This window comes from Shewanella sp. FJAT-52076, from assembly GCF_019457455.1.
Taxonomy (GTDB): Bacteria; Pseudomonadota; Gammaproteobacteria; order Enterobacterales; family Shewanellaceae; genus Shewanella; species Shewanella zhangzhouensis.
This window is the reverse complement of sequence record NZ_CP080415.1, coordinates 50,001-107,671: the sequence shown is the minus strand read 5'-3', so window position 1 is coordinate 107,671 and position 57,671 is coordinate 50,001. Positions and strand designations below refer to the sequence as shown.

The following is a 57,671-nucleotide window of genomic DNA, read 5'->3' as shown; positions in this document are numbered from 1 at the left end:
AGCTGGCTGCGTAGGGGGCTTCCTTACTTAGAATGAAACACACCTCGGCAGCAGGCCAACAGCGCTTCACTTCGTCTGCAACGATCAGCGAGCGCATGTACTCTCCCATGCCTTCTGCAGAAGACACCGGGATAAACAAAAATTTCGGGGCCATAGATTGAGTGACCGCAGAGTTTGGGGCCATTGATATAGTCATAACCTTACACCTCCTGGGTGGCGACATCCGTAGCCTTGTCGAACATGCGGCAAACGTCGGCAACTTCAATTTTTTCCATCAGAGTTGCTCCCTTCGCCCGGGTTCCCCAGGGGATTTGCTGATTGGGATACTGCTCGGCAATCACCTGGTCATAGACGCTGACGGTCAGCTCGCGGCTGAAATAAGGTCCGGTACGGCCAGGGTTGGAATGGGCATAGAGACCAATCACGGGCGTGCCCTGAGTGACCGCCATGTGGGCAGGACCGGTATCCGGTGCAATTACCACTGAAACCCGTTTTAATAGCGCCAAAAGCTGAACCAAAGAGGTTTTTCCAACAAGATTGGTTAGCTTTGACGAACAATTGGCCTCAATAGCCGCTGCCAAATCTTTTTCAAGTTGTGCCGGGCCGCCGCAGAGCAGCACCCTGTATCCTTTGGACACGGCATAGTCGGCCACGGCGGCGTAACGTTCGGGCAGCCAGTTGCGCTCGGCCTTGCTGGCAGCGGCGCAAATGGCCAGCACCATTTCGCCATCGGCAACCAGTTCCTTCGCGAACGCTTCGTCTGCAGCAGGAATATGCATGTCCCATGAGGGAGACAGCTCGGTCACGTCAAGTTTCCTGGCAAAGCCCATAAAGCCTTCCAATACATGGGGCGTCGCGAGGGCGTCGACCCGCTCGTTGGTGACCAACCACTGGCCCTCTTTGGCGCGGGCACGGTCAAAACCAATACGCACTTTGGCCGGGATCATCAGGGAGGCGATGGTGGCCCTTAGCGCCACCTGCATATGCAAAAGTACATCGAAATGGCGCCCCTTGAGCGCACGGCGCAACTGACCATAGGCCTTAAAACCCTGCGACTTATCGAAAATCACAAACTCGATGCCCGGTAAATGCTTGAGCAGTTGATATTCCACTTTGCCTATCACCCAGGTGATGGCGAGGTCAGGATAACGGCGCTGAATAGCCTGCACCATGGCCACGGCATGGCACACATCGCCGATAGCAGAGAGGCGGAGCAAACACAGGGATTTCATCAGGCTGGGATCAAATGTCATGGTTGGGCTGGCCTTGGTGCAAAGCCCGGATCTTAATGTAGAATGGCCGCAGGTTCCACGCTTTGGACAAGAATTCCCGCGATGCAGCAACAAAACCATCCGCCCTATACCCTGGCCATTGCCCAGGGCGAGTCCATCTCTCTGGACCCGGCCCATTTCACCCCTGAACATTGGCAGGCGCTCGCCGCCGTAACAGGTACCTCAAAAGGGCGTTATACCACCTGGTTTGTGCGCCACCCCGAGGCCAATCAGGACTGGGTGCTGCGGCATTACTGGCGCGGTGGGCTGATGGAAAAGTTCAGTAAAGATAGCTACCTGTATACGGGTATGGCGAATACCCGCGCCATCGCCGAGTTGGCTTTGCTTGAAAAGCTCCATGCAGAAGACTTTCCCGTACCCCGCCCAGTGGGTGCCAGGGTACGTCGATATGGTCTCTGGTACAGCGCCGATATCCTGATTGAGCGGATGCCGGGCTGTCGCGACCTGCTGGCCTGGCTGGAACAAGGTCCATTGGAAGAGGCTGAGTGGAAAGCCCTGGGGGCTTGCATCGCCCGATTTCATCGCCGCGGCGTCTACCATGCCGATCTCAACGCCAAAAATATCCTCAAGGGGCCGCAGGGCTTTGCGCTGATTGATTTTGACCGGGGTGAAATCCGCACACCATCAACTAGCTGGCAGCAGGCCAACCTGTCCAGATTGAGACGTTCTTTTGATAAAGAAAAAGGCAAGCTTCCCTCGCTTGCCTTCGATGAATCCTGCTGGCAATGGCTGCTGGAGGGTTACGCCGCGGCGTAACCCAGCACTGCCAGTTGACGACTGAGCGCCCCACGATTGCTCTCCACGACTCTTAACCCAGCCTCTCCGGCGGTTAGGCGGCCACTGTTATCCTGCGCAGTTATCAGCAACCAGTGGTTAAAGGCGTCCGGGGTAGCACACAGGGTGAGATTACCCGCCTGCTGCAGCAGCTGGGTAATTTCTTTAAAGTCCCAATGGTTGGGACCCATGGCAACCGGTAAGCCCATGGCTGCGGGTTCCAGGGGATTGTGGCCGCCATTTACCACCAGAGTGCCGCCCACAAAGGCCATATCGGCCGCGCCGTACCAGGTCAGCAGCTCACCCATGGTGTCGCCAAGCAGCACCTGAGTACCTGCCGTCGGCGCTTCTCCCTCACTGCGCAGGGCCAGCTTAAAGCCACTGTCACCTATGGCACGCGCCGCGTTGGTAAACTGCTCAGGATGCCTTGGCACCATAATCAGCAGCGCCTCGGGGAACCTCTCGAGTAGTTGGCGATGGGCGCTGAGCATGGTGTCGAACTCACCGGGATGTACACTGCCCGCCACCCACACCAGATGGTCTTGCCGTCCCCAACTTTGGCGCAGCTGCCGGGCCGCTTCACGTCGGGATGCCGGGATCTGAATATCAAACTTCAAACTGCCACACACATGTATCCGTGAGGCGTCCACTCCGAGCGTCACAAAGCGTTCTGCTTCTTTGGCGGTTTGCACCGCAATCTGGTCCAGCGACTTGAGCATGGGCACAGTGAGGGCCGCGAACTTTTGATAACTGGCGGCGGATTTTTCTGACAAACGGGCATTGAGCAAAGAGACCCTGGCGCCCCGGGCCCTGGCGCCGGCGATGAGGTTTGGCCACAGCTCGGTTTCCATGATGATAAGCTCGGCGCAGCCCAGTTGGTTCAAAAAGCGGTTAACGGCAAACCCAAGGTCAAAGGGTAAGTAACAATGTTGTACCCGATCGTCAAAGGCCTTGATGACTTCTGCCGAGCCCGTGGGGCTGGACGTGGTCACTGTGATGCGGAGATCTGGCCTGGCCACCATGATGGCACGAATAAGGGGTATGGCAGCTAGGGTCTCGCCCATGGACACTGAATGGATCAAAATATCTGTTGGCATCAGTGCCTTAAAGCCAAATCGCTCGCCCCAGCGGCCACGATAATCCGGGCTCTTAATGGCACGCTGCACCAGGTAAAGTACCAAGAGTGGCGACAGCAGATATAAGAGAACTGAATAGAGCAATCGAGCCATAAGTACCAAGAGAAGTATGAGTTTTGCCTGATGAATTACGGCAATGTTAACATAAGCCGGGAAGCAGGAATAAGCACAGAGCGATTAGCCAGGAAGCGGCGCGCCATAATAAAGACAGGATACCAATGAAAACCCGCGACAAAATCATTCAGGCCAGCCTGGAGCTCTTTAACGAGCATGGCGAGCGCACCATCACGACCAATCATATTGCTGCCCATCTGGATATCAGTCCCGGCAACCTCTATTACCACTTCCGCAACAAGGAAGACATCATCCGCTGCATCTTCGACCAGTACGAACAGCACCTGTTGCTGGGCTTTAAGCCCTATGCGGATCAAAAGGTCGACCTCGAACTGCTGATGAGCTATTTCGATGCCATGTTCTACACCATGTGGCAGTTCCGCTTTATGTACGCCAACCTGGCCGATATTCTCGCGAGGGATGAAACCCTGAAGGCCCGTTATCTCAAGGTCCAACAAGCCGTACTGGAACAGTCGATTGCCGTTCTCAATCAATTGAAAAAAGACGGTATTTTACAAATAGAAGACGAGCGTATTGCTGATTTGGCCGATACCATCAAGATGATTATCGGCTTTTGGATCAGCTACAAGCTGACCCAGTCCAGCATTGCCACCATCAGCAAGGCATCGCTTTATGAAGGTCTGTTACGGGTACTGATGATTTTCAAGGCCTATTCCACCCCGGATTCACTGGCCAATTTCGATCGTCTCGAGCAGCATTTTCGCTCTCAAACCAACTGATACAGGCCTCTACCGTCCACCTCTGGCCAACTTGATGATCCGGTGACATTTTCAGCGTCACCGGACTACAATCAAACAATATCCGCGCGGCACACCCCAAGGTTACAAATTAGTTTTTTTTATGTGAAAACCTCACCAGCCCTAGCGCAATTTATGCGGCCATTAGTGCATCAAAAATAAGCTGCGGGCCGATTGGGTTTAGGGGTAGAATGCCGTCACTCCAACAAAAGCAGAATAAAGTTAACTAAGGAGAGACCAGTGGCATCAACCTCATTCTACGAGCAGATCAAACAACAACTCGCTGACGTTAAGGCCGAAGGGCTCTACAAAAGCGAGCGCGTGATCGTCTCACCGCAACAGACTGCAATTAAGGTTGGCAGCGATGAAGTAATCAACTTCTGCGCCAATAACTATCTGGGCCTGGCCAACCACCCTGAGCTGGTTAAAGCCGCTCAAGCTGGTCTGGCCGACCACGGCTTCGGTATGGCCTCAGTGCGCTTTATCTGCGGCACCCAGGACATCCACAAACAGCTGGAAGCCAAACTGTCTGAATTCCTCGGCACCGAAGACACCATCCTGTATTCCTCTTGCTTCGATGCCAACGCCGGCCTGTTCGAAACCCTGCTCGGCCCCGAAGATGCCATCGTCTCCGATGCACTGAACCACGCCTCTATCATCGACGGCGTACGTCTGTGTAAAGCCATGCGTTTCCGCTATGCCAACAACGACATGACCGATCTGGAAACTCAGCTTAAGGCAGCCCGCGATGCCGGTGCCCGCCACATCCTGATTGCCACCGATGGTGTGTTCTCCATGGATGGCGTGATTGCCAACCTCAGGGGTGTGTGCGACCTTGCCGACCAATACGGCGCACTGGTGATGGTAGACGACTCCCACGCCGTGGGCTTTATCGGCCAAAATGGCCGTGGCACCCACGAGTATTGTGGCGTGATGGACCGTGTAGACATCATTACCGGCACCCTGGGTAAGGCCCTTGGTGGCGCTTCGGGTGGTTACACCTCGGGTAAAAAAGAGGTGATCGACTGGCTGCGTCAGCGTTCACGCCCTTATCTGTTCTCCAACTCACTGGCACCATCCATCGTGGCCGCCTCTATCCGCGTATTGGATATGCTCAAAGAAGGTCAGGAACTGCGTGAAGCGGTGTGGGAAAACAGCCGTTATTTCCGTGAAAAAATGTCCGCCGCCGGTTTCACCCTGGCCGGTGCCGACCATGCCATCGTTCCGGTCATGCTGGGCGATGCCAAGCTGGCAGCCGAATTTTCGGCCCGCCTGCTCAAAGAAGATATCTACGTGATTGGTTTCTCTTTCCCTGTGGTGCCAAAGGGCCAGGCCCGTATCCGTACCCAGATGTCTGCCGCCCACACCCGTGCGCAGCTGGACAAGGCCATTGAAGCCTTCACCCGTATTGGTAAGGAAATGGGCATCATCTGATGTCCATTTTGGAGTAAGCACATGAAAGCTCTTGCTAAACTCAAGCCTGAAGAAGGCATTTGGATGGTTGATGCCCCCAAGCCGGAAATGGGCCACAACGATCTGCTGATCAAAATCCGTAAAACCGCCATCTGCGGCACTGACGTGCATATCTACAACTGGGACGAGTGGTCACAAAAAACCATCCCCGTGCCCATGGTAGTAGGTCACGAATACGTGGGCGAAGTGGTAGGTATCGGCCAGGAAGTCCGTGGCTTCAAGATTGGTGACCGCGTCTCCGGTGAAGGCCACATCACCTGTGGTCATTGCCGTAACTGCCGCGCCGGCCGCACGCACCTGTGCCGCAACACCACAGGCGTGGGTGTAAACCGAGAAGGCTCGTTCGCCGAATATCTGGTGATCCCGGCCTTTAACGCGTTCAAGATCCCCGATGACATCAGCGACGACCTGGCCGCCATCTTCGACCCATTCGGCAACGCAGTGCACACAGCCCTGTCGTTCGATCTGGTGGGTGAAGACGTGCTGATCACAGGCGCCGGTCCCATCGGCATCATGGCCGCTGCCGTGTGCCGCCACGTGGGCGCCCGTCATGTGGTGATCACCGACGTGAACGAATATCGCCTGGAGCTGGCCCGCAAAATGGGAGCGACCCGTGCGGTGAACGTGGCCAAGGAAAACCTGAAAGATGTGATGAAAGACCTCGGCATGACCGAAGGCTTTGACGTTGGCCTGGAAATGTCCGGCGTACCTGCCGCCTTCCATTCCATGCTGGATACCATGAACCACGGCGGCAAAATCGCCATGCTGGGTATTCCCGGCGGCGAAATGGCCATCGACTGGAGCAAGGTGATCTTCAAGGGACTCATTATCAAGGGCATCTACGGCCGTGAAATGTTTGAGACCTGGTACAAGATGGCCAGCCTGCTGCAATCGGGCCTGGACTTGTCCCCCATTGTTACCCACCACTTCAAGGTGGACGACTTCCAGCAAGGCTTCGACGCCATGCGTTCCGGCCAATCCGGTAAAGTCATTCTCAGCTGGGATTAATCTCCCGTAAGCGCGTGCAAACCACAACGGGTGTGCACGGCTTAGCTATCCCAACAGGGCACTGTACAGACTGCAGTGCCCTGTTGCACACTACCCCTGTCGCTTTTCATTTACCGAGGATCTCATGTCTGCTTTCAAGCATCTGAGCGTCAACGAACTCATTCACATGCGCACCGAGCAAGGTACTGATGTACAAATTGCCGATATCCGCGATCCCCAAAGCTTTGCCAATGGCCACATAGAGGGTGCTGTAAACCTGAGCAACGATAACCTGGCCCGCTTTATCGCCGAATCCGATATGGATAAGCCCCTGGTGGTGGTGTGCTATCACGGTATCAGCAGCCAGAATGCCGCCGCCTATTTGGTGGAGCAGGGTTTCGACCAGGTATACAGCCTCGATGGCGGTTACAGCGCCTGGCATATGGCCAATCTCTGATGGAATTCGGCCGACTGCCCAACGCCAGAGCGGCTCAGGCCCTGGTGGATTACCTCAAGAGCCGGGGTATCGACTGCCATATCAGCCCGGTTGCCGAGGGCGTGAGCCTGTCGGTTGTTAAGCCACAGGATCTGGCTGCAGCACAGGCCGAATTCGAGAATTTCCTGCGTCATCCAGGTGATGAAAAATACCTTGCGGCATCCTGGGAAACCGGCAGTACAGACACTCAACTTAACTACGGGTCTCCCGGTCTTGCGCTGCTGAGCCGCTTTGTGACCGCAGCCGGCCCCATCACCCTCACGATATTTGCGTTATGCATACTGGTGTACGGCGCCTTTAATCTGGGCTTTGCCGAACCCACCTACGCACTGCTGAGCTTTTTCGGCGCCAGCGGCACCGACCAAAGTGCCGAGATCTGGCGCGTCTTCACCCCGACCCTGATGCATTTTTCACTGATGCATATCAGCTTTAATCTCTTGTGGTGGTGGTATCTGGGCGGAAAAATTGAAACCCGTATCGGCTCCTGGCCACTGATGATATTACTGCTTGTGGCCGGCACCCTGCCCAACCTCATTCAGTATTATGTTTCGGGCCCTAACTTTGGTGGTTTGTCCGGGGTTGTGTATGCGGTCGCAGGCTACACCTTTGTGATGGGTATCAGAAAGCCCTCTGCCGGTATCTATCTGCCACCAAGCTATATGGGCTTTATGCTGGTTTGGCTGATATTGGGATTCTTTGATTTTCTCGGGCTTTCCATGGCCAATGGCGCCCACTTGGGTGGACTCGCGGTGGGTCTGCTGCAGGGTTTATGGGACAGTCGCCGCCGTTAGCAGTCGAGGGCGAACTATACGCCCCCGAAACCTGCTGGTAAACGCAACAGCCACATGTATATCAGGCCATCGACAGCACTTTGTTAACCAGCTTTTCAATGCCCGAATGCGCCTCGGCAATGTTGCCTGCCAACATATATGCCGGAGTGCTCACTATCTTGTTGGCCTCATCCACCACAATCTCGTGTACTGACGCATCCCGATGATCGCCGCCCATGGAACAAAAAGCTTCACTGGTGCCCTTGTCGTGACCAATGGTTCCGATGGCACCCTTACCGTAGAGCTTGGGGATCATTACAGGTGCAATACAGATAAAGCCTACCGGCTTTTTCGCCAGGGCGAACTCAGCAATAAAATCACGCACCTCGGGTGCCACGTCGCAATCGGCGCCGACCAGGGCGAAATTGCACAGGTTTTTTGCCGCACCAAAACCACCGGGAATAATCAGCGCATCGAAGTCGGCCACATTTAACTCTGTGGTGGCCTTAATGTCCCCACGGGCAATACGCGCAGCCTCAACCAACACGTTGCGATGTTCGTCTTGGGCAACTTCGCCGGACAGATGATTGACCACATGCAGCTGAGGAATATCAGGGGCAAAACACTGATAACGGGCACCGGCCTTGGCCAGGGACAACAATGTCAGTACCGCTTCATGAATTTCGCTGCCATCAAAGACACCACAGCCCGCCAAGAGTACTGCGATATTTTTCATAAAAAATTCCCTCTTATGTAATTTGGTTTTAACAAGATGGTCACATATTGGTTGATCTGATTAAAAATCGTGCTAAGTTATTTCATCAGCTTTGGCATGGCACAGGATGTAGCATCGCTCGCCGGGGTGATAAAAACAACCAACAAAGAAATCCACAGATCAGGATGATTTAACGGAATTGCCAGACACTTCACAGAAATAGAATTAATTAATAATAATCAACAACATAAAAACATGTTCTTCAGCCTTATCGAAAAACACTCCAACTTGTTGTTCTTTTAGCTCACAGACTTATCCACAAGCCGTGAGCCGCTTGCTGTGGCCGAATTCCTGTATCTGTGGCATGCTAAGCCCCCAAGAATCCATGGACTGTTGAAGCCGAATCTATGCCTGATATTGCCAGCAACCCGCTCATCCTTGTGGATGGTTCTTCCTATCTTTATCGCGCCTATTATGCACCACCACATTTAACCAATTCCAAAGGCGAAGCCACCGGCGCAGTGTATGGTGTGGTTAACATGCTGCGCAGTCTGCTGTCCCGCTACCGCCCAACGCAAATGGCGGTAGTATTTGATGCCAAGGGCCCAACATTCCGCAATGAGATGTATCAGGAATACAAGGCCCATCGCCCTCCCATGCCGGACGATCTGCGCAGCCAGATAGCCCCGCTGCATCGCATCATCAAGGCGCTGGGTATTCCGCTTATCAGCATTTCCGGCGTTGAGGCCGACGACGTGATTGGCACTATCGCCATTCAGGCCGGGAACGAAGGTCGCAGCGTGCTTATCAGCACCGGCGATAAAGACATGGCGCAGTTGGTGAACGAACATATCACCCTGATCAACACCATGACTGACACCATCCTTGGGCCGGACGAAGTGGCCACCAAGTTCGGCGTGGGACCAGAGCTGATTATCGACCTGCTGGCGATGATGGGCGATAAGGCAGATAACATCCCAGGCCTGCCCGGCGTTGGCGAGAAGACCGCGCTGGCAATGCTCACCGGCGCCGGTGGCGTAGCCAAGCTACTCTCCGACCCCGACTGTGTCACCGAGCTCGGCTTTCGCGGCGCTAAAACCATGGCAGCAAAAATTCGTGATAATGCGGCAATGCTGGAGCTGTCCTACAAGCTCGCCACCATCAAAACGGATGTGGAGCTCGAGCAGGATTGGCATCAGTTATCATTGAGTGAGCCAAACCGGAACGAGCTTATCGCCTGCTATGGCGAGATGGAGTTTAAACGCTGGCTTGCCGAAGTGCTGGACAACAAATCGCCCCTGGGTTCCAAGGCTTCAGCACCGCTGGCAAGCCAGGAGACCACAGAGACCCCGGTAGCTACCGCCATCGAAACCCAATACGACACCCTGCTGACCGAAGCCGAGCTTAATGCCTGGCTCGAGAAGCTGAGTAAAGCCGAATTGATAGCTGTGGATACCGAGACTACCAGTCTCGACTATATGCAGGCCGAGTTGGTTGGTCTGTCGTTTGCCATCGAGCCCGGCAAAGCCGCTTATCTGCCGCTGGGACACGACTATCCGGGCGCACCGGAGCAATTGCCGCGCCAAGCGACTCTCGCCAAGCTCAAGCCACTGCTTGAAAATCCGGACATTAAGAAGGTTGGCCAAAACCTTAAGTATGATATGAGTGTGCTGGCCAATGCCGGTATCCAGCTCAAGGGTGTGGCCTTCGATACCATGCTTGAGTCTTATGTGTTCAACTCGGTGGCAAGCCGCCACGACATGGACGGGCTGGCGCTCAAGTATCTGGGGCATAAGAACATCGGCTTCGAAGACATCGCCGGTAAGGGTGCCAAGCAACTGACCTTTAACCAAATCGCGTTGGAACAGGCAGCTCCCTACGCGGCCGAAGATGCCGATATCACCTTAAGGCTGCATCAGCATTTGTGGCCACGGCTGGTTAAAGAAGAAGGCCTGGAATCGGTGTTTACCGAACTCGAACTGCCGCTGATTGATGTGTTGTCAGACATCGAACGTCGCGGCGTGCTCATTGATAGCATGTTACTGGGCCAGCAGAGCGAAGAGCTGGCGCGCAAGATTGATGAGCTTGAGCAAAGCGCCCACGAGATTGCCGGTGAACCCTTTAACCTGTCGTCCACCAAGCAGTTGCAGGAGCTGTTTTTCACCAAGCTGGGTTATCCAGTCATCAAAAAGACTCCCAAGGGTGCCCCTTCCACCGCAGAAGAAGTGCTGGTTGAATTGGCGCTGGACTACCCACTGCCGAAAATCATCCTCGAGCACCGCAGCCTGACCAAGCTCAAGAGTACTTATACCGATAAGCTGCCACTGATGATCAATGGCCGTACCGGTCGCGTGCACACCAGCTACCATCAGGCCAACGCCGCGACAGGCCGCCTGTCGTCCAGCGACCCGAACCTGCAGAATATTCCTATTCGCACCGAAGAAGGCCGTCGTATCCGTCAGGCCTTTGTTGCGCCCGAAGGCAAACGCATTCTGGCGGCGGACTATTCGCAGATTGAACTGAGGATCATGGCGCATCTGTCGCAGGACGAAGGCTTACTGCGCGCCTTTGCCCAAGGCAAAGACATTCACCGTGCCACTGCAGCCGAAGTGTTTGATGTGGCATTTGAAACAGTGACATCAGAGCAGCGCCGACGCGCCAAGGCGGTGAACTTCGGCCTCATCTACGGCATGTCTGCCTTCGGCCTGGCCCGTCAGTTGGATATTCCCCGCAACGAGGCCCAAAGCTACATTGATACCTACTTTAAGCGCTATCCAGGCGTACTCAAATACATGGAAGAAACTCGCGCCATGGCTTCTGAACAGGGTTATGTCAGTACCCTGTTTGGCCGCCGCCTGTATTTGCCGGAAATACGCGACCGTAATGCCATGCGCAGGCAGGCTGCCGAGCGCGCTGCCATTAACGCCCCCATGCAGGGCACGGCTGCAGACATCATCAAGAAGGCGATGATAGCTATCCAGCATTGGATTAAGACCGAGACTCAGGGCGAAATTCAGATGATTATGCAGGTACACGATGAACTGGTGTTTGAAGTAGATGCCGATAAGGCCGATGCACTGAAAGACAAGGTGTGTGAACTGATGGCGCAGGCGGCAAGCCTCGATGTGCCATTACTGGCCGAAGCAGGCCTGGGCGATAACTGGGACCAGGCTCACTGATAACTAGCTCCATCCGCTGGCTGCAAACGGTTGCAGTCAGCGGCTTCTTCGGGTTATCCCCCACTCCCGCTCGACACACCACCGCTATACCCGCTTCTATACCAAACTTGGTTGCGCAAAATAACGGAAGCTATTCTCTGGTGATAAACACCTGATATTTATAGTTAAAAAACAGTGCCCAACGGAGCCGATACTGCGCCCAATCCACCTTGCTTACCCGGATTATGTGGGTTCGCGTATGAGGTAGTGAGTGTACCCTCTATAGGCATTTCCCTGCCTTTCCATCGGTTTTGGCCGCCTTAGCCGTCTTAAGCACCGAACAATCCGCACCGCATTCGGCAAAACAATCAACTATTGAGTAAAAACTCTGAATGTAGCTTTTTGATCAGGAATTTTTTAAAGAAACCCAATAACGATCTAAGGCACTGTTTATAAGCCTTAATTTGTAATTATCAGATCAAATATAGCTGCTTAAATGAGCACACTCGTGAGATCGACCTCACATTATTGTCGCTTTTTCACAAAAACTGTTTTCATATTTCCGTCAATTGCAGTATTATTCTCGGCGTAGGGTACAGAGGTTAAGATGTTCTATCTTTCAGACCTTTATTTCACTTGATAGTGATGCCAAATAATGGCGCCCCAGCATCTCGTATGCTGGGGCTTTTTTTATGCCCTGAAAAAATATTAGAGCTTTTACTTTAATTTTACAGTGAGAGCGGATAAGATGTGTTCATTGAGAGCCATCGAAGCAGTTTGGTGGTACTTGAGTCTTGTTGAATTTTTTAGCTTCTCCCCAAAAGAGCTAAGACTTTGCGCCGATGGCTGGTCCGTCGGCGTTTTTTTATGCCCAAAAAAGTCGCCTTCAGATAACAGGCAATAAAAAACGCCGCGAGTGCGACGTTTTTCCATGGAAGACGGCATCAGTCTTCGGCTCGCTCCAATTCTTCCACCAGCCAATCCGGATGACACCAGGCATCCAGGATCGCAAGCACCTTGGGCTTGCCTGTCCCCTTCAATGCAGAGAAGGGCTCCACCGATACCCAATCGCCAAATTCTGCCAGCTCTTTACGCACGGCATTCACGGTTTTCATCTTATCACTCTGGCCCAGCTTGTCGGCCTTGGTGAGCAGTGCCAGTACCGGAATTTCGCTGGCGACGGACCACTCAATCATCTGCCGGTCGAGATCTTTCAGTGGGTGACGAATGTCCATCAGAACAACCACACCACTCAGGCAGGCACGTTTTTGCAGATACTCACCCAGGGCATTTTGCCACTTATGCTTCATTTCCAGCGGCACCTTGGCAAAACCATAACCGGGTAAGTCCACCAGGCGACGCTGGGCATCGAGCTCAAATACGTTAATAAGCTGGGTACGACCGGGGGTTTTACTGGTACGGGCCAGACTTTTTTGTTCTGTCAGGGCATTGAGTGCACTGGACTTTCCGGCGTTGGAACGGCCAGCAAAGGCGATTTCTACGCCAACATCACCCGGTAGATGCTTGTCCAGATGGGCAATATCCGGTGCACTGATCAAAAATTTGGCTTGGCGAAAATCGATACGGGTTTGATTCACTGTGGACTCCGGATAATTGTCAGGCTGGGGCAGAATTTGTCGAAGAATTGCTTACTTTTGCACGTTTTCGTGTAAAATATTGCCCCGATCACATATACGCTATATTACCACGCTTGCGGGCCAGGCCGGTAAGCTCGGGACAATAATCTTAACAAGAAGTTGGAACGCTATGAAAAAGTTAGCTCTTGCGCTGTCTGTTTTCGCTGCTATGTCTACCAATGCTATGGCTGAAGGTGATGCGGCGGCGGGTCAATCCAAAGCGGCTCTGTGCGTTGCCTGTCACGGCGCCGATGGCAACAGCATGATCGACATGTACCCCAAGCTGGCCGGTCAACACGCCAAGTACCTGGAAAAGCAATTGCACGAATTCCAAAGTGCCATGAAGACCGGCGGCAAAGAAGGCCGTATGGATCCTATCATGGGCGGCATGGTAATGACCCTGAACGAGCAGGACATGGCTGATTTGGCTGCCTTCTTTGCCAGCCAGACCCAAACCCACTCACCTGTTGCCGATGTACCCGCTCTGGGTGAGCAGCTGTACAAGGGTGGCGACATGTCCCGCGGCATCACTGCCTGTATCGCCTGCCACGGTCCAGAAGGTAAAGGTACCGAGCAAGCCGGTTTCCCAATGGTTTCTGGCCAGCACGCCAACTACATCAAGATCCAGCTCACCAAGTTCCGTGACAAGGCTCGCACCAACGACCTGAACGGTATGATGCAGGATGTAGCGAAAAAGCTGAGCGATGCCGACATCGACGCACTGTCCAAGTACCTTGCTAACCTGAAGTAAGTCTTGGTTCAGATAAAGGGCGACTGAGTTCGCCCTTTTCTTTACCTCTCAAGTTTACGTTGACGTAAACTGATTACATTTTCACTTGACACTGATCACGGTTTTCGCTTTAATGTCCGTCGTACCAAAGCGAACCCAGCTGTATGCGCAAAAATCATACTAACAACATACAGGTTTCGGTACTGTTTACATTCAAGATATAAGAATAAAGTCTAGCAATAACAATAATATTACTGAGCCCACTCGCAAATAATAATAATGAGTAGTGATTTCGTGATGAAATCCGGGTGACATCAAATAAGGGAACGCCGCGTTTGGCATCTTGCTGTTTAGCACTCCCCTTAAAAGTTCAGGGATACTCAACCAAATGGAACTCTGTGCTCTGCATAGAGATGCAATGGAAGCAACATGCTTTGGATGCGCCGGCTGGATGCTGTAATCACTGGAAGGTAATTGCTACACGGATGGTTTACTTAGCGTCAATGAAGACGGGTTGGATAGCAGATGTGTCATGAAGACCATCTACGGAAGCTGTGGTCAGGATGGCGACAGGTTTAGAAAGTGTCTGGACGACCGAAAACGAGAAATTTCCGCAAGGAAAGCAGTAAAAAAAAGACGGATCTGACCGGGAAAGTCACATAGCAAGTATGGATACTTGGAATCAGGATAAGGTGCCAAGGCACCGTGTTGAGGCGGCAGTCTAACTGCCGCCTTTTTTCTTTGGTGCATGTTATACTGCCACTGCCTTGGCAAACCTCAAGCGAACCCTTTCAATGCGACGTTGCCCCCTGTGCCTCAAGCTGGATACCCAGTTATTTCATCAGGACAAAAAACGCAGTTTCCATCACTGTGCCACCTGTGGAATGGTGTTTGCCGACGGTGCAACCCATTTGCCACCTCAGGCGATTCGTCAGCGTTATGGGCGCGGTGGCACCCAGGATAATCAGCGCCAGCTGTCTCCGTTCTTGTTATCGCTGCTTGAGCAAATCACCAGCCTGCACGGTACAGAGGTACGGGGATTAAACTACGGACGGGTATTGGATGCCGAGAGCCACAGGCAGCTAAAATCCGCAGGCCATGAACTCAGCCAGTACGACCCCTTTACCGCGCCGGATCCTGAAGCCCTGCAAAGCCAATACGACTTTATATGCTGTTTCAGGGTGTTCGAACATTTTGCCGCCCCCCACCGAGAATGGCAGCTCTTTAACCGCTTACTCAAAGCCGATGGTTTTTTGGCAATCAGCACCAGGATGCTGACCAACCCATCACGCTTTGATAAATGGCACCATAAAAATAACCCTGCCCATGTCAGCTTTCCCTGTCGAGAAACTTTCGAATATTTGGCTGCTGACAGTGGCTTTCGGCTAATATTTGCCGAAAATGACTTCATCCTGATGCAAAAACCATCGGGATCTGCTATAAAACGCGACCCAAATTCATGCCCTGCCCTGTGAGCCGGGCTGTTCAAGGCATTTCGGAGTTAGAGACCCATGACCCGTATCAAGAAGACACGCAAAGCTGGCGGAACAGCCCCCAAGCAGGCACCTCGCACCTCCAAGTCCGAGCGAGTGCCATCCTCGAAAAAGCGCGACACCGGTAATAAGTCCGGTAGCCGCCAGAACCCAGGCACCGAAAAGCAAGGTAACCGCAGTGGCAAGGGCAAACAGGACCCACGTCTTGGCAGTAAAAAGCCCGTGGCATTGGAACTGACACCCCAAACGCAGCCACAGGTGAAGGCACCCAAGCCCAAGCAGCCAAAACTAAGCGATGAGCAGCTGCTGCTTAAACTCGAAGAAGACCCACGTCTGAACGAGCTGCTGGATCGCCTGGAAGAAGGCCGAGTCCTCGGCGCTGAGGATCAGCGCTGGCTCGACGAGCAATTATCCAAGATTGAAGCCCTGATGGAAAAACTGGGTATCAGCGATATCGACGAAGCTCAGGGCGAAGACAGAGACGATGATGATGCCCTGTTTGCCCGATTCGAGTCCGGTGCAGATGTGCTCAAGCAATACCAGGACAAAGACTGACATTTAAGGAGCGACCATGCCAACCTTGCTTATCGTTTTGGGTACGCTGATTGTACTGGTCCTCGCCGCCTACGCGGCAAGCCTGCTGTGGAAGCTTAAAAAGCAAACCCAGGCCCGTGAAGCGGCCATCGCAGAACGCAAGGCGGCGGCAGACAAACGCCGTGAAGAGATATTCATCGATATCCGCTATATCGCTCTGGCGATGTTGGAAGACAGATGCGAAATTTCTGAAGGCGTTGTGCGCATTGCCAAACTGTTTGAAGTGCTGTCGCTGTCTGAACGCGTCAGTGGCGACTACCCGGCGCTCTTTCGCCATTTCGAGCGCATCCGCCACCATCCGATTATGGAGCAGCGTAAAGCCCTGCCCAAGCCAGAACGCATGAAGCTGGACTTTGAACGTATGAAGTCTGAGGCCGAACTGACCGAGGATATTCTCGAAGATGCCAAGCGTTTAAAAGACTTCAAACTGGCGAACAGTCACTGAAGTTCGACTTGTTACATAAAAAAGGGCGCATCTGCGCCCTTTTTGTTTGCCGATTACTTCACCCGGGTACCGTCTTTCATCACCAGGTCAACGGCCTCCAGCAAGGCGATATTTTCCAGTGGATTTCCTTTTACTCCGGTCACATCAGCCAACATGCCCGCTTTTAATGTACCTATGTCTGACTGACCAAGCACTCTGGCGGCAACAGAGGTGGCCGACTGAATCGCCGCCATGGGTGGCATACCGGCATCGACCATCAGGGTAAACTCACGGCCGTTACGTCCGTGCTCATACACACCGGCATCTGTACCGAAGGCGATGGTCACTCCGGCCTTGTATGCCTTGGCAAAGGTTCCCTGGATCTTGGGGCCGATTGCCGCCGCCTTGGGCCTCACAACTTCCGGGAAATAGCCGTCGATTTTTGCTTTGTCGGCCACAAACTCTCCCGCCAGCAACGTGGGCACCAGCGCCACATTGTGTTTTTTCATCAAGGGGAATAGCTCCTCATCCATGTAGGTGCCGTGCTCTATGGTGTTCACACCGGCCAGAATCGCCCGCTTCATCCCATCTTTACCGTGGGCATGCACGGCTACTTTAAAGCCGTAATCCTTGGCAGCGGCCACAATGGCCTTGAGCTCTTCATCGGTAAATTGGGGGTTTTCCCCGCTCTTGGCCACGGAGAGCACGCCACCGGTCGCGGTAATCTTAATCAGGTCGGAACCGTCTTTATAGCGCTGGCGCACAGCCTTGTAAGCATCGGCAGGACCATTAATCACCCCTTCCTTTGGCCCGGGGTCGCCCACCAGCTCCTGGTTGCGACCGTTGGTCTTATCGGCATGACCGCCCGTGGTGCCAATGCTGGTACCGGCGGTAAATATCCTTGGGCCTTCCACCCAACCCTTGTTTATCGCATTTCGAAGAGCAATAGAGCCGAGCCCGGCATCACCCAGGTCGCGCACCGTGGTAAAACCGGCATTCAGGGTACGTTTGCCATACATCACCCCACGCAGGGCCAGATCAGCCGGATTAAGGGTATAGGGTTCAAGGTAAGAGTCTTTGCTGCCCTGAAACGTCAGGTGGGTATGCATGTCGATAAAGCCCGGCATCAGGGTGCCATCGCGCCAATCTATTACAGTGTCGCCTTCAGCCGCGGCTCTGTACCCTTTCTCTATGCCCTGAATGCGATTTCCGTCCAGCACCAGTGTCGCTTCCCTCACCGGTTTGGCAGCCTCACCATCGATGATACTTCCCGCATGTATGAGGGTCAGCGCGTGAGCATTCACACATAAAGCCCATAAAGTGACAGACAAGAGCGTCTTTTTCATGGATATTCCTTCTCCTGTGACGAAATTTACAACCTGGATCAAGGTTATTTGATCTTAAAGTCTTCATACTTCGCCCATTGCTAAATTACCGGAGGACACGACTTGAAGCAGCCAACTCAAATCAGCTGGGATCAGTCGATGATCGAGAAATACAACTACAGCGGTCCCCGTTATACCTCTTATCCGACGGCGCTGGAGTTCAACGACGGCTTTACAGAGCAAGATTTGCTGAGTGCGATTGAGCACAGCAAGAGCGATAAGTTGTCACTTTATATTCACATTCCCTTCTGTGCCAAGCTTTGTTATTACTGCGGCTGCAATAAGGTCATCACCCGCCATGCCCATAAGGCAGACCAATATATTGAGTATCTGGCGAGCGAAATCTTAAACCGTGCACCGTTGTTCAAGGGCTACACTGTCACCCAGATGCACTGGGGCGGTGGTACCCCTACCTTCCTGAGCCCAGAGCAAATTTTGCGTCTGACCAAGCTTTTGAAGGACAACTTTAATTTTGCCGATGAAGGCGAGTTCTCCATTGAAGTCGACCCGCGCGAAATCGAGCTGACCATGCTCGACACCCTTAAAGAAGCCGGTTTCAACCGTATCTCCATTGGGGTGCAGGACTTCAACAAGCAGGTTCAGGAAGCGGTAAACCGTCCACAGGACGAGCAGTTTATTTTCGACCTGATTGGCAAGGCTAAAGCCATGGGCTTTGAGTCCACCAACGTGGATTTGATTTACGGCTTGCCCCATCAGACGCCGGAAACCTTTGCCGAAACCATCCAGCGCATTCTGGACCTGTCGCCAGACCGTCTGTCGGTGTTTAACTACGCCCACCTGCCTTCGCGCTTTGCCGCTCAGCGCAAAATTAAGGACGAAGACCTGCCATCACCGCAGCAGAAGCTGGAAATCCTGCATCAGACCATCGAGACTCTGGTGGACGCAGGTTATCAATACATCGGCATGGACCACTTCGCCAAGCCCGATGACGAGCTGGCGCGTCTGCAACGCGAAGGCAAGTTGCACCGTAACTTCCAGGGCTATACCACCCAGGAAGAATGCGACCTGCTGGGTCTGGGTGTGTCGTCCATCAGCCAGATTGGCGATTGCTACGCCCAAAACCAGAAAGATATCCGCCCCTACTACGAAGCCATCGACGACCATGGCAATGCACTGTGGAAGGGTTGCAAGCTGAACCACGATGATGAAATCCGCCGTGTGGTGATCAAGCAGCTAATCTGTCACTTCGACCTGGATATGGCGGTTATCGATGAAAAGTTTGGCTTCACCTTTGAAGACTACTTCGCCCAAGATTTGAAGCTGCTGCAGACTTTCATCGACGACAAGCTGGTGACCATTGAGAACCGTCGTATTCATGTGTCTGATACTGGCCGCCTGCTTATCCGTAATATTTGCATGTGCTTTGATGTGTACTTCCGCGAGAAGGCCCGTCAGCAGCAGTTCTCACGGGTGATTTAAGGCTCAGGATCGGGCAAATAAGTCCAATTCAGCCAACAAAAAACCGGCCACTGGGCCGGTTTTTTTATCTGCACTGCTCGCGAAATCAGGCTTTGGCGGCGTACAGCGCTTTGCGGTCTGAGTCAGAGATAAACGCCATCTCCACACCATTGGCCTGCAGTTTGGCAAGCTCGGCAGCGCTGAAACCCATCTCGATATGGGCAAGTCTGTACTCGTGTTTGATGTCGATATTACTCACACCGGGGTCATCGGTATTCAGACACACCAGCACACCGGCATCCACGAAGGTACGCAGCGGATGCTCATCCAACGACTTCACGGTGGAGGTTTGCAGGTTGGAGGTGGGGCAAGACTCGATACCAATGCGGTGCTTGGCGAGATACTCCATCAGCTTGGGATCCTGTACCGCCTTCACGCCATGACCGATACGGGTGGCACCCAGCTCCTGAATTGCCTGCCACATACTCTCGGCACCCGCAGCTTCACCGGCGTGTACCGTGATGTTAAGCCCTGAGTCACGCACCCGCTTGAAGTGATCGTTAAAGAGGCTGCCGGGGAAACCCAGCTCATCGCCGGCCAGGTCGATAGCCACCAGCTTGTCACGGTGAGCCAACAGGCCATTAAGCTCTGCAGTGCAGGCATCCACACCGAAGGAGCGGGACATGATGCCAATCAGGTTAATCTTCACCTGTGGATGCTCTTTCAATCCCTGATTCACGCCGTCAATCACGGCCTCCACCACGCCTTCGATAGGCAGTTTGTGGTTCATCGCCATGTAATAAGGGCTGAAACGCAGCTCGGCATAATCGAGGCCTGAAAGCGCCGCATCGGCCACGTTTTCACGGGCAACCCGCTGCACCGCATCCAGGTCTGCGAGCACGGCCACCATCCAGTCGAGCTTTTTCAAAAAAGCGACCAGGCTGGTTTCCTTACCCTGAATTTGAACGAAAGGCGCCAGCGTCTCCAGCGAGTCCGCCGGTAAGGCGATACCGTGCTGATGACCCAGCTCCCAAATGGTTTGCACCCTGACATTGCCGTCAAGATGCCGGTGGAGATCCACCAGTGGAATCTTGTTATCAATCATAGTTAACCCCTGTTTGAAAGCCCCGCCAATTGTGTTTTTATTCCTGGTCTTGGGCAGCGATGAAGTTTAACACGCAATTGCAGGCTTAAATCTGAGTAATGTTCAATCTGCTCTCAAAATCAACAATTTCTCACAAACTTAGTGGCTAAAGTTAAGGCTTCGGGCTGGCAAGGCGGCGACAGTCAGGCATAATCCCTCGTTGGATAACACAAAATCACAAGGACAACGGCATGCACAAGCTCTTCAAACCGTCACTGCTCGCTCTGGCTCTTGCCGGCACCCTCGCCGGTTGCAACGTCAACACCACCGCCAGCGATGCCTACAGGTATTCTTACGATGCCAATCGTGCACAGCAGCGCCCCGCTGCCGAAGAGCCCAAAGCTGCCGAGGTCAAAGCCGCCCCGGTCATTCTTGATAAAAATCTGCAAAGCATTATCGACAAGGCTTGGCAGCTGGATTTGGAAATCAGCCCCTCATTGGCCTACGACCAGGGCGATAAGTCCGCAGCCGGCAAACTGGCCGACCTGTCACCCGAGCGTCTGGCCGAGACTCAGCTGAAGCGTCAGGGCCTGCTGGCCTCGCTGAAGGCTCTGGACCGCAGCACGCTGTCCAAAGAAGACCGCATCAATGCCGATATCCTTCAGGGGCAAATTCAGAACGATGTCGACATGTATCAGTTTAAAGACCATTACATGCCCATCTCCTCCGAAGGTGGCTTCCACGCCTACATTGCCTCCATGGCCAAAGGCAGCTTCAAGACCCGCGAAGACTACGACAATTACCTTGCCAAGTTGAATGCCCTGCCACAGTACTTTGCCCAGCAAACTTTCTGGCTGCGTCAGGGGTTGGCGAGTGGAATCACCCCGCCCAAGGTTACCCTCAAGGGCTTTGAAGACAGCATCAGCGCCTTTATGGTGCCGGTGGAAGACAGCACCTACTTCGCCCCCTTTAAGGAATTTCCGGCCCATTTCAGCGCCGCCGACAAGGCAGAGCTGACTCAAGCCGGTCGCAAGGCCGTCGCGGAGAAAGTACTGCCCCAGTATCAGGCCTTCTATGGCTTCATGACCGGCGAGTACATGCCAAACGCCCGTGAAACCATCGCCGCCTACGACATGCCGAATGGCCAGGACTTCTACGAGAACCGGGTGCACTACTACACCACCCTCGACATGACCTCGGACGAAGTACATCAACTGGGTCTCAAAGAGGTCGCCCGTATCCGCGCCGAAATGGAAGCCGTCATCAAGAGCACCGGCTTTAAGGGCAGCTTCGATGAATTCCTGCACTTCCTGCGCACCGATCCGCGCTTCTACGCCACCACGCCGGAGCAGCTCCTGAAAGAAGCCGCCTACATTGCCAAGAAGGCCGACGCCATGTTGCCGAAGTTCTTTGGCAAGCTGCCACGTCAGCCCTATGGCATAGAGCCGGTACCGGCCGAAATCGCCCCCAAATACACCACAGGCCGCTATTCGGGTTCCTCCGCACCGGACAAAGCCGGTTATTACTGGGTCAACACCTATGCGCTGGACAAACGTCCACTGTATGAAATGGAAGCCCTGACCCTGCACGAAGCCGTACCCGGCCATCACCTGCAAATTGCCCTCAATCAGGAACTGGACAAGCTGCCCAACTTCCGCCGCTACAGCTATATTTCTGCCTTTGGCGAAGGTTGGGGCCTGTACAGCGAATATCTGGGGCTGGAAGGCGGTTTCTACACCGACCCTTACAGCAACTTTGGCCGCCTGACCTATGAAATGTGGCGCGCCGCCCGTTTGGTGGTGGATACCGGCATGCACGCCAAGGGCTGGAGCCGTCAGCAGGCCATCGACTTTATGGCGGGCAACACCGCACTGTCGCTGCATAATGTGAATACCGAAATCGACCGCTACATCTCCTGGCCAGGTCAGGCGGTGTCGTACAAGATTGGCGAGCTCACCATCAAGCGTCTGCGGGCCAGGGCCGAAGCCGAGCTGGGTGAAAAATTCGATATCCGCGCATTCCATGATGCCGTGCTGGCCCATGGCAGCGTGCCCCTGTCGGTGCTGGAGCAACAAATCAACGACTTTATCGCCGCCGCCAAAGCGGCCTAAACCAAATCCGGGGCCGCTGGCCCCGGTATCTGTAACAGCCTCACATGCATACACCAGCTTTGAATACATCTTTGACTATTACACCCGCCCTCATGGCGCTGTATCAGCGCTGTGAGCTTGGCAGTCTGTCCACCAGCCCCGGCGTGGACATCGCCTGGCTGGCTCTGGAGCACCCCAGCCCCAAGGGCAGCATTGTTTTTTCCAATGGCCGGGTTGAGGCCTTTCTCAAGTATCTGGAGCTGTACCAGGCCTTCTATGATGCCGGCTACAGTGTCTATGCCCTCGACCACAGGGGCCAGGGCTTATCGAGCCGCCTTACGCCCAATCGTCATATGGGCCATGTGGCGCACTTCAGCGACTATATTGCTGACTTTCACGGTTTTATGGAGCAGGTGGTGCGCCCGCGGGCCAAAGCACCGCTGTTTCTGGCCGGCCACTCCATGGGCGGCGCCATAGGCACCCTGTATTTACAGGCACACCCGGGCGTGTTCAGTGCCGCCTGTTTCTCGGCACCCATGTACGGCATCTGCCTGCCCATGAACAAGGTGTTTGTGCGCTGGCTGGCGCAAAAGCTCGATGCCAGCGCCAAGGGGCTGCCCAACTACATTCTGGGGGGCAAGGACTATAACCCGGCGCCCTTTGCCAAAAACGACCTCACCAAGAGCGAGGCCCGTTATCAGGCCTACCGCGAGCTCTATCAGCAAAACCCGCAATTGCAACTGGGCTCGCCCACCAACCGTTGGCTGCTGGAAGCTTTGGATGCCTGTGACGAGGCGGTATTGGCAGCGCGGGAGAGCAAAATCCCTTTGCTGGTGTTGCAGGCGAGTGAAGACACCATAGTCGATAATAAGGCCCAGAATCGGGCCCTGGGTGGACTGTGCGAGTGCTTGCAGATTAGCGATGCCCGCCATGAGATTCTGATGGAATGCGACGGCCCACGCACCAAGGCGATAGAGGCGATGCTGGGCTTTTTTGCCAGCCACGCCAAACACCGCTGATACGCAGGCCTGATATCTGGAGAGTACGTCCTGCCCTGCCGAAGTTTGGCGAGTCAGCCCCGGCGATTTGCGCTGTGGACGCTGGGGGCAATACGCCGTGTCACCAATTCTGACGCCGGCATGGGTTTACCAAGCAAATAACCCTGGAAGAAATCACAATCGAGGCTTGAGAGATATGCCTGCTGGGCCTCGGTTTCAACCCCTTCTGCCACCACCTTCAACATGAGGCTGTGGGCCATTTCAACAATGGCGCGCACTATGGCATTGCCCGCTTCCGTACCGATACGGCCGACAAAGGCGGCATCCAGTTTAAGCCTGGAGAGCGGCAGACTCTGCAAGTAACTCAGTGACGAATAACCGGTACCAAAGTCATCAATGGCGATGGAAAAACCGGCGCTGCGCAGTCGCTGCATCCGCTCGCTGATGGCATTGAGGTTGGACAACAGTGCGTATTCGGTCAGCTCCAGCTCAATCTGCTCAGGCGATACCTGATGCGCTTTGAGCAAGGCCAGCAGGCGTTCCACAAAATCACTCTGGTTAAAATGCCTTGCACTGATGTTGACGGCCACCGCCGGCATGGGGGTGCCTTTTTCTGCCATCGCCTTGAGGGTGCGGCACACTTCCAGCAATACCCATTGGCCTATGCCAATGATAAGCCCCGAATCTTCGGCCACCGGAATAAACTGTGCCGGTGAAATGGGGCCGCGCTCAGGATGGTGCCAGCGGCACAGGGCCTCGCAGCACACCAGCTCACCGTCGTGGTTAAAGATGGGCTGAAACACCAAAGACAGTTGTTCACGCTCAATGGCATGACGCAACTCGTTTTGCAGCCACAGGTTTTCGGTGGCCTTGTCTTCCAGTTCGTCACTGTACAGGGCGCAGCCATTGCGGCCACCATCCTTGGCCGCGTACATGGCCATATCTGCACGTTTGAGCAGCTGCGCCGGCTCAACCGGATGATGGTTATCGAACAGGCACACACCCACGGAGGCGGTGACATTGATTTGCTGATCCGAGAGCTGAAAACTGCGGGCAATCTGCTGCTTCAGCTCCGCCCCCAGCTGCATCGCCTGATGGGCCGCCTGTTCAATGTCGGTCGCGAGGTCGAGCACCATAATGGCAAATTCATCGCCGCCCAATCTAGCCACCAGGGCATTACCACTGAAAAAGCCCGACAATCTGGCCGCAGCCTGAATCAGCAGACGATCGCCATGGTGATGGCCCAGGGCATCGTTGACGAGTTTAAAGTTGTCCAAATCTATCAGCAGCAGGGCGCCCAGGCGTAACATGCTGCCGGGGCCAGCCTGCTGAAACTCGAACAGGGCATCCATCACGGCCCGGCGGTTGGCCAGGTTGGTCAGGGAGTCGTGGTTGGCCTGATGGGCGATGGCCTGCTGATTACGCACATCTTCCGAGACATCCCGTTGGCTGCCTATCACCCGTGCCGGGCGGCCGTCTTCTTCCCATTCCACCACCATGCCGCGATCGAGCACCCAAATATAATGCCCCTGACGGTGTTTCAGGCGATGACGGCTCTCGTAAACATCGGCTTCGCCCTTGAGATAGCTTTGCAGTCGCTCCAGCACCCGCGCTTTATCGTCCGGGTGTAAACGACTTTCCCAGGAGCTGTACTCGTTTTTCAGCTCTGTGGGGCCATATCCCAGCATTTCTTTCCAGCGGTCAGACAAAAACAGTTCGCCACTGCTGATCTGCCAGTCCCAAATGCCGGTTTGAGAACCTTCCACTGCAAACAACCAACGCTGCTCTGAGTCACGCAGCTGCTTGAGGGTACGCTTGAGCTTGAGTTCGGTCTGGTACATGTACTGCTGCAATTTGGCGACTTCGCTGGAGGCCATGGGCACAGTTTGCGCCAAAGGCTCAGCCTGCTTCAGGCGGGCCAAACGCAGCAAACTGCGAAGCGGTCTGACACCCACATAATGAAACACGGTTAAAAACATCAGGATCAGCAAGGCGCCGCCGCCCCATATCTGCAAAAAGCGTTGCTGCAGTTCACTGATGGCACGGCTGTAGGCACCGGAGAGGTCGTATTCCAGATAGATTAGGTTGATTTCACTGTAGCGGGGAACGCCACTGTGATTAACAGGGTAGTAAGCCTGAATCGATAGGCGGTCGGGATTGACCTGTACCCAGGGCTTTTGGGCGGCCACCGTCTGCTGATGACGCGCCGGTTCATAACCGTCGATGACCTGACTGGCACGACTACCCTGCCACACCAGGTGATTGGCATAACGAATGTTGCTGCCCGGGTCCACCAGCACCAACACCATCAACTCAAGATCAGTCGCGGCCAGCGACACCTCCTGAGCAATACGGTCGGTATCCTGTACTGCCATGGCCTCTGACACTATATGCTGCAAGCGGAACATTTGCTGCCTGACCTGGGCCAACTGCGCTTCTGCCACCTGCTCCTGCTTGAGGGATTTTTCATAGTAAAACTCTGCCCCTACCAGACTCAGGTAGAGCAGTATCAGACACAGAGGTGCCATTAAGGCCAGTGACAGGCGCGGCATTCTTGGCAAAGCGTTATCCAGCAAACAAAAACCAATGAAGCTCTATGCTATCCACAATCCGGGATCTTGGCAAAAAACCATTCATCGACAGATGAAAAATAGCCAAATTAACAATATGAAATCCAAAAAGATTTAAACTTGTTCAACCTTCGACTGAAACGGTGTTTTTCGCAAAACAGCACACTGATGTTCTTTTGCGCTGCCGCAGCGTTGCCAAAAAGAGACGTCTATTTAAACGTAAGGTGCCCACCAAGACGAAAACGACTGCCGGGATGTACCAGGCGGGCAAAACTCACCACCCCCTGACGGGACCAGGTACGACGGATGATCTGCAGGCAGGGTTCGCCTTCGGGCATATTCAGGCGAAGTCGTACCTGCTCTTTCGGGATAATCGCCTCAATGGTGTGACGCGCCTCGGTCAGCGGCGCCACCTGCGACAGATATTCGTGTGGCGTCTGGCTGCTGAAGTCCTGTTTCAGATAGTGCGGAATAAGCTCGGGGTTAACAAAGCGCTCCTCCAATTGCAGGGGCATTCCCTGTTCACAATGCACCAGCAATGAGTAAAACACGTCAGAGCCCTCCTCCAACCCAAGGGCAATGGCGATGGGGGCGATGGCATTGATAGCGGCCAGCTCAAGTACCTGCACGCTGTGACCATGACCGCGCCCCTTGATTTCATCGGCGATATTGCGAATAGACAGCATGCTTGACTGGGACTTGAGCGATGCCACAAAGGTCCCCAACCCCTGAGAGCGCTCCAGCACCCCGGCCTCCACTAATTCTGTCAGTGCCCGCCGGGCGGTCATGCGGCTACAGCCAAATTGCTCGGCGAGCTGATTCTCGGAAGGCACCCGGGTATTTTCTTCCCAGTCGCCCGCCTCGATATGGCGCCGTATGTATTCTTTGATTTCGGCAAACTTTGCTGTGGTCATGTGCATCCCTTAATGTCTGCCGGTTACGGTTTGCGGCTGTCTTTCCCGCCTGAGAGTCGGCTATAATCCAAGCTTGTATATACAAGTAGATACTGGCTGATTGGCAAAAGATCAAGCCGTGACAATAGATTAGTCAGTTGCCGCAACCTATTTTTATAGCGGCAATACACAAAAACCCTACACAACAGCCACAGCAGGAGTCAGCATGTCTTGGGATCAGGTTTGGATTGATATCAACTTAGCCACCATGGACCCGTCCAGGAGTGAGGCCTACGGTGCCATCACGGATGCTGCGCTGGCGGTGAAACACGGCAAAATTGCCTGGCTTGGCAAACGTGCCGAACTGCCCGAGTTTGATGTGCTCGCCACCCCGGTTCACCGCGGCCATGGCGGCTGGCTGACCCCCGGCCTGATCGATGCCCACACCCACTTGGTATTTGCCGGTAACCGTGCCAACGAATTCGAACTGCGTCTGCAGGGTGCCAGCTACGAAGAAATCGCCCGCGCCGGCGGCGGCATTGTCAGCACCGTGAAGGCCTGCCGCGAAGCAGACGAAGCCGAGCTGTTTGATCTCGCCCGCCGCCGCCTGAATGCGCTGGCCAAAGAAGGGGTAACCACGGTGGAAATCAAATCCGGTTACGGCCTGGATTTGGACACCGAGCTTAAGCTGTTGCGGGTTGCCCGCGAGCTTGGCAAACATCACCACGTGGATGTGGTCACCACCTTCCTCGGCGCCCACGCCGTACCGCCCGAGTTCAAGGGTCAGGGCGAGGCAGGCACAGATGCCTATGTGGATCTGGTGGTTAACGAGATGCTGCCCGCCGTGGTGGCCGAGAACCTCGCCGATGCCGCCGACGTGTTCTGCGAAAACATCGCCTTTAACCTGGAGCAGACAGAGCGGGTGCTGAGCGCCGCCAAGGCCCTGGGGCTCGATATCAAGCTGCATGCCGAGCAACTCAGCAACCTCGGTGGCAGTGAACTGGCCGCGCGTTTGGGTGCCAAGTCGGTGGACCATATCGAATACCTGGACGAAACCGGCGTTAAGGCCATCGCCCAGAGCGGCACCTGCGCCGTACTGCTGCCGGGCGCCTTCTACTTCCTGCGGGAAACCAAGCTGCCTCCCATCGACCTTTTGCGTCAGCATGGGGTGCCCATGGTGCTCGCCAGCGACTTTAACCCCGGCTCATCGCCCATCTGCTCGACCCTGCTGATGCTCAATATGGGCTGCACCCTGTTCCGTCTCACCCCGGAAGAAGCACTGGCCGGTGTTACCCGCAACGCCGCCCGCGCTCTGGGCCGTGACCAGCACGTAGGCGTATTGCGTGAGGGCATGGATGCCGATTTCTGCCTGTGGCGTATCTCTACCCCGGCTGAGCTGGCCTATTCCTACGGCGTGAACCCTCTGGTGGATGTGGTGAAGGGTGGCAGACTGATTCATCAATAAAGGTCTGTGAATGATTCGGGAGCCGAGGCAAGTTTAACTTTGCGCTCCCATCGTATTCCCCGCCTGATGCGTATTCTCATCCCTGCTATTTCAGTAAGTTGTCACAACACCTCTCTTGATTGGCAGGTGATTTAAACTTGAAAAAGACCTGCATTACACACCATGATTTCACACTCGGGTTATCCTCTGACAACTCACACAGAGCCACCCCGGCCTTACGCCCTAAAGGATGATTTAAATGACAAGGATATGTGCACTCTTACTCGCCTGCTGCGCTCAGTTTGCCCATGCAACAACGGGCCCTGAGGCTGCTGAATCACATGCGGCACAAGCAACAACCGGGGTGCAGGCCGCATCCCTGCTCGGCGGGCAACGTGGTAATGGGCAACTCTATGAAGTGGTAGATACCCAGGTTTGGGACGTGCCGGACCCCGAGAGCGGCCGCGATTATCAAGTGTTTTTGGCGCTGCCAGCCTCCTATGAAAAGGAGCCTTCGCGGCGCTATCCGGTGCTCTATGTCACCGATGCGGACTATGCCTTTGCCATGGTGAAACAAATCGCCAGGCGCCTGAATGGGCACGGTCCCGCCATTGAAGACTTTATTCTGATTGGCCTGTCATATTCGGTTGGCGATCACGGCGTGCCAAGTCGCCGACGCGACTACACCCCCACACCTAACGGCCCGGGCTCGGATGCCGCCAAGAGCGTACATGGCGAGGCGCAGCAGTATCTGGCATACCTCAAACAAGTTGCAATTCCCTTTGTTGCAGATAAATACCGCACCGATGAAGCGCGGCGGCTGTTCCTCGGCCATTCTTACGGCGGCCTGTTAGGGGCACAGGCGCTATTAACCGATCCGACACTGTTTGCCGGGTATGTGCTTGGCAGCCCGTCATTTTGGTATGACAACAAGGTCATGTGGTCATTCGAAGAGCGGTATGCCAAATCCAACAAGGACCTGCCCGCCAGTGTGTATCTGTATGTGGGCGAGTATGAAGATATGAAACCCGGCGATGCACGTTTTGCAGCCCGCTACAACATGGTCACGGATGCGCGCTATTTCGAAAAAAGCCTCAATTCGCGTGGCTATCCGTCATTGCGGCTGAAGCTGGACGTGCTGAATGACGAAGATCATCTAAGCGTAGCACCCCGCGGTTTTACCCACGGGCTCAAGTACCTGCTGCCTGCCGGTAACAAGTCATGAGCCAGTTGGTGTGGGTAATCCTCATTCAAACAGCTACCCACACCACCCAATCAAAGGCTTGCCACTAACGCCTATTTCCCAAGGTGAGTTTTCAGGAACTGCTCTACTTCCTGATACACCTTGGCGGCGCTGTCTTTCATGATAAAGGGGTTATGGCCGGTGTCCGTCAGCTCGACAAACTTAAAGTCCTTCTTCGACTTCTCCAGTGCCTCAACCATAATTTCAGCCTGGGTGAAGGGCACGATTTGATCGCTGTCGCCGGCAATAATCAACAGCGGCAAGCCCACCTTTGACGCCAGCAGCGCGGGGGAGTTGTCATCCAACATTTTAGCGTCCCGGATGGGATGACCTATGCGCTCGTAGAGTATCTCTTCGATTCTGTCTTCGTTTATCTCGGCGGAGTCCACATCGAAGGCGATTTGATCTTTCAGGTGCGTAACCCCGTTGATGCTGATGCTGCAACGGTACAGTTCCGGGGTTTTAATGGCACCCATCAGCGCGGCATACCCACCATAGGATGCCCCCACAATGCACACCCGGGACTTGTCTGCATAACCGTTATTGGTCATGTAGGTAACGGCGTCTGACACGTCGTCCTGCATCAACTGTCCCCACTGTTTGTAGCCGGCTTTTTCAAACTCCAGCCCATAACCGGTAGAGCCACGGAAGTTGGGTTGTATGACGATATATCCCCGGGTGGCAATGTACTGGGCGAAGAAATCAAAGCTGGCGCTGTCGCGGGATTGTGGGCCGCCGTGGGGTAATACCACCATGGGGTAGGCTTTGGTGTCGTCATAATTGGGTGGGAACAGCAGGTACATACGCAGCTTTTGACCGTCTCTGGTGGTGTAGTTCACCTTGGCGGGCATCCCCAGATTCTCGGGCACCAACTGATGATGCACATCCCCCAGCCACGTCAGGGCCTGGGTCTTGTAGTCGTAGACGTAGAATTTGCCCAGGTGATCGGCGCCGCTGCTTTTTATCACTACGCGGTTTTTGCTGGTGCTCGATGCCCAGAAAGAGAAGTTGCTGTGCCCTATGTCTTCGGCAACCTTGTCATAGTGGGCCTGATAGTTCTTATCCAGATACACATTGCGGATAAGGTCCCGCTGCACCTGATAACCCAGATATTCTCCGGTAAAGGCATCAAACATGGGGGAGTAAATATCTTCCTCAGGCAGCGAGGCCACTACCTGCTTCTCCTTGCTGCCCTTTTTGTATTTAACGATTTCATAGTAACCGCTTGTTTCATTGCGTTTGCGGTAAATCAGCTCGCCTTCCTTGCCAATCCCAACCAGGCCTTCAAAGTCGAACTCACCATCTTCATTTTGTTCGAAGTAGATACGGTCGATGGGCGCCCATTCACCCTCCTGGGTGTATTCGTGCACCTGCACACTGCGGCTGTAGTAGTAATAGTCGAGCCGGAAAGTGGGCTGGCCCTGTTTGTCGGTTAAAATGTTGTAGGTGCGACGCCCCCCTTTGAGCACCACCTCACCCTTCCCCGTGTAAACGTTCACCTTCATTATCTCGAGGCCGTTGTTTCCCCAGGCAGGCATCAGGATGTGCTGGTCGTCGTCCACCAGCAGATTGGTAATTCTCGACAGGTTTAAGTTTTTGCGGCTGTACTTTTTATGGTTAAGCAGTACCACCCTGTCCTGACAATGCACATCCATGGAAATAGACCGCCTGAAATAATCGTACTCATCGAGATCGAATTCAGGGTCTTTCTCGGCCTTCTTTTTCAGCTTGGAGATGCGCTCATAGGGCACCATGAGATTGACAATCAAGCGGGAATTATTGGCCCAGCTGATGGAGTCGGCGCGAATAAACTCGTCCTGCAATATGCCGGTGATGGGCGCCCCTTCCAGAGAAAAGTCCCGGATGACTACATCACGACTCTTGCCGGCCTGACGGATAAAAGCCAGATAACGGCCATCCGGTGAAAATTCAGCATCGTAGATGAGAGGATCACTTATAAAGTCGTCTTTTGTTAACTGCGTATAGGCGTTGACTGTGGGGCTCATCAACATCCATATAAGCGATAGCACTAACGTCATTAACACTTTCATTCCGCATCATCCTTAACCAGCGTTTGTCAGGGTTCAACTTCGAACAACGTCAACGGCTTGTCCTTAAGCAAAACCAAAAATATGAGTCACTGCTACCGCTGAGTGAGACCATGATTTTACACAAATTAAACAAAACACCAACCAAAGACAGAGTACTGCTTGAAAAGGGGCAAATCAGGCGGCAACAACCACTTTGCTAAGTCAGGCGACCTTCTACCAAGTCGCGCTTGCGGTGCAGGCAATCTGCCAGATAGTCCATCAAGAGTTTGATGCGTGGCACGGCACGCAGATTTTCGTGGGTGAGCAACCAGATGTCCTGAAACGGATGAGGCGTTCCATCACCGATGCGCTGCAACTGCGGCATTTGGTCGGCGATGTAACAGGCACCGCGCACCAGGCCGCCACGCTGCGCAGCCACCTGATGGCGCAGCACCAAATCATCCAGCACCAAGGCCACGCCTGCGTTGGGATAGGGTGAGGTTGCAATCCAATCGGGTGTGCCGGAGGCGGTGATCCAGCCAAGCCTGTTGGCAGGTTTTGTCAGGTAGTCGGGGCGACAATAATAGGCCAGCCACACAGGAAACAGCCGCCGCCCCACCAAATGTTCGTCGGGGTTGTTTGACACCCGCACGACTATGTCGGCCTCACAGCTATCAAGGCTCGCCAGCGTGTAAGAGCAGTGAATGTGCAGCCTTATCCGGGGATACTGCTGCTGAAATGCCATTAGCTCTTCAAGCAGCAGCCACTGGGCAATGGCGGGGGGAAGGGATAGACGAATGTCGCCCTGCAGTGCATCTGTGGCGGCCAATTCGTCGCGGCGATTTCCCTGAATGAGCAGCTCCATCTGCTCGGCCGCCGCCAGCAGGCGCAGCCCCAAGGCAGTAAGCCGCAGCCCCTGGGGCGAGTTTTCAAACACAGGTGCGGCATAACGGTGATTCAACGCCGCCAGCCGTCTCGATACTGTGGCATGGTTCAGCGATAGCTGTTTGGCCGCTGCACGCAGGCTTTGCCCTCTCGCCAGCGCCAGTATTACCCGGTAATCATCCCAATTATCCATTCGCTCACCTGTCGGCCCCTTGCCAGCCATCAAGGTAACCCCTTATAGCGGCGATGAAAACCGCAGGAATGTGAGCAAAGCTTTCAGTTCAGCGGGAATGCACCCTTATCATCGTGTACGGCAAAGGCGGCAATTTGCCATTGGCCATCCTGCTTGCTGAGCAGATAAGTGGCACCCACCAGGTTGTAGCGCGAACCATCGGCACGAAAGCGCTCGGCCACGTTGCTGGCCAGTGCCAGTTGGCTGTCGAGCAGCCTGATATTCACCTTCTGCCAACGCACCCGGGCAACACCTTTGGCCCTGAGGCTATCCAAAAAGCCCTGAATTTGCGTTGAAAATTCAGTCTCAGTGGCCACCGCCGGCGCCCGGGTGTTTGACATCAGCATCAGCTGCGGCCGGTAAAGTACCGGGGCAGCATCGAGCTTGCCTGTGGTCAGATAGTGGTTGTATTTGTCCATGTAGTGTTCAAACAGCGTGGCAATCTCTGCCTTCTGCTCTGAAGACGCCGCCGTGTCATTCACACCGGCGGACAGCGACGGTTTACCCCCGGCCACTTCGCCACCGGTCACCTGAAAGATTTCAGCCTCACAGCAGTCTGTCAGGGCCGGTAATGCCAGCGCCATGCCGCTGGTGCACAGCAGCGTTAAAGCCAGCAGGCAGGGTGCGGCCAGTGGTGTTATAAAACGCCCGAGGCTCAGGCTCTTTATCAATATTGGGTTCATCACATCCTCCTTAATGGTGCTTGTAGTTGGAAATCAGCAGCATCGCCGAATTGCCTATAGCGAGATAAACCATGCTAACAAAACCACTCGGCAACTCAGGCGGATAGTTTTTCGACATCCCTGTTGCGTTTTCACACCACGTCAGCCACAGCCAATCACTGCTAAAAAAACTGCGGCAATATCGTTGACCTGTCTATAACTTCATAGTTTAAGTTCTCTAATCAGGACTAGAGGCAAAGCAGATGGCATTACGCATTTCAGAACTGGCAAACCGGCTGGGATTATCGCGCTCAACCCTGCTGTATTACGAAAAGCAGGGGCTTATTCGCGGCAAGCGGCTGGATAACGGCTACCGGGTTTACAGCGAAAAGGATGTGCAACGCCTGACACTGATCCAGAAGCTGCAGGCGGGTGGTCTCACCTTAAAAGAGTGCCTCGCCTGCCTCGATGAACGTATCGACAAGGCGCTACTGCAAGCCCGTCTTGCCGAGCTGGACGCCGACATTGCCCAAAAACAGGCCTCGCGCGCTCTGCTGGCAGCCCTTCTGGGCGAAGGCGATTTGAAAGCGTGGCACGAGTCCCTCACAAAAGAAGCGCCCGAGGCGCATCTGGACTGGTTACAAACCCAGGGCTTCAGCGAAAAAACGCCCTGCACCTGACATGGTTATCTAAAGATATGAACGAACACGACAAATTTATGGCCGACTTTATGCACATTTTCGCCCCACTGACACGTTGGGCGCCAGGCAGCAAGGCCGATACCTTAAAAGCATTGGCAGCAGTACCGCTGACACCGGCGCGCATTTTCGACATAGGCAGTGGTAAAGGTCTGGCGACCCGGGTACTCGCCAAGCACACCCGGGCCAACATCATTGCCATCGATAACGAAGAAGGCGCATTGACTGAGCTGCAACAGCACCTTCAGCACAGCGACCTGGCCAGCCGGGTCAGCACCCTGTGCGCCAGCATGACGGACATCCCACTGCCAGCGGCGAGCGCCGATCTGATTTGGGCAGAAGGCAGCGCCTACATCATGGGCGTTGAGCAGGCGCTCAAGTCATGGCGTAATCTTCTGGTCGATAACGGCGTACTGGTCCTCAGTGATCTGGTGTGGCTGACAGACGACAGAGCCCCTGAGGCGATTACCCACTGGCAGCAGGACTACCCCGCCATGACCACGGTCGAGGCGAGAAAGACGCAGATGCGGGCGGCAGGCTTTGACCTTATCGAGAGCTTCAGCCTGAGTAATGAGGCCTGGCAGAGCTTTACCGGCCCACTGGCTGCGAGGGTAGATGAGGTTTCCAAGCAGCTGGCAGGCTCGCAGGCGTTAGCCAATGTGCAGCGGGAGCTTGGTATTTTCAGTCGCTTCCTCGGCCAGTTTGGCTATCAGTTCTTCGTGCTGCAAAAGCGCGGTTAACATTTTTATCCCCAATCCCGCTTATGAGCAAATTTCCCCGCTGCGGAAATACATCAGAAGCGGGGAATTGGTTTACCAGGACAGGGCAATAGTCTACGCAGCAGCGTGAAGTCGCCCAGCCTGGATGCCTTGTTGGTGTTACCTCAGCGGTACAAAGATGTCGGTGATAAGGTCGCACTCGTCCACCTGGTGCACAAAATTCAGGTACTCGAAAAACAGCGGCGCTTCCCGAACGGTCTCGCCGCTGTGAGGCAGCCAGTCGCGGAAAAAACCGTAAATGCTGGCATCCATGGTGGCGTGGCTGCCGAGGTGGCGGATAACGGCGTAGCGTCCACCAGCGATTTCACCATTTTCCACGCCCTGCGGATTGGCCGGTACGGGCACATTAACGCTACCCGCCACTTTAAAGCGAAAATCCTCTGCCGCCATGGTGGCCGGATCGCCATTGGGGATGCCAAAGGTGCGCGAGCTGGCAATAGGTGACAGCCCGGTTTGTTTACGCCACTCGATAAAGCGCGCGCTGGTGTCCAGCACTCGGTGAGGGTTGCCCTTATGTTCCAGCCAGGCCACTGCCAGGCTTGGCATTTCAATCAATTTTATGTCCATATCGGTTCCTGTTAACCCTTGACGGGGCACTTTGATGCTGTCCATAACCGAGTGCAACTGCGCCCAGTCAGGTGTTTGTCGAAATGCCGAAGGGCTCAGGCCAAGCTCACGCTTAAAGGCACGGCTGAAAGCCTCGGCGCTGTCGAACCCGGCTTCCAGCGCGATGTCGAGCACCCGCATGGAATGTTCGAATCCGAGCCGGAACGACGCCCGTTTCAGCCGTTGCAGCTGCACAAAGCGCCCCAGTGGAATACCAAGCCCGGCCGCAAACAGCCGATGAAAGTGAAACCGCGACAAGTGACCCACGCGGCTCAAGTGGTCAAGGCTGAGTTCTTCATCAAGATGACGGCTGATGTAGTCACACACCCGCGCAAGCCTGGGGTCCAGCCCAGTTGGCAGAGTCTCTGCCAGGGCACTTTCAAGCTTTTCGGTTGCACTTGATGACATCTGTGGTGGCTTCACTTTCTGCGCTCGCTTCTCACTTCTCCAGGCTCCCTTGATATGACCCTTTCCAAAAAGGGTCGCATTTCAACGGCCCCAGTGTGCCAAATCCCTACTACCCATGCCTGACCGATATTGCTGAGTTTGCATCCAAACCCTCGCATGACCAATTACACACGCCATTCCACACCGGGGCACTCAGGCGAGAAAACACCGATACTCAGCAAAGCTCTCAGCAATAAGGTGATGATTCTTATCATCGATTTTCCTATATTGGCATTTTTTATTGTTATTTCGCCTCAAGCCAAAGTCGCACCCGGATAGTCGCAAGTGAAAAGTCTGTATCCGGGCCGGTACCACGCTGATTTCAGCCGTTCAACTGACCGAATTCTCTGGCAAAGGGGCGCAATTCACTTTAGGATCTGCCTGCATCTTGGGCACTGTCTTTTGGCAGCAGTTAGTGGAGTATCAATATCATGGGTATCAGAGCCATAGTCGTAGACACCGCCGGCACCACCACGGATCTCAACTTTATTCAGCAAACCCTGTTCCCGTACTCCGCCAAAGTCATGGCCGATTTTCTGCGCGAACAACAGCACAATCCACTGGTGGACTATTGCATCGGCGATGTGCGTGATATCGCCCTCGAAGCCGATGCCGACATCGAGCGGGTGGCCGAGATTTTGGTGCAGTGGATTGCCGAAGACCGTAAGGTCACGCCGCTGAAAACCCTCCAGGGCCTGATTTGGAAGCAAGGTTATGCCAACGATGAGTTCAAGGGACACATTTACCCTGACTTTATCGATGCCATAAAAATCTATCGCGCCCAGGGTTTGCGGGTCTACAGCTTTTCTTCAGGCTCTGTGGATGCTCAAAAGCTGCTATTCAGCCACAGTGACAGCGGCGATCTGACCGAGCTGTTCAACGGTCACTTCGATACCCGCACCGGCAACAAGCTCGACAAGCAGGCCTATGCCAACATTGTTAACACTATCAGCCTGACACCAAGACAGATCCTCTTTGTTTCCGATGTGGTGGAAGAGCTGAAAGCCGCCGAAGCCGCTGGCATGATCACCTGCCAAATGGTGCGCGAACCCTCTCAGCGCACCGGTAAGTACCGGATTATTCAGAGCTTCAGCGAACTCAATTTCGAGTGAGTTTATGCTCCTGAAAGCGCCCCGCACTGCGGGGCGTTTTTGTTGTTCTTGAGCACCGGGCAGACCCCTGTTAAGCTCGAATTTTGTTAAACAATCGTTTGAATTATGAAATCAGTCTCAGACCTCTGCAGCCACATCAGCAAAATCACCGTTGCCTGGGGCGAAATGGATGCCCTGCAACACGTGAACAACGTGGCCTATTTCCGCTACTTCGAAACTGCCCGCATCGGTTTTTTTGAACAACACTTCCCGCTGGAAAGCATGTATCGCCACGGTCTTGGCCCCGTGATCAGCGAAAACCAGGCCAGATACAAACGGCCCGTGACCTATCCGGACGTGTTGCATGTGGGTGTGCGCGTGACCGATATACACCCGGATCGCTTTACCTTGCACTACGAGGTATTCAGCGAGGCACAGCAGGCTATCACCACCACCGGCAGCTCCATTGCGGTGATGTTTGATTTCAAGTTGGGACGCAAAGCCGATATGCCGTCAGAAATGCTGGCAACGCTAAAAAATCTTTCAAAAAGCGAACCTTGATGGCTTGTGATTGTCTCACCCTTGATTACACTTGAGGTATTGCCGCGCAGACGGCAAGCAAACAATCACTTTATTATTGGCATTGCGCATGAAATCCAAATTGTTCAAGTACATCAGCCCTCTGCTGATGCTCGGCCTGCTCTCGGCCGCCAGTGCACAGGGTGCGGTAAAATCAGACGCCAAACCCACTCAGGAACTGGCTTCATACAGTGCACTCCTGGTCGATACCAAAACCAACGAAGTGCTCTATGCCAGTAACCCCCATCAGGTTGTTCCCATTGCCTCGATCTCCAAGCTGATGACTGCCATGGTGACCCTGGATGCCAAGCTGCCGCTCGGGGAAAAAATCGCGGTTGAAGTCAAAGACAATCCCGAGATGAAAAACGTCGTTTCCCGCATCCGTCTTGGCAGCACCCTGAGCCGCAAAGAAGCCATGTTGCTGACCCTGATGTCGTCGGAAAACCGTGCCGCCACTACCCTTGCCCACCATTATCCCGGCGGATATCAGGCCTTCGTGAAGGCGATGAATACCAAGGCCAAGGCGCTGGGCATGACCAATACCCGTTTTGTAGAGCCCACTGGATTGTCGGTACACAACGTGTCTACTGCCGCCGACCTGGTGAGGCTGCTCAAGGCCGCGCAGGATTACCCTCTGCTGGGCCAGCTATCTTCGACACCGAGTAAGTCGGTAACCTTTGGCAAGCCCAGATACAGTTTGGCGTTTTACAACACCAACCGACTGGTCAATAAAGACAACTGGGACATTCGCTTAACCAAAACCGGTTTTACCGATGCCGCCGGACACTGCCTGGTGATGCTGACCAGAATGGCCAAACGGGATGTGGCCTTTGTGGTGCTCGACTCTTTCGGTAAACAAACCCACCTCGGCGATGCCGGACGCCTGAAAAAATGGCTCGAAACCGGCAAGGTCAGCCCACTGCCTGACTCCGCCAAAACTTACAAAGAACAACGCAAGCGTGAGCGTAATAACAAGGCATAACATGGATGCTGTGATCCACGATAAAACCAATCAGGTATTTTTATTAGCGGCCAACGGCGTGGAAGCCAGGCTGGAGTATCACCGCCAGGGTGACAGTATCGACTTCAATCGCACCTTCGTTCCTCCTGAGCTCAGGGGGCAAGGTCTGGCCGAAAAACTGGTCCGTTACGGGCTGGAATGGGCCAGGAAGCAGGGGCTCGACATTCACGCCAGCTGTTGGTACGTTCAAAAATTCCTCTAAGACATGCAGTTGAAGGAAGCCCAATGCCAATACATCTGGTGGCAGCCAAAGATTTCGTAACCAATGACTGGGCCGGTGGCAGCACGACTCAGCTGCTTATCCATCCCAAAGGCAGCAGTTTGGCTGCCCGGGACTTTGAATTCCGCCTGAGCTGCGCCCGGGTTGAACAATCCGGTCAATTCAGTGATTTCAGTGGTTACGATCGCCTGCTGCTTGTACTGGACGGTGCCATGAAGTTAAGCGGCAGCGCCCTGTCCGAAGCCCGGGTTCAGCACGCCGATAGCAGTCCCTGGGACTTCGATGGTGGTTTGAGTGTGCATGCCGAACTGACAACGGCAGTAGTGGAAGACTTTAACCTGTTTGTGCCCAAGGGAAGGTTGAAATTGGCAAGCCGGCAACAACTGGCTGAACATCAGCGCTGGCATCAGGCTGCCGAAGAGGGCGCGAGTGTTTACGGTGTGTTCCTGCGCCGTGGCCAGGTCAACATCGGAGACATCCAACTGAACAGCGAACATCCGCTGATAATTTCCTCTACGCCGCTGAATCTACTCGCCGAAACGCCGAGCGATCTGGTGGCGTTCGCCATTGGTTGCCGCTTTCCGCAGCCCTGATATCGCTCCCGGGACCAAGGGATTGGTCTGGTGTGGGTTCCCCTCAATCATAACGCCGTATCTGACGGAATTTTTGCTGCCAGTAGCCGTTATCGAGGGTGGAAATTATCACGCCCTGACTGGTCGATGCATGCACAAAGCGCCTGTCCCCCAAAGAAACCCCAACGTGCCACAGTGTCCAGCCGGTTTTGAAAAACACCAGGTCGCCACTTTGGATCTCATCCTCTGATACCCTGCGCCCCAGGGCCAGTTGATCTTCTACCGTGCGGGGCAAACTCAGTCCGGCAAGGTCACGATAAACCAAAAAGCTGAAAGCGGAGCAATCGACACCACGCTTATTCATGCCGCCAAGACGGTAAGGCACGCCCTGCCATTCACTGTAGAACGCCAGGAGCCGCGCCTGAGACAACGGCTGGCTTACCTGGGCCGCCACGGGCGACTCTTGCTCGGGGCGAGAGCTGCAGCCAATAACCACAATGGCCAGCAGCATGCATGCAACTCTCCTGACCATGGCGGCGTTCATTTGCCCCAATCGCCTACTTTTTAGGGCGGAATGGCTTAATAACGGACTCATCGCATTCCAGGAAAGGGCCGTCCATCAAATCGATACAGTAAGGAATAGCCGGAAACACCGCATCCAGGCATTCACGAATGGACTTGGGCTTGCCGGGCAGATTCACTATCAGGGTATCATCCCGCAGACCTGCCGTTTGCCGTGACAGAATGGCGGTGGGTACAAATTTCAGCGACTCTGCCCGCATCAGCTCACCAAAACCCGGCATCATACGATGACAAACGGCCTCGGTGGCCTCCGGTGTCACATCGCGTTTGGCGGGGCCAGTTCCACCTGTGGTGACAATCAGGCAGCAACCTTCATTGTCTGCCAAATCAATCAGGGTCGCCTCTATGTCTGCCTGCTCATCCGGTATCACGCGATACAGGCTTTCCCATTCGCTGGTCAGGTAGGCATTGAGGGTTTCGATAATGGCTTGACCCGACAGGTCTTCGTAAATGCCTGCGCTGGCGCGGTCACTGACGGTAACAATCCCGATTTTGGCTTTGGCCATGTGAGCTTCCTTCTGGCGAGAAATGGCTGCCGGTACGGCAACTTAACAGTTGCCTAAAATAGCATATTCGGCAGCACACCCAAGTTTCTTGGCCAAATAAGACGACCAGGGTCAAATTATGCTGTCTGCGATTGGCTTTGTTCCAGAGTACGCTGCAATACATCGACAAATTCCGCCTGATGCGCTTCAAGGTACGCCCAATCCAGGCTGCGGGCGGCCATTTCCATGTCTTTGGCAACATCGGCCAGTGGCGACATACACAAATTGCCCGCAGCGCCCTTGATGGCGTGCACCGCAGTGCGTACCGCTGCGAAGTCCCTGCGGCCCATGGCGTTCTCAAAGGCCTCGAGGTACACCGCCATTTCTTCGGCAAATACCTTGAGTATGTCACCCAGCAGCTCACCGTCGCCGGACATCAGCTCAAGGGCGCAGTGGCGGTCAAACAGTATGGTGTCTGCCGACAGAGGGCTGGACGGTGCACAGGATGCGCTGTCGAGGGGAATATAACGCTCGAGCACTCTGGCTACCTCTGCCTGGTGCAATGGTTTGGCGATATAGTCATTCATACCTGCCTCAAGGCAGGTTTCCCGATCGCCTTTCATGGCATTGGCTGTCATAGCCACAATTTTGATATCTTTAAACTTCTGTCCTGCCTCACCTTTTCGAATTGCCTGGGTCGCCTGATAGCCATCCATTTCCGGCATCAGACAATCCATCAAAATGAGGTCGTATTGCCGATGTTGCAGTGCCGCCAGTGCCTGTAACCCGTTGGTGGCCACCTCCACATGCTTAAGTCCCAGGTTTCTGAGCATGCCAAGCGCAACCATTTGATTAACTTTGTTATCTTCCACCAGCAGTATCTGGGCCGAGTCTGAAAACAGGCCTACTGTAGCATCAGGCCGTGCGACCTCGTTACCATCACGATCGCTTAATATGTCCACCAGTTTAAGTGCCTGCATAGGCCGGCACAGATAGTGACAGCTGCTTAAAATTGCCGGGGCCAATCCAATCTGTTGCCTGTGGGAGATGATGGCTAAAAACTTAAGCCCTTTTTCGGTGGCGAATGCCGCCGTCTTTTGCAGCTCTTCCGTGATGGACACCAGATGCCCTGGTACCGAATAAATGAGCCAATCCGCAGCCCCCAGTGCCGGCGCCTGTTCCAGATGCGTATTGGATTCCAGAAGTACCGGCCTTAACTGCCATGAATCGAGTAATTCGAACAGCATTCGCTCAGAGGCACCAAGCTCGCCCGCAAGCAAAGGGGCGCGGCAATTCAGCGCAGGCGGCCACTCAGCGCCTGACGCTGCCTCTGACTTAAGCCGTAAATGAAACTTGAAAGTACTGCCGGCATCTTCGGCACTGATGACCCGAATACCGCCATCCATAAGCTCACACAGCCGTTTGGCAATTGAAAGCCCAAGCCCTGTGCCGCCGAAATGGCGAGTAGTCGTAGAATCAGCCTGCGTGAAGGGCGAAAACAGGGCCTCCTGCTTGTCTTTGGAGATGCCGATTCCGGTGTCTTCAATACTCACCATCAGAGACACACCATTTGCGGTATCTTCAGACGCCTGAACCCGCACCGCTATCCAGCCGACCTCAGTAAATTTAATGGCATTACTCACCAAATTGACCAAAACCTGCCTTATTCTGCCTGGGTCGCCCCGCACCCAGCGCAGATGGACACCAGAAATGTCCAGCAGCAGCTTCAACCCTTTGGCTTCGGCGCGAATGGCAAAAGGCTGAACAAAATCATCCAGTAATTGAATGAGATCGAATGGCACCTCTTCGATTTCAAACTTGCCTGACTCAATTTTTGAAAAGTCGAGAATATCGTTGAGCAGGGTCAATAACGATTCCGCACTGGTGGAAGCCACATCCAGATAATGTTTTTGCTGGATAGACAGCTCGGTTTTCTCCAGCAAAGAGAGGATCCCAAGCACGCCGTTCATGGGTGTGCGAATTTCATGGCTCATGCAGGCAAGAAAATCGGCTTTTATTCGGGACGCTGCTTCAGCCTTTTCTCTGGCCTCCACCAGGTCAGCGTTTTTATGTTCCAACTCCAACGCATAAGACTCAATTTTTCGCTCATTGGCTTTGATGAGGGTCAGGTCTTCCACACAGGCAAAAAAACCTACGACGTCACCGTCCGAGGTCACATCAGGGACATAGGTGGCCTGGAAATATTTGTCGTCAACTTCAGCGTCGAAAACTTGTTGTTTCCCCTGCAGTGCCTTCATTTGATAAGGCACTATCAAATCTTCAACCTTAGGGGGTAGCACCTCTGCCACTGAGCGACCTAAAACCTCCGACTCACTCTTGCCAAGCCAAACCAAATAGCGACGATTGATAAAACGGTAGCAGCGCATGGCATCCACATAGGCCAGTTGCACCGGAATTACATTGATAACGGTATCGATATACCGTCGCGAATCTTCAAGCTCTTTGGCCTGCGCGATGCGCTGACGAGCAGAGGCGTTATAGCTTTCAACCAAGAGTCCCAATTCATCGTCGGATTTGAGCACGAGTTCCGCTTGGGGATCGGCTTCTATCTGACGTCGAATGGCGTTAATGGGCCCAAGGACCACCTTCTGTTGCACCAAGGTGTTGATGAACAGCAACAACATAAAGCCTAACGACTGGATCAGAATGAACTCCATCAACCCTTTTTGCGCCGCCTGTTCAAGGGCGGCAGGATCATAAGCGACATAAAGCACAAAAGGTCTCAGTCGCTGGCGTTCCGGAGAAATAAGGTACAGGAGTGCGGTTTGGTGGATCACACCGTCTTTTTCCAAAAAGGGATCGTCGCTGTTTTTAGTGCGTGTGTTACTGATGAGTTGTTGAACCTGACTGCCAAAGGCCTCGGCCACTGTACGGCCAATGTACTCAGCCTGATTATCGGCGGTAATTTTTTCGCCTTCGATGAGACTGAGGCGGCGAATGGACTCCTTGGTTGATAATGCGCCCATTACACGCTGCACATCGCCGCGATTGGCTTTGGTTTCAAGCGCCAGGTTCAAACTATTGACCAAATCGGCCATCTCGTGACGGGCAACTTCCCGAATTCGTTCACGTACATCGTTTTGATAATAGAGTCCCACCAGCACGCACACGCCTATAGCAAGCAACGCCGTAGCCATATTGAGCTTGTAGCCCAGACTCTTTCCCCCACCAAACCACTTCATCAATGGCTCCCGGAAACGTCAAACATTCCAATAACGTGGCTACAGTCACTCTCCAGCACATCAATCCTCCTTAACGTAGTGCACACGGATCTTGCCATGTTTTCCAATCCGGCAATGTCATTGAAAAGCGCCTGATTTTCTGTGAAATCCAACAAGTGAATATCACCGAGTACCTGCCTGAATTCGTCGGGGGGGATGCCCTCTCGCCGTGCCATGATGGCAACCGCTTCGGTAGGATGCTCACGAACATAATCCAGCGCCTGCTGCCATACCGCTCTGAGCTTGGGAACAAAGTCTGGGTGACGGGCAAGTGCTTCAGCGGAAATCGACAGTGTATCGAGGATCTCGCCGGGAATTTCCTTGGTGGAAAACACCTGATGCACCCCCTCTTGCTTCATGGCAGCCAGCGAATAAGGCGGATAGGTAACCATAGCGTCGATAAGGCCAAGCTGTAAGTGGCGGGGACCGTCGCCTTGCTCCACATTCATTACCTTGACATCATCCAACGTCAGGCCGTTGGCAGCCAGGGCCCGTGCGAGGATAAAAATACCCAGCGAGCTCACCTCACAGCCTATGGTTTTACCTTTCAGCGAAGGAATGTCGCCATACTCTGTTTTGGCGAGTATCACATCGCCACCGTCAGAGTAGTCTGCCGCCAACACCACCTTGACCGGCTTTCCACCAAACGCCTCCACCTGAACCGCCTCAATCATAGTGCTGGTAAAGCCAGCGACCCTGCCGGACAAATAGGCTCGCTGGGCATCAGACAAAGTCGCCACCTGGACAAATCCCACATTCAGCCCCGCTGCTTCATAAAAGCCTTGTTGCTGAGCCAGGTAAAGCACCTCGTATCCCGGCCAGGGATTAATAGCGATGATGATTTTCTCCTTGGGCTCACTGCACCCGAGTGACAGCAAAGAGATCATCAGCAACAGACAAATTCTTCCCATGCCTCGGCACCCCGTTAATCAGTCGACACCTTGCTCCGCAGGAGCGACGCCTCAGCCCGGCAACACACAACACAATTTCGGCCTTGGGTTTTGGCGCGGTACACACCGTCATCGGCCAACACCAGCAGATGAGAGAAATCGGCGTTATAGGGGCTCGCCTCTACCAGGCCAAAACTACCCGTTACCCGAATACCTTCCGGTTCCAGCGCCTCCAACAGGCTTCGCAGATGCTCTATCTTGGCGGCCGCGCTGTCGAGGCTGCAATCCATCAGTATCACAAACTCTTCGCCGCCCAGACGGGCAACCACATCTTCTTTGCGGGTATTGGCCGCCAGCAATCGGGCAACAGCAATGAGGACCTTATCGCCCATATAGTGTCCATAGCTATCATTTACCCGCTTGACATGGTCCACATCCAGCAAGACCACCGTCATGGGATTGCGATGGCGCGCCACCTTGGCTAAACGCTGGGATGCACATTCAATCAAAAAATGACGGTTATATAACCCGGTGAGCTGGTCGTGCATTGCCATCGATTGCAGCCTGTCTCGCTGCTGCTTAAGCTGTATGTGGGTATAAACCCGGGCGCGGACAATGGCTGGCCTGATTGGCTTGGTGATGTAATCCACGGCTCCGAGCTTAAGACCAAGCTGTTCATCAGCATCCGAATCTTTGCCTGTCACGAAAATAATGGGGATATCAGTGGTCGCTGGGTCACTCTTTAATGCCTTGCAAACCTCATAACCATCAAGGTCAGGCATTATCACGTCCAGCAGTATCAGGTCAGGCTGAGGCTCGCTGCGGGCAAGTTTCAGACATTGGGCGCCGCTGCTTGCCTCACGAATTTGGTAAAGTCCTTTGAGGCTCTGGCCCATTATCATCAGGTTGGTTTTAACATCGTCAACGACGAGTACGGTGTAAGGTTCCATCATCTCAACTGTCTGCTCCTGAGCTGCATCCCTGTTACTCCCTGTCTGAAAAAGTGTAGCAGCAGAAAAAGATCCCAATGGGTAAACGCCTTTATTTTATTGGGAAAATGCCAATTCAGGACGCAAAACCACAGCGAAAGCATGGCTATATACGTGTTCGCATAACGCCAGTGCCCAGAAGATGAGTTAAATGAAAGCAGGCCAGGCTGGGGCAGAACCCATAGGCCGTACATTTCTGGAAACAATGAGTCACACTTAAGGTATCCGTCACCGCACCTGCCGACGTTGTGTGCGGAGCAAATTTAATCTTTTAAATCAGATGGATAAATTTAAGGAAAGGAAGGAATCGCAAAACCGCTTAGCTGTTTTAACTGGTTTGCTCAATGACTCGCGGCTGAAGCAATTAAGGGCTCGGGGTCCATTAAGCAAGAGCTCCTTCACGCTGAAATGAATACACATAGACAACGGTAAGACTTAACAAAAGAATCAGAGGCTTCGCTACTTGCTAATGGCCGACACAGAAAGAAGGGAAAACCGTTAAACGGCCTCCCCTGCGGCATGACCTGAGCTCCATGCCCATTGGAAATTGTAGCCGCCGAGCCAGCCGGTAACATCTACCACTTCACCAATGAAATAGAGTCCCTTACATGCCTTGGCTTCCAGCGTTTTGGAAGAGAGCTCGTCGGTACAGACGCCCCCCAGAGTCACCTCGGCGGTACGATAACCCTCTGTGCCACCGGGAGCGATGGACCAGTTGGCAAAATAGTCGGCCATGGCCTCGACTTCTGCCTTGGAAAGCTGGTTCAGTGCCTTATCCGGGATGGCTCCAATCTCCTGTAGCCGTTCAACAAGCCGTTTCGGCAGCAAGCGGGATAGCGCATTCTTAATTGACAATTTAGGCGATTCAACACTAATTGTTTTGTACCAATCGACAAAATTCAGTCCGGGCAACAAATCTATGTAGACAGCTTCACCCGGCTTCCAGTATGAAGAGATCTGCAATATGGCAGGCCCGGAAATCCCTCTGTGGGTGAAAAGCAGCGCCTCTGAGAACGACTGACCAGAAGCCGAGGTAACAGTCACCGGCAAACTCACCCCGGCCAGACACTCAAAGTGGCTCTTGTCTTCCGGCTGAAGAGTAAAGGGCACCAAGCCGGCAGTGGTAGGCAGCACCCGCAAACCAAATTGCTGCGCCAGCTTGAAACCAAAGGGGGTAGCACCAAGCTTTGGCATGGACAAGCCACCGGTGGCAATTACCAAAGACTCGCAGCTGTAGTTACCTTCACTGGTGTGCAGTTCGAAGCCGGTTTCCTTTTTGCTTACATTAAGCACCTCGGTACGCAGCTGAATCTTCACACCTGCCCAGTCACATTCGGTGGTCAACATCTCCACTATCTCTTTGGCCGACTCATCGCAAAACAGCTGGCCAAGGGTCTTTTCGTGGTAGGCGATACCATGGCGCTCCACCATGGCAATAAAGTCCCACTGGGTGAAACGCGCCAGCGCCGATTTTACAAAGTGTGGGTTGGTGCAGAGGTATGCCGCTGCTTGGGTTTGCAGATTGGTGAAGTTACAGCGCCCACCACCACTGATAAGAATTTTACGTCCCAGCTGTTTGGCGTTGTCCAGCAGCAGCACATCCCGTCCACGGTAACCCGCCGTCAGGGCACACATAAGCCCCGCGGCACCCGCGCCGATAATGATGACCTGATGATGCTTGCAGTCTGACATCCGCCTGTTACTCCCGGACATAAAAAAAGGACGCCAATTCTAGCATCCTTTTTCGGGCTCAGTACGGCTTTTAATCGGCCGCAGCGGTCTCGGATTTTTTCTCTCGGGCCAACAATTCTTTGGCGGCATCCAGCGGGGATTTACCCTGATAAAGTACCGCGTAGATTTGCTCGGTGATGGGCATCTCTACACCCAGACGCTTCGCCAGGGTGAAGACTTCCTTGGTGTTGCGATAACCCTCAACCACCTGGCCGATCTCGGTCTGGGCAGTATTCACGTCACAGCCCTTACCCAGAGCTAAACCAAAGCGACGGTTGCGAGACTGGTTATCGGTACAGGTCAGCACCAGATCCCCAAGGCCGGCCATCCCCATAAAGGTAGCCTGCTGGGCCCCCAGAGCCTCGCCGAGGCGACTTAGCTCAACCAAGCCACGGGTGATGAGTGCGGTACGGGCGTTGGCACCAAAGCCAATGCCATCACTCATACCGGCGCCGATGGCAATCACGTTTTTTACCGCACCGCCCAGTTGCAGGCCGATAAAATCATCGTTGGCATACACACGAAGACGTTTGGGACTGTGGAGAAGCTCCACCAAATCAGCGGTAAAGCCAGCATCTGTGCCGGCAACCGATATTGCCGTTGGCAATCCGGCGGCCAGCTCTTTGGCAAAAGTGGGGCCGGACAGCACCGCCAGCGGGAAGGCATCGCCCAATGCATCACGGGCGACATCCTGCAGCAAACGACCGGTTTCGGGCTCAAGGCCTTTGGTGGCCCATACGATACGGGCATCGGTACGGAGCAATGACTTGGCCTGACGCAGCACATCCCCAAACACATGGCTCGGAACCACCACCAACACGTTGCGCGATGCGGCCAGCGCATTGCCTAAATCGGCTTCCATCACCAAACAATCGGGGAAGCTTATTCCGGGCAGGAAGGCGGCGTTACAGCGCTCACGGCTCAGGGTGTCGATATGCTCTGGGTCATGGCCCCACAGCAAGGTCTTGTGTCCGTTACTGGCCAAAGAAATGGCAAGGGCGGTGCCATAAGAGCCCGCCCCCAGTACCGTAATATCGGCAGTGTCTTTCATCGCTTGTTACGCGTTGACTTCTTCAGTCTGCTGAGCGGCAGCAGCACGCTGTTGCACGTACTGGGCAAACAGAGCATCAAAGTTTACCGGCGCCAGGTTGAGCTGAGGGAAGGTACCGCGAGAAACCATGCTGGCCACAGACTCACGGGCATATGGGAACAGGATGTTGGGGCAGTATGCGCCCAGAGAATGGGCCAGCTGCGGCTCAGTCAAACCACCGATGTGGAAAATACCTGCTTGCTGAACTTCACACAGGAAGGCAGTTTCATCGCCGTTTTTGGCAGTCACTGTCAGAGACAGAACCACTTCAAAGATGTCATCAGCCAGCTTGGTGCTGCGGGTATCCAGATCCAGCTTCACTTCTGGATTCCACTCTTTCTGGAATACGGCTGGGCTGTTTGGTGTCTCAAAAGACACGTCCTTGGTGTAAATACGTTGAATGTTGAACTGTGGGGCTTGTTGTTCGTTATTTGCTACTTCAGCCATAATTTCCTACCTATCAATCAATTTGTTAAGTCGGCTTTTCATTGAAGCCATATAGTTATGGGCTGGGCTTTTGAGGCCGCAAAGGATCTCAGTACCGTCCCGGTTCAGATCTTGCCAGCTAAAAAAACTTCAAAAGCCTTTGCCGACTAAAAGGGTAACTGATGTACCCGCGAGAGCGACGTCAGTGTCGCTCCCAAATCAACCTGTGGTGCTCTGTGCTTAGCGCTTTTTCACCGGCAGGTTGGCCGCTTGCCAGTCACCCATACCGCCTTTGAGGCTGTATACCTGCTCAAAACCTTGGGCAACCAGTAACTGTGCCGCCTGAGCAGACGTCATGCCAGCGTTGCATACCAATATAATGGGGCTCTTCTTGGCGCTTTCAAGGGCAGAAATCTGATTATTTTTGATTTCTGACATGCTGATGTTCATCGCATCGACGATATGACCTTTGCGGAATTCTTCTTTGCCGCGAACGTCTACCACCTTGGCGTTTTGTTTATTGACCAGCTGAACCAGCTCCTGGGTGCTGATGTGCTTCACCTTGGAAGTCATAGACTTAACTGTTGTAATGATCACAGCTAAAAACAGACCCAGCCAAGCCAGGCTGAGCATGGGGTTTGCCCTGAAAAACTCGATGTATTCTTGCATGATATTCCGTCTGTAAGGATACCTGAAACAATGTGGGCAGAGAGTATACCATCAAGACACCAGAATGCAGCAAATCGCCCCGGCAGTCAGTCAATAAGCCCGCCTCTTTCACAAAATCCGCCGATGGTCGCAATCGGGGCAAATGCCTTTGTCCCCCGGGGACTGTCGTAGTAATATTTGAACAATTTTCCGATTCCAACACTTCTTCCAATTATCAATTTTGAGGTTAACTCCAAGATGACAGCCAAACGTCCTCTGGCATTACTGATCCTCGATGGCTGGGGCTATCGTGAAGATCAGGAAAGCAATGCCATTTTCCACGCCAACACTCCGGTGCTGGATAACCTGAAAGCCAACTACCCCAACGGCTTGATCTCTGGTTCCGGCCACGACGTGGGCCTGCCCGATGGCCAGATGGGTAACTCTGAAGTAGGTCACATCAACCTGGGTTCAGGCCGAATTGTGTATCAGGAACTGACCCGCATCAGCAAGGCCATTGAAGACGGCGAGTTTGACCATAACTCTGCCCTGTGCAAAGCCGTGGATGCCGCCATCGCCGCCAATGGTGCCGTCCATATCATGGGGCTGCTGTCACCCGGTGGCGTTCACAGCCACGAAGAACACATTGAAGCCATGATCCGCATGGCAGCCAAGCGCGGTGCCACCAAGGTGTATCTGCATGCCTTCCTCGATGGCCGGGATACACCACCACGCAGCGCAAAAGGCAGCCTGGAGCACTTCTCTGAGCTGTTTACCTCACTGAACGTGGGGCGCATTGCCTCTATCGTTGGCCGCTACTTTGCCATGGACAGAGACAACCGCTGGGATCGCGTTGTGCAGGCCTACGACCTCATCACTCAAGGCAAGGGCAAGCACTCGGCCACCAATGCCGTCGATGCGCTGGAAGCGGCTTACAGCCGTGACGAGAACGATGAGTTTGTCGCGCCCACTGCGATTGTGGATGACGCCGGCGACAGAGTGAGCCTGAACGACAATGATGCGCTGATTTTCATGAACTTCCGTGCTGACCGAGCCCGTCAAATCAGCCGCAGCTTTACCGATCCCGCCTTTGCCGGATTCGAGCGTGCCGTAACGCCAAAAACGCACTTTGTGATGCTGACGGAATACGCCGGCGACATTCAGGGCGATATCGCCTTCCCGTCGGAGGACCTGGTGAACACTCTGGGTGAAGTACTGCAAAACAGCGGCAAGACGCAGCTGCGCATCTCCGAAACCGAGAAATACGCCCACGTCACCTTCTTCTTCAATGGCGGCAAAGAACAGCCATTCGAAGGCGAAGACCGTATCCTTATTAACTCGCCCAAGGTCGCAACCTATGACTTGCAACCCGAGATGAGTTCAACAGAGCTGACGGATAAATTGGTGGAAGCGATTGAATCTGCTAAGTATGATGTCATCATCTGTAACTATCCCAATGGTGATATGGTCGGACACACAGGTAACTTTGACGCCGCCGTTAAAGCCTGTGAAGCCGTAGATACCTGTATTGGCCGCGTGGTAGACGCGCTGACCAAAGTGGGGGGTGAGTGTCTTATCACTGCCGACCACGGTAACGCCGAGCAGATGAGTGACCCATCGACGGGTCAGGCACATACCGCCCACACCAGCGAACTGGTACCCTTTATTTATGTGGGAAGGAATGCCAGCATCGCCGAAGGTGGTCGTCTGAGCGACATTGCACCCACCATGCTGAACCTCATGGGACAGGACATTCCGGCAGAAATGACCGGACGTGTGCTCATTACCATCAAAGAGTAAGCCATTTGTCACAGCACTTACTGTGGAAAGCCGGCGTTATCGCTGGCTTTCTTTTGCTATCCCCGCAGCTCCAGGCCGATGATCTGGCGCGGCGTCAGGCCGAGCTTAAATCACTGCAAAGTCAGATAGAAAAACAGCAAAGTGCACTCAAGGACACCAGTAAACAGCGGGAAAAATTGCAGGGTCTGCTTAAAGAGGATGAGCAGGCCATTGCTAAAGTCGCCAAGGCCATGGCTCTCACCCAGGCGAGCCTCAACGAAGTTGATGGTAAACTAGAAGGCCTCAAGAGCCGCAGCAAAGCGCTGAACGCCCAGAAGGCGACTCAACAGGAAACCCTCTCCAAACAACTGGCAAGTGCCTACCTTGCCGGAAACCACGATTACACCAAGATGCTGCTGAGCCAGCAAAACCCTGCCACCATAGAGCGGATGTTGGCCTATTACCAGTACCTCAATAACGCCCGCATCAAGGCCATCAATGAACTGAAGCAGACCATGGATGAGCTGAGACAAAACCATGCGCAGCAGCTTGATGAGCAAGAAAAGCTCAGTCAGCTAGCAATTGAGCAGCAAGCTCAGGTGAAAAAGCTGGAATCAGAGCAGGCACAGCGCCAGGCAACACTGAAAGAGCTGCAAAAAACCTTAAGCTCTCGCGGCGCCGAACTGGAACAGCTGCAGATAGAAGAAGCCAGCCTTAAACGGGTATTGGAACAGGCCGTGAAAGCAGTTAAGGCAAGTCCAAAACTCATAGGCTTGGGTGACCAGCGAGGCAAGTTAAACTGGCCAACCAAGGGGCGATTAAGCGAAGCCTTTGGCAATCCCCGTTCAGGACAAATTAAGTGGAAAGGCGTGCTGCTGTCTGCGCCGGAAGGCCAGAGCATTACCGCGATTTCAGATGGCAAAGTCATCTACGCCGACTGGCTCAAAGGTTTTGGTATGGTGCTGGTACTTGATCACGGTCAGGGCTATATGAGCCTGTATGGCCATGCACAAGCACTGCTTAAAAGCCCTGGCGACACCGTCAACAGCGGCGAAACCATTGCACTGGTAGGACGTTCCGGTGGTCAAACTCAGCCTGGCCTATACTTTGAAATAAGGCACAAGGGGCAGGCTGTCGACCCGGCAAACTACTGCAGGCGTTGATATCAGGCTCCCACTGAACAGGGGGCCTTTATGAAGCAGTTCATCCGTTATCTCGGCGCTACGGTCTTCGGTTTGGCGCTGGGCATTTCTGTCAGTCTCTCCGGGCAGGAAAACGCCCGCTCGGTGCTCAGCCAGTATGACTACCCCTTGCTGGTAGACATTATGGATACCATTGAGACCTACTATGTAAATCAGATAAGCAGGGATGAGCTCATCGAAGGCGCCATTGAGGGCATGTTCAAAAAGCTCGACCCCTATTCGGGCTATCTGTCTCACCAGGATCTTATCAATATCCGCGATACTAATCGGGGGGAATATTTCGGCTACGGCTTCGAAATTGCTTCTGACGATAACCTCATCCGTATTGTGTCGCCTTTCTCCGACTCCCCCGCTGACAAAGCCGGCATTATCGCTGGCGATACCATTATCGCTGTCAATTCGCACCTGGTGACTGAGATGGACCTCAATGCCGTGCTGGCCGAAATCCGCTACCACAGCCTGAATGACCTGCCGATCACACTGACATTGGAGCACAGTGACAGACTCAGCTATCAGGTCACGATCAGGCCTGCGACCATTTCAGTTGCTTCTGTGCAGGGACGTTGGTTAGAAGGTGATATAGCCTACGTACGACTCACCAGCTTCCAGGACAACACCACAGAGGACTTGGTAAAACAGCTCAGCCAATGGAAATCCCCCAAGGGACTTATCCTTGATTTACGTAATAATCCGGGTGGTTTGTTGGATCAAGCCATCAGAATTGCGGACTTGTTTCTGGCAAAGGGGCGCATAGTCTCAACCTCAGGGCGTTACTTCGATGCTAATTCTGACTACTTCGCCTCGCCACAAACCCTGATGACCAATGTGCCCATGATGGTGCTTATTAATAAGGGTTCTGCCTCGGCTTCGGAAGTATTGGCTGCTGCGCTGCAGGAAAATGGCAGGGCTCTGCTTATCGGTGAGACAAGCTTTGGCAAAGGCACAGTACAAAGTCTTATCCCCACCCTCAACATGGACAGTGCGATAAAGCTGACTATTGCCCATTACAACACCCCAAAAGGCCATGATATTCATGCCAAAGGGATAGAGCCTGATATTAAAATTGCCGCTCAGAATACTGTTAAAGATGCCGCTGATATGCCTATAATCGGCTCAGAACAACGTAAAACACAACTTGAAGATCAGACTTTGGCATCGGCCATCGCCTGGATTGAAAACCAAAAATAACTACATAATAACGATAACTTAGTGCGCTATTTGATTGGTTTGCTGCTTGCAGCAGGGATGTTTACAGCCCAAGGGGCACAGCTGGCTATCATCATCGACGATATCGGTTATCGTCATACCGATGAGGATGTCCTGTCACTTCCAAAAGATATCACCCTTTCCGTAATTCCATCGAGCCCTCTCGGCGTCAAACTTGCCAGCAAAGGACATCAAAGGGGCCACGAGATTATGCTCCACCTCCCAATGCAATCATTGAACGCCAGACCTTTGGGTCAGGGCGGGCTTACCAGTGATATGGATGAACAGGATATTAAACGCAAAGTGGATGATGCCATAGTGAGAATTCCCTTTGCCAAGGGGGCAAACAATCACATGGGCAGCATGCTGACACAGCTCGACAGCCATATGCTGTGGGTGATGGAGCGGCTGAAGCACAACAATTTGTACTTTGTCGACAGTTTAACGACCAGGTACAGCAAAGCCGGGGCCAAAGCCGAACAGATGGGTGTGCCATTGCTCAAACGCCACGTGTTTCTTGATAACGACACCAGTAAACGCGGCCTGGAAAAGCAATTCAAACTTATGATGGAGCAGGCTCATGAGCAGGGATTTGTGGTGGCTATCGCGCACCCTCATCCTGCAACGGTAAAGTTCCTCAAAGCCAACCTTCACAGACTCAGGGATGAAGGGATCAACCTGGTTCCGACGTCTGAGCTGCTGCCATATCGCCTGGCGCAACAACAAGGGACTAGCCCAGCTGTAAGACTGAAATAGTCGAGTCCGGCAACAACGCCAACAGTTCTTCCCTGTTGGTCACTATATCCGCCAACTGGTACTGATCAAGAACAGCCAGATACGCCTGCACCGCATTGGCCAATACTCCCTTCAACTGGCACGCTGGCAACAATCTGCAAACGGGTTTGCTGCAATTGATCGGGGCTAATGAATTCTCCAACTCCCGCACCAATGCACCAAGGTTTATTTCAGCGGCGGGCTTGGCAAGCCGAAAACCGCCAGCCTTGCCCCTGACAGTCTGCAAATAACCGGCTTTACCCAGATGATGAATAATTTTGGATACATGGTTGGGCGACAAATCAAATACTTCAGTGATCTCGGCAATCCGGAACAGGGCAGTCCTCTCAGGTTGAACAGCCATATACATCAGGGTGCGAATCCCAAAATCCGTATAGCGGGTCAGTTGCATTTAGCTCACCTACAATCAGCTGGTTTGTGTCTCAAGGGAAGTAATAATCCAAAGTGCTTCGGCATTGTTGCTGCCACAGACATCTGTCGTGGCTTTAAAGTCACTACAGACGTCAGGCCTGTCGGCGTGGCCGAAGATAAGGCACAGGTTGTCATCGCTTAGCTGCACACAACGCACACCTGCGGGCTTGCCATCCGGCATTCCCGGAATGGGGCTACTGATAGAGGGGGCGATACAGCAAGCACCACAACCCAAACGACATTCCACTTCCGTTTCTCCGATTATACCGCTGAAAGTCAATTCACTCAGTTCTGAACCGCAATAGTGCCAACTGCCGCACGCAATTGAAATAATCGAGCGGTAAAACAAAAGCAAAAAGGCCACCCTATCGGGTGGCCTCTTCGACTTATTAGGCGCTTGGCAATGACCTACTCTCACATGGGGAGACCCCACACTACCATCGGCGCTGCTCCGTTTCACTACTGAGTTCGGAATGGGATCAGGTGGGACCAGAGCGCTATTGTCACCAAGCAAATTCGTTATGTCCCCGCTTCTCAGCAAGAACATGCAATTTAGAAAGCTGTTTGAGTTATCACTTCAATCAAGTCTGGTTTCTTCAAGACTATCTACACCATCTGAAACCCATCTGGGTTGTATGGTTAAGCCGCACGAGTCATTAGTACAGGTTAGCTCAACGCCTCACAACGCTTACACACCCTGCCTATCAACGTCCTGGTCTCGGACGGCTCTTCAGTGGACTCAAGGTCCAAGGGAAGACTCATCTTGGGGCTCGCTTCCCGCTTAGATGCTTTCAGCGGTTATCGATTCCGAACGTAGCTACCGGGCAATGCCATTGGCATGACAACCCGAACACCAGCGGTTCGTTCACTCCGGTCCTCTCGTACTAGGAGCAACCCCCCTCAATCTTCCAACGCCCACGGCAGATAGGGACCGAACTGTCTCACGACGTTCTGAACCCAGCTCGCGTACCACTTTAAATGGCGAACAGCCATACCCTTGGGACCGACTTCAGCCCCAGGATGTGATGAGCCGACATCGAGGTGCCAAACACCGCCGTCGATATGAACTCTTGGGCGGTATCAGCCTGTTATCCCCGGAGTACCTTTTATCCGTTGAGCGATGGCCCTTCCATGCAGAACCACCGGATCACTATGACCTACTTTCGTACCTGCTCGACGTGTCTGTCTCGCAGTTAAGCTGGCTTGTGCCATTACACTAACCACACGATGTCCGACCGTGTTTAGCCAACCTTCGTGCTCCTCCGTTACTCTTTGGGAGGAGACCGCCCCAGTCAAACTACCCACCAGGCACTGTCCCTAGTCCAGATTCATGGACCGAGGTTAGAACACCAACACTACAAGGGTGGTATTTCAAGGTTGACTCCACGAGAACTGGCGTTCCCGCTTCAAAGTCTCCCACCTATCCTACACATGTAGGGTCAATGTTCAGTGCCAAGCTATAGTAAAGGTTCACGGGGTCTTTCCGTCTAGCCGCGGGTATACGGCATCTTCACCGCAATTTCAACTTCACTGAGTCTCGGCTGGAGACAGCGTGGCCATCATTACGCCATTCGTGCAGGTCGGAACTTACCCGACAAGGAATTTCGCTACCTTAGGACCGTTATAGTTACGGCCGCCGTTTACCGGGGCTTCGATCATGAGCTTCTCTTGCGATAACCCAATCAATTAACCTTCCGGCACCGGGCAGGCGTCACACCGTATACTTCCTCTTGCGAGTTTGCACAGTGCTGTGTTTTTGATAAACAGTTGCAGCCACCTGGTATCTGCGACTGCCGTCAGCTCGGGGAGCAAGTCCCGTCACCAACAGCAGCGTACCTTCTCCCGAAGTTACGGTACCATTTTGCCTAGTTCCTTCAGCCGAGTTCTCTCAAGCGCCTTGGTATTCTCTACCCGACCACCTGTGTCGGTTTGGGGTACGATTCCTGCTAACCTGAAGCTTAGAAGATTTTCCTGGAAGCATGGCATCAACCACTTCGTCACCGTAGTGACTCGTCATCAGCTCTCGGTATATATGTGCCCGGATTTGCCTAAGCACACTACCTACCACCTTAAACACGGACAACCAACGCCGTGCTGGCCTAGCCTTCTCCGTCTCTCCATCGCAGTTAGCAGAAGTACGGGAATATTAACCCGTTTCCCATCGACTACGCCTTTCGGCCTCGCCTTAGGGGTCGACTCACCCTGCCCCGATTAACGTTGGACAGGAACCCTTGGTCTTTCGGCGAGGGGGTTTTTCACCCCCTTTATCGTTACTCATGTCAGCATTCGCACTTCTGATACCTCCAGTGTGGGTTACCCCTTCACCTTCAACGGCTTACAGAACGCTCCTCTACCGCGTACACGTTATCGTGTACACCCGTAGCTTCGGTGAATTGCTTAGCCCCGTTACATCTTCCGCGCAGGCCGACTCGACTAGTGAGCTATTACGCTTTCTTTAAATGATGGCTGCTTCTAAGCCAACATCCTAGCTGTCTAAGCCTTCCCACATCGTTTCCCACTTAGCAATTACTTTGGGACCTTAGCTGACGGTCTGGGTTGTTTCCCTTTTGACGACGGACGTTAGCACCCGCCGTCTGTCTCCCGGATAGCACTCTTTGGTATTCGGAGTTTGCAAAGGGTTGGTAAGTCGGGATGACCCCCTAGCCTTAACAGTGCTCTACCCCCAAAGGTGTTCG

49 protein-coding genes, 2 rRNA genes and 1 pseudogene (2 of these 52 cut by a window edge) are annotated in these 57,671 nt (G+C 53.8%); 26 read left to right on the top strand and 26 right to left on the bottom strand.

The window, feature by feature from the left end; translation table 11 throughout:
- Both K0H79_RS00480 and K0H79_RS00475 read right to left on the bottom strand, forming a co-directional pair.
- Positions 1-196, bottom strand: the 5' end (the start) of a protein-coding gene (locus K0H79_RS00480) for a hypothetical protein (protein WP_220076967.1). 905 nt of this gene lie to the left of the window's left edge; 196 of the gene's 1,101 nt are visible here — the first part of the coding sequence; its start codon is at positions 194-196; the stop codon falls past the left edge of the window.
- A gap of 4 nt (positions 197-200) precedes the next feature.
- A complete protein-coding gene (locus K0H79_RS00475) occupies positions 201-1,253 on the bottom strand; it encodes a glycosyltransferase family 9 protein (protein ID WP_220076966.1) in 1,053 nt (350 codons plus the stop codon).
- A gap of 81 nt (positions 1,254-1,334) precedes the next feature.
- On the opposite strand from K0H79_RS00475, the gene K0H79_RS00470 reads away from it, so the two are divergent.
- Positions 1,335-2,048, top strand: a complete 714-nt coding sequence (locus K0H79_RS00470) for a 3-deoxy-D-manno-octulosonic acid kinase (protein ID WP_258405445.1) — start codon at positions 1,335-1,337, stop codon at positions 2,046-2,048.
- Here K0H79_RS00470 and waaA read toward each other — a convergent pair.
- Positions 2,033-3,295 carry a lipid IV(A) 3-deoxy-D-manno-octulosonic acid transferase gene (gene waaA / locus K0H79_RS00465; protein ID WP_220076964.1) on the bottom strand — a complete coding sequence of 421 codons (1,263 nt, stop codon included), beginning with the start codon at positions 3,293-3,295 and terminating at the stop codon, positions 2,033-2,035. The two genes, K0H79_RS00470 and waaA, sit on opposite strands and share 16 nt — an antisense overlap.
- Before the next feature lie 125 nt (positions 3,296-3,420).
- Here waaA and K0H79_RS00460 point away from each other — a divergent pair, with 125 nt between their 5' ends.
- The 5 genes from K0H79_RS00460 to glpG all read left to right on the top strand — a co-directional run bounded on the left by K0H79_RS00460 (position 3,421) and on the right by glpG (position 7,821).
- Entirely contained in the window at positions 3,421-4,056 is a 636-nt protein-coding gene (locus K0H79_RS00460; protein ID WP_220066274.1) for a TetR/AcrR family transcriptional regulator, read from the top strand.
- Positions 4,057-4,314: 258 nt separating this feature from the next.
- The gene (locus K0H79_RS00455) at positions 4,315-5,508 is read left to right on the top strand and encodes a glycine C-acetyltransferase (protein ID WP_220076963.1); all 1,194 of its coding nucleotides are present in this window, start codon (positions 4,315-4,317) and stop codon (positions 5,506-5,508) included.
- A gap of 21 nt (positions 5,509-5,529) precedes the next feature.
- A complete protein-coding gene (gene tdh, locus K0H79_RS00450; RefSeq protein ID WP_220066272.1) occupies positions 5,530-6,555 on the top strand; it encodes an L-threonine 3-dehydrogenase in 1,026 nt (341 codons plus the stop codon).
- A 124-nt stretch (positions 6,556-6,679) separates the two neighbouring features.
- Complete coding sequence (gene glpE, locus K0H79_RS00445) at positions 6,680-6,991, top strand: thiosulfate sulfurtransferase GlpE (protein WP_203325613.1); 312 nt, start codon at positions 6,680-6,682, stop codon at positions 6,989-6,991.
- Entirely contained in the window at positions 6,988-7,821 is an 834-nt protein-coding gene (gene glpG / locus K0H79_RS00440) for a rhomboid family intramembrane serine protease GlpG (protein WP_220078052.1), read from the top strand. The genes glpE and glpG overlap by 4 nt, the downstream gene beginning before the upstream one ends.
- 61 nt (positions 7,822-7,882) lie before the next feature.
- Here the strand turns inward: glpG and elbB are convergent, their stop codons facing one another.
- The gene (elbB, locus tag K0H79_RS00435) at positions 7,883-8,536 is read right to left on the bottom strand and encodes an isoprenoid biosynthesis glyoxalase ElbB (RefSeq protein WP_220076962.1); all 654 of its coding nucleotides are present in this window, start codon (positions 8,534-8,536) and stop codon (positions 7,883-7,885) included.
- Positions 8,537-8,922: 386 nt separating this feature from the next.
- Here elbB and polA point away from each other — a divergent pair, with 386 nt between their 5' ends.
- On the top strand, positions 8,923-11,694 hold the full coding sequence (gene polA / locus K0H79_RS00430; protein WP_220076961.1) for a DNA polymerase I: 2,772 nt from the start codon (positions 8,923-8,925) through the stop codon (positions 11,692-11,694).
- A 923-nt stretch (positions 11,695-12,617) separates the two neighbouring features.
- On the opposite strand, the gene yihA is transcribed toward polA, so the two are convergent.
- Positions 12,618-13,271 carry a ribosome biogenesis GTP-binding protein YihA/YsxC gene (gene yihA / locus K0H79_RS00425; RefSeq protein WP_220076960.1) on the bottom strand — a complete coding sequence of 218 codons (654 nt, stop codon included), beginning with the start codon at positions 13,269-13,271 and terminating at the stop codon, positions 12,618-12,620.
- Between the two features lie 169 nt (positions 13,272-13,440).
- Between yihA and K0H79_RS00420 the strand changes: the two genes are divergently transcribed.
- The 4 genes from K0H79_RS00420 to K0H79_RS00405 all read left to right on the top strand — a co-directional run bounded on the left by K0H79_RS00420 (position 13,441) and on the right by K0H79_RS00405 (position 16,572).
- Complete coding sequence (locus K0H79_RS00420; protein WP_011758214.1) at positions 13,441-14,061, top strand: cytochrome c; 621 nt, start codon at positions 13,441-13,443, stop codon at positions 14,059-14,061.
- 773 nt (positions 14,062-14,834) lie between these two features.
- The gene (locus K0H79_RS00415; RefSeq protein WP_220076959.1) at positions 14,835-15,515 is read left to right on the top strand and encodes a methyltransferase domain-containing protein; all 681 of its coding nucleotides are present in this window, start codon (positions 14,835-14,837) and stop codon (positions 15,513-15,515) included.
- Between the two features lie 36 nt (positions 15,516-15,551).
- Complete coding sequence (gene yihI, locus K0H79_RS00410; RefSeq protein ID WP_220066267.1) at positions 15,552-16,088, top strand: Der GTPase-activating protein YihI; 537 nt, start codon at positions 15,552-15,554, stop codon at positions 16,086-16,088.
- A gap of 16 nt (positions 16,089-16,104) precedes the next feature.
- On the top strand, positions 16,105-16,572 hold the full coding sequence (locus tag K0H79_RS00405) for a DUF2489 domain-containing protein (RefSeq protein ID WP_220066266.1): 468 nt from the start codon (positions 16,105-16,107) through the stop codon (positions 16,570-16,572).
- A 53-nt stretch (positions 16,573-16,625) separates the two neighbouring features.
- On the opposite strand, the gene K0H79_RS00400 is transcribed toward K0H79_RS00405, so the two are convergent.
- The gene (locus tag K0H79_RS00400; protein WP_220076958.1) at positions 16,626-17,897 is read right to left on the bottom strand and encodes an amidohydrolase family protein; all 1,272 of its coding nucleotides are present in this window, start codon (positions 17,895-17,897) and stop codon (positions 16,626-16,628) included.
- Positions 17,898-18,035: 138 nt separating this feature from the next.
- On the opposite strand from K0H79_RS00400, the gene hemN reads away from it, so the two are divergent.
- A complete protein-coding gene (hemN, locus tag K0H79_RS00395) occupies positions 18,036-19,376 on the top strand; it encodes an oxygen-independent coproporphyrinogen III oxidase (protein ID WP_220067766.1) in 1,341 nt (446 codons plus the stop codon).
- Positions 19,377-19,461: 85 nt separating this feature from the next.
- Here hemN and add read toward each other — a convergent pair whose 3' ends face one another.
- A complete protein-coding gene (gene add / locus K0H79_RS00390; RefSeq protein WP_220076957.1) occupies positions 19,462-20,460 on the bottom strand; it encodes an adenosine deaminase in 999 nt (332 codons plus the stop codon).
- 230 nt (positions 20,461-20,690) lie between these two features.
- On the opposite strand from add, the gene K0H79_RS00385 reads away from it, so the two are divergent.
- Both K0H79_RS00385 and K0H79_RS00380 read left to right on the top strand, forming a co-directional pair.
- Positions 20,691-22,550: a DUF885 family protein gene (locus K0H79_RS00385; RefSeq protein WP_220076956.1), complete on the top strand. Its 1,860-nt coding sequence runs from the start codon at positions 20,691-20,693 to the stop codon at positions 22,548-22,550.
- A gap of 44 nt (positions 22,551-22,594) precedes the next feature.
- Complete coding sequence (locus K0H79_RS00380) at positions 22,595-23,548, top strand: alpha/beta fold hydrolase (protein WP_220076955.1); 954 nt, start codon at positions 22,595-22,597, stop codon at positions 23,546-23,548.
- Between the two features lie 53 nt (positions 23,549-23,601).
- Here the strand turns inward: K0H79_RS00380 and K0H79_RS00375 are convergent, their stop codons facing one another.
- Together K0H79_RS00375 and hutC are read right to left on the bottom strand one after the other, a co-directional pair.
- Positions 23,602-26,079 carry a bifunctional diguanylate cyclase/phosphodiesterase gene (locus tag K0H79_RS00375; RefSeq protein ID WP_258405512.1) on the bottom strand — a complete coding sequence of 826 codons (2,478 nt, stop codon included), beginning with the start codon at positions 26,077-26,079 and terminating at the stop codon, positions 23,602-23,604.
- A 227-nt stretch (positions 26,080-26,306) separates the two neighbouring features.
- Positions 26,307-27,011, bottom strand: a complete 705-nt coding sequence (hutC, locus tag K0H79_RS00370) for a histidine utilization repressor (RefSeq protein ID WP_220076954.1) — start codon at positions 27,009-27,011, stop codon at positions 26,307-26,309.
- A 205-nt stretch (positions 27,012-27,216) separates the two neighbouring features.
- Here hutC and hutI point away from each other — a divergent pair, with 205 nt between their 5' ends.
- On the top strand, positions 27,217-28,455 hold the full coding sequence (hutI, locus tag K0H79_RS00365) for an imidazolonepropionase (RefSeq protein ID WP_220076953.1): 1,239 nt from the start codon (positions 27,217-27,219) through the stop codon (positions 28,453-28,455).
- A 238-nt stretch (positions 28,456-28,693) separates the two neighbouring features.
- Entirely contained in the window at positions 28,694-29,659 is a 966-nt protein-coding gene (locus K0H79_RS00360; RefSeq protein ID WP_220076952.1) for an alpha/beta hydrolase, read from the top strand.
- Between the two features lie 71 nt (positions 29,660-29,730).
- Here the strand turns inward: K0H79_RS00360 and K0H79_RS00355 are convergent, their stop codons facing one another.
- From K0H79_RS00355 to K0H79_RS00345, 3 genes are all read right to left on the bottom strand, one after another.
- Entirely contained in the window at positions 29,731-31,716 is a 1,986-nt protein-coding gene (locus tag K0H79_RS00355) for a S9 family peptidase (RefSeq protein WP_220076951.1), read from the bottom strand.
- 208 nt (positions 31,717-31,924) lie between these two features.
- Entirely contained in the window at positions 31,925-32,785 is an 861-nt protein-coding gene (locus K0H79_RS00350) for a LysR family transcriptional regulator (protein WP_220076950.1), read from the bottom strand.
- A gap of 83 nt (positions 32,786-32,868) precedes the next feature.
- Positions 32,869-33,507, bottom strand: a complete 639-nt coding sequence (locus K0H79_RS00345; RefSeq protein WP_220076949.1) for a hypothetical protein — start codon at positions 33,505-33,507, stop codon at positions 32,869-32,871.
- Positions 33,508-33,749: 242 nt separating this feature from the next.
- Between K0H79_RS00345 and K0H79_RS00340 the strand changes: the two are divergent.
- Positions 33,750-34,924 (top strand): annotated as a pseudogene (locus tag K0H79_RS00340) (MerR family transcriptional regulator).
- 138 nt (positions 34,925-35,062) lie between these two features.
- Here K0H79_RS00340 and K0H79_RS00335 read toward each other — a convergent pair.
- Positions 35,063-35,977 carry a GyrI-like domain-containing protein gene (locus tag K0H79_RS00335; RefSeq protein ID WP_258405443.1) on the bottom strand — a complete coding sequence of 305 codons (915 nt, stop codon included), beginning with the start codon at positions 35,975-35,977 and terminating at the stop codon, positions 35,063-35,065.
- A gap of 470 nt (positions 35,978-36,447) precedes the next feature.
- Here K0H79_RS00335 and mtnC point away from each other — a divergent pair, with 470 nt between their 5' ends.
- The 5 genes from mtnC to K0H79_RS00310 all read left to right on the top strand — a co-directional run bounded on the left by mtnC (position 36,448) and on the right by K0H79_RS00310 (position 39,520).
- Positions 36,448-37,128 carry an acireductone synthase gene (gene mtnC / locus K0H79_RS00330; RefSeq protein ID WP_220066254.1) on the top strand — a complete coding sequence of 227 codons (681 nt, stop codon included), beginning with the start codon at positions 36,448-36,450 and terminating at the stop codon, positions 37,126-37,128.
- Between the two features lie 105 nt (positions 37,129-37,233).
- Positions 37,234-37,668, top strand: a complete 435-nt coding sequence (locus K0H79_RS00325; protein ID WP_220066253.1) for a thioesterase family protein — start codon at positions 37,234-37,236, stop codon at positions 37,666-37,668.
- Positions 37,669-37,795: 127 nt separating this feature from the next.
- Positions 37,796-38,668: a D-alanyl-D-alanine endopeptidase gene (gene pbpG, locus K0H79_RS00320; protein ID WP_408733378.1), complete on the top strand. Its 873-nt coding sequence runs from the start codon at positions 37,796-37,798 to the stop codon at positions 38,666-38,668.
- A gap of 1 nt (position 38,669) precedes the next feature.
- Positions 38,670-38,909 (top strand): GNAT family N-acetyltransferase, encoded by a 240-nt coding sequence (locus K0H79_RS00315; RefSeq protein WP_220076947.1) that lies wholly within the window; start codon positions 38,670-38,672, stop codon positions 38,907-38,909.
- Between the two features lie 23 nt (positions 38,910-38,932).
- Positions 38,933-39,520: a HutD family protein gene (locus K0H79_RS00310; protein WP_220066250.1), complete on the top strand. Its 588-nt coding sequence runs from the start codon at positions 38,933-38,935 to the stop codon at positions 39,518-39,520.
- A gap of 43 nt (positions 39,521-39,563) precedes the next feature.
- On the opposite strand, the gene K0H79_RS00305 is transcribed toward K0H79_RS00310, so the two are convergent.
- The 9 genes from K0H79_RS00305 to K0H79_RS00265 all read right to left on the bottom strand — a co-directional run bounded on the left by K0H79_RS00305 (position 39,564) and on the right by K0H79_RS00265 (position 49,603).
- The gene (locus K0H79_RS00305; RefSeq protein ID WP_220076946.1) at positions 39,564-40,010 is read right to left on the bottom strand and encodes an NlpC/P60 family protein; all 447 of its coding nucleotides are present in this window, start codon (positions 40,008-40,010) and stop codon (positions 39,564-39,566) included.
- A gap of 46 nt (positions 40,011-40,056) precedes the next feature.
- Positions 40,057-40,587 carry a molybdopterin adenylyltransferase gene (mog, locus tag K0H79_RS00300; protein ID WP_220066249.1) on the bottom strand — a complete coding sequence of 177 codons (531 nt, stop codon included), beginning with the start codon at positions 40,585-40,587 and terminating at the stop codon, positions 40,057-40,059.
- 116 nt (positions 40,588-40,703) lie between these two features.
- Positions 40,704-43,769: an ATP-binding protein gene (locus K0H79_RS00295; RefSeq protein WP_220076945.1), complete on the bottom strand. Its 3,066-nt coding sequence runs from the start codon at positions 43,767-43,769 to the stop codon at positions 40,704-40,706.
- The gene (locus K0H79_RS00290; RefSeq protein ID WP_220066247.1) at positions 43,769-44,719 is read right to left on the bottom strand and encodes an ABC transporter substrate-binding protein; all 951 of its coding nucleotides are present in this window, start codon (positions 44,717-44,719) and stop codon (positions 43,769-43,771) included. Before K0H79_RS00290 ends, K0H79_RS00295 begins: the two co-directional genes overlap by 1 nt.
- 14 nt (positions 44,720-44,733) lie before the next feature.
- Positions 44,734-45,651 (bottom strand): diguanylate cyclase, encoded by a 918-nt coding sequence (locus K0H79_RS00285; RefSeq protein ID WP_220076944.1) that lies wholly within the window; start codon positions 45,649-45,651, stop codon positions 44,734-44,736.
- Between the two features lie 534 nt (positions 45,652-46,185).
- A complete protein-coding gene (locus tag K0H79_RS00280) occupies positions 46,186-47,379 on the bottom strand; it encodes an NAD(P)/FAD-dependent oxidoreductase (RefSeq protein WP_220076943.1) in 1,194 nt (397 codons plus the stop codon).
- 70 nt (positions 47,380-47,449) lie between these two features.
- Positions 47,450-48,469, bottom strand: coding sequence for an NAD(P)H-dependent glycerol-3-phosphate dehydrogenase (gpsA, locus tag K0H79_RS00275; protein WP_220076942.1), 1,020 nt, complete (start codon positions 48,467-48,469; stop codon positions 47,450-47,452).
- A 6-nt stretch (positions 48,470-48,475) separates the two neighbouring features.
- A complete protein-coding gene (secB, locus tag K0H79_RS00270) occupies positions 48,476-48,955 on the bottom strand; it encodes a protein-export chaperone SecB (RefSeq protein WP_220066243.1) in 480 nt (159 codons plus the stop codon).
- Between the two features lie 219 nt (positions 48,956-49,174).
- Entirely contained in the window at positions 49,175-49,603 is a 429-nt protein-coding gene (locus K0H79_RS00265; RefSeq protein ID WP_220076941.1) for a rhodanese-like domain-containing protein, read from the bottom strand.
- 237 nt (positions 49,604-49,840) lie between these two features.
- Between K0H79_RS00265 and gpmM the strand changes: the two genes are divergently transcribed.
- The 4 genes from gpmM to K0H79_RS00245 are packed head-to-tail and all read left to right on the top strand — an operon-like array spanning position 49,841 to position 54,525.
- Complete coding sequence (gene gpmM, locus K0H79_RS00260) at positions 49,841-51,382, top strand: 2,3-bisphosphoglycerate-independent phosphoglycerate mutase (protein WP_220076940.1); 1,542 nt, start codon at positions 49,841-49,843, stop codon at positions 51,380-51,382.
- 5 nt (positions 51,383-51,387) lie between these two features.
- Positions 51,388-52,524: a murein hydrolase activator EnvC gene (locus K0H79_RS00255; protein WP_220076939.1), complete on the top strand. Its 1,137-nt coding sequence runs from the start codon at positions 51,388-51,390 to the stop codon at positions 52,522-52,524.
- Between the two features lie 30 nt (positions 52,525-52,554).
- Positions 52,555-53,751, top strand: a complete 1,197-nt coding sequence (locus K0H79_RS00250; protein WP_220076938.1) for a S41 family peptidase — start codon at positions 52,555-52,557, stop codon at positions 53,749-53,751.
- A gap of 21 nt (positions 53,752-53,772) precedes the next feature.
- Positions 53,773-54,525 (top strand): divergent polysaccharide deacetylase family protein, encoded by a 753-nt coding sequence (locus K0H79_RS00245; RefSeq protein ID WP_408733362.1) that lies wholly within the window; start codon positions 53,773-53,775, stop codon positions 54,523-54,525.
- Here the strand turns inward: K0H79_RS00245 and K0H79_RS00240 are convergent.
- The 4 genes from K0H79_RS00240 to K0H79_RS00225 all read right to left on the bottom strand — a co-directional run.
- Entirely contained in the window at positions 54,500-54,955 is a 456-nt protein-coding gene (locus K0H79_RS00240) for an Rrf2 family transcriptional regulator (protein ID WP_220066238.1), read from the bottom strand. The two genes, K0H79_RS00245 and K0H79_RS00240, sit on opposite strands and share 26 nt — an antisense overlap.
- 15 nt (positions 54,956-54,970) lie before the next feature.
- Positions 54,971-55,222: a YkgJ family cysteine cluster protein gene (locus tag K0H79_RS00235; protein ID WP_220076936.1), complete on the bottom strand. Its 252-nt coding sequence runs from the start codon at positions 55,220-55,222 to the stop codon at positions 54,971-54,973.
- 148 nt (positions 55,223-55,370) lie between these two features.
- Positions 55,371-55,486 (bottom strand): 5S ribosomal RNA (gene rrf, locus K0H79_RS00230).
- A 124-nt stretch (positions 55,487-55,610) separates the two neighbouring features.
- Positions 55,611-57,671, bottom strand: a 23S ribosomal RNA gene (locus K0H79_RS00225); it runs 833 nt beyond the window's last position.

Excerpts from the sequence above, each read along its gene's own strand:
- K0H79_RS00355 (WP_220076951.1), bottom strand. The coding sequence starts at position 31,716 with ATGACGTTAGTGCTATCGCTTATATGGATGTTGATGAGCCCCACAGTC.
- K0H79_RS00345 (WP_220076949.1), bottom strand. The coding sequence starts at position 33,507 with ATGAACCCAATATTGATAAAGAGCCTGAGCCTCGGGCGTTTTATAACA.
- K0H79_RS00305 (WP_220076946.1), bottom strand. The coding sequence starts at position 40,010 with ATGCTGCTGGCCATTGTGGTTATTGGCTGCAGCTCTCGCCCCGAGCAA.
- tdh (WP_220066272.1), top strand. The coding sequence starts at position 5,530 with ATGAAAGCTCTTGCTAAACTCAAGCCTGAAGAAGGCATTTGGATGGTT.
- K0H79_RS00290 (WP_220066247.1), bottom strand. The coding sequence starts at position 44,719 with ATGGGAAGAATTTGTCTGTTGCTGATGATCTCTTTGCTGTCACTCGGG.
- polA (WP_220076961.1), top strand. The coding sequence starts at position 8,923 with ATGCCTGATATTGCCAGCAACCCGCTCATCCTTGTGGATGGTTCTTCC.
- K0H79_RS00295 (WP_220076945.1), bottom strand. The coding sequence starts at position 43,769 with ATGAAGTGGTTTGGTGGGGGAAAGAGTCTGGGCTACAAGCTCAATATG.
- K0H79_RS00250 (WP_220076938.1), top strand. The coding sequence starts at position 52,555 with ATGAAGCAGTTCATCCGTTATCTCGGCGCTACGGTCTTCGGTTTGGCG.
- K0H79_RS00400 (WP_220076958.1), bottom strand. The coding sequence starts at position 17,897 with ATGAAAAAGACGCTCTTGTCTGTCACTTTATGGGCTTTATGTGTGAAT.
- K0H79_RS00460 (WP_220066274.1), top strand. The coding sequence starts at position 3,421 with ATGAAAACCCGCGACAAAATCATTCAGGCCAGCCTGGAGCTCTTTAAC.
- hutI (WP_220076953.1), top strand. The coding sequence starts at position 27,217 with ATGTCTTGGGATCAGGTTTGGATTGATATCAACTTAGCCACCATGGAC.
- yihI (WP_220066267.1), top strand. The coding sequence starts at position 15,552 with ATGACCCGTATCAAGAAGACACGCAAAGCTGGCGGAACAGCCCCCAAG.
- K0H79_RS00285 (WP_220076944.1), bottom strand. The coding sequence starts at position 45,651 with ATGATGGAACCTTACACCGTACTCGTCGTTGACGATGTTAAAACCAAC.
- K0H79_RS00380 (WP_220076955.1), top strand. The coding sequence starts at position 22,595 with ATGCATACACCAGCTTTGAATACATCTTTGACTATTACACCCGCCCTC.
- K0H79_RS00420 (WP_011758214.1), top strand. The coding sequence starts at position 13,441 with ATGAAAAAGTTAGCTCTTGCGCTGTCTGTTTTCGCTGCTATGTCTACC.
- K0H79_RS00375 (WP_258405512.1), bottom strand. The coding sequence starts at position 26,079 with ATGCCGCGCCTGTCACTGGCCTTAATGGCACCTCTGTGTCTGATACTG.
- K0H79_RS00350 (WP_220076950.1), bottom strand. The coding sequence starts at position 32,785 with ATGGATAATTGGGATGATTACCGGGTAATACTGGCGCTGGCGAGAGGG.
- gpmM (WP_220076940.1), top strand. The coding sequence starts at position 49,841 with ATGACAGCCAAACGTCCTCTGGCATTACTGATCCTCGATGGCTGGGGC.
- elbB (WP_220076962.1), bottom strand. The coding sequence starts at position 8,536 with ATGAAAAATATCGCAGTACTCTTGGCGGGCTGTGGTGTCTTTGATGGC.
- K0H79_RS00360 (WP_220076952.1), top strand. The coding sequence starts at position 28,694 with ATGACAAGGATATGTGCACTCTTACTCGCCTGCTGCGCTCAGTTTGCC.
- K0H79_RS00385 (WP_220076956.1), top strand. The coding sequence starts at position 20,691 with ATGCACAAGCTCTTCAAACCGTCACTGCTCGCTCTGGCTCTTGCCGGC.
- gpsA (WP_220076942.1), bottom strand. The coding sequence starts at position 48,469 with ATGAAAGACACTGCCGATATTACGGTACTGGGGGCGGGCTCTTATGGC.
- K0H79_RS00240 (WP_220066238.1), bottom strand. The coding sequence starts at position 54,955 with ATGCAACTGACCCGCTATACGGATTTTGGGATTCGCACCCTGATGTAT.
- K0H79_RS00265 (WP_220076941.1), bottom strand. The coding sequence starts at position 49,603 with ATGCAAGAATACATCGAGTTTTTCAGGGCAAACCCCATGCTCAGCCTG.
- pbpG (WP_408733378.1), top strand. The coding sequence starts at position 37,796 with ATGCTCGGCCTGCTCTCGGCCGCCAGTGCACAGGGTGCGGTAAAATCA.
- hutC (WP_220076954.1), bottom strand. The coding sequence starts at position 27,011 with ATGACCACAGCAAAGTTTGCCGAAATCAAAGAATACATACGGCGCCAT.
- add (WP_220076957.1), bottom strand. The coding sequence starts at position 20,460 with ATGATTGATAACAAGATTCCACTGGTGGATCTCCACCGGCATCTTGAC.
- K0H79_RS00470 (WP_258405445.1), top strand. The coding sequence starts at position 1,335 with ATGCAGCAACAAAACCATCCGCCCTATACCCTGGCCATTGCCCAGGGC.
- K0H79_RS00315 (WP_220076947.1), top strand. The coding sequence starts at position 38,670 with ATGGATGCTGTGATCCACGATAAAACCAATCAGGTATTTTTATTAGCG.
- K0H79_RS00475 (WP_220076966.1), bottom strand. The coding sequence starts at position 1,253 with ATGACATTTGATCCCAGCCTGATGAAATCCCTGTGTTTGCTCCGCCTC.
- waaA (WP_220076964.1), bottom strand. The coding sequence starts at position 3,295 with ATGGCTCGATTGCTCTATTCAGTTCTCTTATATCTGCTGTCGCCACTC.
- K0H79_RS00335 (WP_258405443.1), bottom strand. The coding sequence starts at position 35,977 with ATGTCATCAAGTGCAACCGAAAAGCTTGAAAGTGCCCTGGCAGAGACT.
- glpE (WP_203325613.1), top strand. The coding sequence starts at position 6,680 with ATGTCTGCTTTCAAGCATCTGAGCGTCAACGAACTCATTCACATGCGC.
- K0H79_RS00310 (WP_220066250.1), top strand. The coding sequence starts at position 38,933 with ATGCCAATACATCTGGTGGCAGCCAAAGATTTCGTAACCAATGACTGG.
- K0H79_RS00415 (WP_220076959.1), top strand. The coding sequence starts at position 14,835 with ATGCGACGTTGCCCCCTGTGCCTCAAGCTGGATACCCAGTTATTTCAT.
- mog (WP_220066249.1), bottom strand. The coding sequence starts at position 40,587 with ATGGCCAAAGCCAAAATCGGGATTGTTACCGTCAGTGACCGCGCCAGC.
- K0H79_RS00405 (WP_220066266.1), top strand. The coding sequence starts at position 16,105 with ATGCCAACCTTGCTTATCGTTTTGGGTACGCTGATTGTACTGGTCCTC.
- hemN (WP_220067766.1), top strand. The coding sequence starts at position 18,036 with ATGATCGAGAAATACAACTACAGCGGTCCCCGTTATACCTCTTATCCG.
- secB (WP_220066243.1), bottom strand. The coding sequence starts at position 48,955 with ATGGCTGAAGTAGCAAATAACGAACAACAAGCCCCACAGTTCAACATT.
- K0H79_RS00280 (WP_220076943.1), bottom strand. The coding sequence starts at position 47,379 with ATGTCAGACTGCAAGCATCATCAGGTCATCATTATCGGCGCGGGTGCC.
- mtnC (WP_220066254.1), top strand. The coding sequence starts at position 36,448 with ATGGGTATCAGAGCCATAGTCGTAGACACCGCCGGCACCACCACGGAT.
- K0H79_RS00325 (WP_220066253.1), top strand. The coding sequence starts at position 37,234 with ATGAAATCAGTCTCAGACCTCTGCAGCCACATCAGCAAAATCACCGTT.